At 70.8% G+C, this 54,731-nt stretch carries 56 protein-coding genes (1 of these 56 cut by a window edge); 23 read left to right on the plus strand and 33 right to left on the minus strand.

Annotated elements, in window-relative coordinates; all coding sequences use genetic code 11:
- Positions 1-6: 6 nt before the first annotated feature.
- Both E8A49_RS01570 and E8A49_RS01575 read right to left on the minus strand, forming a co-directional pair.
- Positions 7-939, minus strand: coding sequence for a phytanoyl-CoA dioxygenase family protein (locus E8A49_RS01570; RefSeq protein WP_293375637.1), 933 nt, complete (start codon positions 937-939; stop codon positions 7-9).
- Positions 936-1,214: a hypothetical protein gene (locus E8A49_RS01575; protein ID WP_293375639.1), complete on the minus strand. Its 279-nt coding sequence runs from the start codon at positions 1,212-1,214 to the stop codon at positions 936-938. Before E8A49_RS01575 ends, E8A49_RS01570 begins: the two co-directional genes overlap by 4 nt.
- A 169-nt stretch (positions 1,215-1,383) precedes the next feature.
- Between E8A49_RS01575 and E8A49_RS01580 the strand changes: the two genes are divergently transcribed.
- A complete protein-coding gene (locus E8A49_RS01580; protein WP_293375641.1) occupies positions 1,384-2,532 on the plus strand; it encodes a saccharopine dehydrogenase NADP-binding domain-containing protein in 1,149 nt (382 codons plus the stop codon).
- Between the two features lie 36 nt (positions 2,533-2,568).
- Here the strand turns inward: E8A49_RS01580 and E8A49_RS01585 are convergent, their stop codons facing one another.
- The 3 genes from E8A49_RS01585 to E8A49_RS01595 form a co-directional block, all read right to left on the minus strand.
- Entirely contained in the window at positions 2,569-2,892 is a 324-nt protein-coding gene (locus E8A49_RS01585; protein ID WP_293375643.1) for a hypothetical protein, read from the minus strand.
- A 95-nt stretch (positions 2,893-2,987) separates the two neighbouring features.
- Positions 2,988-3,584, minus strand: coding sequence for a glutathione binding-like protein (locus E8A49_RS01590; protein ID WP_293375645.1), 597 nt, complete (start codon positions 3,582-3,584; stop codon positions 2,988-2,990).
- 9 nt (positions 3,585-3,593) lie between these two features.
- Entirely contained in the window at positions 3,594-3,899 is a 306-nt protein-coding gene (locus E8A49_RS01595) for a DUF3175 domain-containing protein (RefSeq protein ID WP_293375647.1), read from the minus strand.
- A gap of 157 nt (positions 3,900-4,056) precedes the next feature.
- On the opposite strand from E8A49_RS01595, the gene E8A49_RS01600 reads away from it, so the two are divergent.
- Together E8A49_RS01600 and E8A49_RS01605 are read left to right on the plus strand one after the other, a co-directional pair.
- Entirely contained in the window at positions 4,057-4,422 is a 366-nt protein-coding gene (locus E8A49_RS01600) for a response regulator (protein ID WP_293375649.1), read from the plus strand.
- A gap of 111 nt (positions 4,423-4,533) precedes the next feature.
- A complete protein-coding gene (locus tag E8A49_RS01605; protein WP_293375651.1) occupies positions 4,534-5,292 on the plus strand; it encodes a PIG-L family deacetylase in 759 nt (252 codons plus the stop codon).
- Here E8A49_RS01605 and E8A49_RS01610 read toward each other — a convergent pair.
- The 5 genes from E8A49_RS01610 to E8A49_RS01630 all read right to left on the minus strand — a co-directional run bounded on the left by E8A49_RS01610 (position 5,250) and on the right by E8A49_RS01630 (position 9,982).
- Entirely contained in the window at positions 5,250-6,446 is a 1,197-nt protein-coding gene (locus E8A49_RS01610) for a Gfo/Idh/MocA family oxidoreductase (RefSeq protein WP_293375653.1), read from the minus strand. The two genes, E8A49_RS01605 and E8A49_RS01610, sit on opposite strands and share 43 nt — an antisense overlap.
- A 104-nt stretch (positions 6,447-6,550) precedes the next feature.
- Positions 6,551-6,817, minus strand: a complete 267-nt coding sequence (locus E8A49_RS01615) for a hypothetical protein (RefSeq protein WP_293375655.1) — start codon at positions 6,815-6,817, stop codon at positions 6,551-6,553.
- A 78-nt stretch (positions 6,818-6,895) separates the two neighbouring features.
- Positions 6,896-8,716 (minus strand): transglycosylase domain-containing protein, encoded by a 1,821-nt coding sequence (locus E8A49_RS01620; RefSeq protein WP_293375657.1) that lies wholly within the window; start codon positions 8,714-8,716, stop codon positions 6,896-6,898.
- 119 nt (positions 8,717-8,835) lie between these two features.
- On the minus strand, positions 8,836-9,315 hold the full coding sequence (locus E8A49_RS01625; protein ID WP_293375659.1) for a hypothetical protein: 480 nt from the start codon (positions 9,313-9,315) through the stop codon (positions 8,836-8,838).
- Positions 9,316-9,349: 34 nt separating this feature from the next.
- Positions 9,350-9,982, minus strand: a complete 633-nt coding sequence (locus E8A49_RS01630; protein WP_293375661.1) for a ParB-like protein — start codon at positions 9,980-9,982, stop codon at positions 9,350-9,352.
- A gap of 34 nt (positions 9,983-10,016) precedes the next feature.
- On the opposite strand from E8A49_RS01630, the gene E8A49_RS01635 reads away from it, so the two are divergent.
- Both E8A49_RS01635 and E8A49_RS01640 read left to right on the plus strand, forming a co-directional pair.
- Positions 10,017-10,658, plus strand: a complete 642-nt coding sequence (locus tag E8A49_RS01635; protein WP_293375663.1) for an MgtC/SapB family protein — start codon at positions 10,017-10,019, stop codon at positions 10,656-10,658.
- Between the two features lie 9 nt (positions 10,659-10,667).
- Positions 10,668-11,867, plus strand: a complete 1,200-nt coding sequence (locus E8A49_RS01640) for a cytochrome P450 (RefSeq protein ID WP_293375665.1) — start codon at positions 10,668-10,670, stop codon at positions 11,865-11,867.
- An 8-nt stretch (positions 11,868-11,875) separates the two neighbouring features.
- On the opposite strand, the gene E8A49_RS01645 is transcribed toward E8A49_RS01640, so the two are convergent.
- On the minus strand, positions 11,876-13,414 hold the full coding sequence (locus tag E8A49_RS01645; RefSeq protein WP_293375667.1) for a M20/M25/M40 family metallo-hydrolase: 1,539 nt from the start codon (positions 13,412-13,414) through the stop codon (positions 11,876-11,878).
- A 202-nt stretch (positions 13,415-13,616) separates the two neighbouring features.
- Here E8A49_RS01645 and E8A49_RS01650 point away from each other — a divergent pair, with 202 nt between their 5' ends.
- From E8A49_RS01650 to E8A49_RS01660, 3 genes are all read left to right on the plus strand, one after another.
- Positions 13,617-13,832 (plus strand): hypothetical protein, encoded by a 216-nt coding sequence (locus tag E8A49_RS01650; RefSeq protein WP_293375669.1) that lies wholly within the window; start codon positions 13,617-13,619, stop codon positions 13,830-13,832.
- Between the two features lie 76 nt (positions 13,833-13,908).
- Positions 13,909-15,207, plus strand: coding sequence for a PQQ-dependent sugar dehydrogenase (locus tag E8A49_RS01655; protein ID WP_293375671.1), 1,299 nt, complete (start codon positions 13,909-13,911; stop codon positions 15,205-15,207).
- Positions 15,208-15,275: 68 nt separating this feature from the next.
- A complete protein-coding gene (locus E8A49_RS01660; protein ID WP_293375673.1) occupies positions 15,276-15,587 on the plus strand; it encodes a hypothetical protein in 312 nt (103 codons plus the stop codon).
- Between the two features lie 160 nt (positions 15,588-15,747).
- On the opposite strand, the gene E8A49_RS01665 is transcribed toward E8A49_RS01660, so the two are convergent.
- Positions 15,748-16,131: a hypothetical protein gene (locus E8A49_RS01665; protein WP_293375675.1), complete on the minus strand. Its 384-nt coding sequence runs from the start codon at positions 16,129-16,131 to the stop codon at positions 15,748-15,750.
- Positions 16,132-16,360: 229 nt separating this feature from the next.
- Between E8A49_RS01665 and E8A49_RS01670 the strand changes: the two genes are divergently transcribed.
- Positions 16,361-19,237 (plus strand): ATP-dependent DNA helicase, encoded by a 2,877-nt coding sequence (locus E8A49_RS01670; RefSeq protein WP_293375677.1) that lies wholly within the window; start codon positions 16,361-16,363, stop codon positions 19,235-19,237.
- Positions 19,238-19,342: 105 nt separating this feature from the next.
- Here the strand turns inward: E8A49_RS01670 and E8A49_RS01675 are convergent, their stop codons facing one another.
- The 7 genes from E8A49_RS01675 to E8A49_RS01705 form a co-directional block, all read right to left on the minus strand.
- Positions 19,343-19,768 carry an SRPBCC domain-containing protein gene (locus E8A49_RS01675; protein ID WP_293375679.1) on the minus strand — a complete coding sequence of 142 codons (426 nt, stop codon included), beginning with the start codon at positions 19,766-19,768 and terminating at the stop codon, positions 19,343-19,345.
- Positions 19,761-20,075: a metalloregulator ArsR/SmtB family transcription factor gene (locus E8A49_RS01680; protein WP_293375681.1), complete on the minus strand. Its 315-nt coding sequence runs from the start codon at positions 20,073-20,075 to the stop codon at positions 19,761-19,763. The genes E8A49_RS01675 and E8A49_RS01680 overlap by 8 nt, the downstream gene beginning before the upstream one ends.
- 62 nt (positions 20,076-20,137) lie before the next feature.
- Entirely contained in the window at positions 20,138-21,109 is a 972-nt protein-coding gene (locus E8A49_RS01685; protein WP_293375683.1) for a Coq4 family protein, read from the minus strand.
- 26 nt (positions 21,110-21,135) lie between these two features.
- Positions 21,136-22,098, minus strand: a complete 963-nt coding sequence (locus E8A49_RS01690; protein ID WP_293375685.1) for a prephenate/arogenate dehydrogenase family protein — start codon at positions 22,096-22,098, stop codon at positions 21,136-21,138.
- A 3-nt stretch (positions 22,099-22,101) separates the two neighbouring features.
- Positions 22,102-23,244: a histidinol-phosphate transaminase gene (gene hisC, locus E8A49_RS01695; RefSeq protein ID WP_293375687.1), complete on the minus strand. Its 1,143-nt coding sequence runs from the start codon at positions 23,242-23,244 to the stop codon at positions 22,102-22,104.
- A 112-nt stretch (positions 23,245-23,356) separates the two neighbouring features.
- Positions 23,357-25,018: an alkaline phosphatase family protein gene (locus tag E8A49_RS01700; RefSeq protein ID WP_293375689.1), complete on the minus strand. Its 1,662-nt coding sequence runs from the start codon at positions 25,016-25,018 to the stop codon at positions 23,357-23,359.
- A gap of 32 nt (positions 25,019-25,050) precedes the next feature.
- Positions 25,051-26,007 carry a polysaccharide deacetylase family protein gene (locus E8A49_RS01705; RefSeq protein ID WP_293375691.1) on the minus strand — a complete coding sequence of 319 codons (957 nt, stop codon included), beginning with the start codon at positions 26,005-26,007 and terminating at the stop codon, positions 25,051-25,053.
- A gap of 164 nt (positions 26,008-26,171) precedes the next feature.
- Between E8A49_RS01705 and E8A49_RS01710 the strand changes: the two genes are divergently transcribed.
- From E8A49_RS01710 to E8A49_RS01720, 3 genes are read left to right on the plus strand one after another with little or no spacing between them, the layout of a single operon-like run.
- Positions 26,172-26,810: a DUF47 domain-containing protein gene (locus E8A49_RS01710; RefSeq protein WP_293375693.1), complete on the plus strand. Its 639-nt coding sequence runs from the start codon at positions 26,172-26,174 to the stop codon at positions 26,808-26,810.
- A gap of 12 nt (positions 26,811-26,822) precedes the next feature.
- Entirely contained in the window at positions 26,823-27,818 is a 996-nt protein-coding gene (locus tag E8A49_RS01715; protein ID WP_293375695.1) for an inorganic phosphate transporter, read from the plus strand.
- Between the two features lie 13 nt (positions 27,819-27,831).
- A complete protein-coding gene (locus E8A49_RS01720; RefSeq protein WP_293375697.1) occupies positions 27,832-28,326 on the plus strand; it encodes an NUDIX hydrolase in 495 nt (164 codons plus the stop codon).
- A gap of 34 nt (positions 28,327-28,360) precedes the next feature.
- Here E8A49_RS01720 and E8A49_RS01725 read toward each other — a convergent pair whose 3' ends face one another.
- Positions 28,361-29,170, minus strand: coding sequence for a chorismate mutase (locus tag E8A49_RS01725; RefSeq protein WP_293375699.1), 810 nt, complete (start codon positions 29,168-29,170; stop codon positions 28,361-28,363).
- Positions 29,171-29,272: 102 nt separating this feature from the next.
- Positions 29,273-30,466 carry a hypothetical protein gene (locus tag E8A49_RS01730; RefSeq protein WP_293375701.1) on the minus strand — a complete coding sequence of 398 codons (1,194 nt, stop codon included), beginning with the start codon at positions 30,464-30,466 and terminating at the stop codon, positions 29,273-29,275.
- A gap of 151 nt (positions 30,467-30,617) precedes the next feature.
- Between E8A49_RS01730 and E8A49_RS01735 the strand changes: the two genes are divergently transcribed.
- Positions 30,618-32,120, plus strand: coding sequence for a carboxylesterase family protein (locus E8A49_RS01735; RefSeq protein WP_293375703.1), 1,503 nt, complete (start codon positions 30,618-30,620; stop codon positions 32,118-32,120).
- A 16-nt stretch (positions 32,121-32,136) separates the two neighbouring features.
- On the opposite strand, the gene E8A49_RS01740 is transcribed toward E8A49_RS01735, so the two are convergent.
- Positions 32,137-33,261, minus strand: a complete 1,125-nt coding sequence (locus E8A49_RS01740) for a response regulator (RefSeq protein ID WP_293375705.1) — start codon at positions 33,259-33,261, stop codon at positions 32,137-32,139.
- A gap of 132 nt (positions 33,262-33,393) precedes the next feature.
- Here E8A49_RS01740 and queC point away from each other — a divergent pair, with 132 nt between their 5' ends.
- Positions 33,394-34,131, plus strand: coding sequence for a 7-cyano-7-deazaguanine synthase QueC (queC, locus tag E8A49_RS01745; RefSeq protein WP_293375795.1), 738 nt, complete (start codon positions 33,394-33,396; stop codon positions 34,129-34,131).
- A 2-nt stretch (positions 34,132-34,133) separates the two neighbouring features.
- A complete protein-coding gene (queE, locus tag E8A49_RS01750) occupies positions 34,134-34,766 on the plus strand; it encodes a 7-carboxy-7-deazaguanine synthase (RefSeq protein WP_293375707.1) in 633 nt (210 codons plus the stop codon).
- Between the two features lie 27 nt (positions 34,767-34,793).
- Here queE and E8A49_RS01755 read toward each other — a convergent pair whose 3' ends face one another.
- The 5 genes from E8A49_RS01755 to E8A49_RS01775 all read right to left on the minus strand — a co-directional run bounded on the left by E8A49_RS01755 (position 34,794) and on the right by E8A49_RS01775 (position 40,386).
- Positions 34,794-37,013 carry a TonB-dependent siderophore receptor gene (locus E8A49_RS01755; RefSeq protein ID WP_293375709.1) on the minus strand — a complete coding sequence of 740 codons (2,220 nt, stop codon included), beginning with the start codon at positions 37,011-37,013 and terminating at the stop codon, positions 34,794-34,796.
- 160 nt (positions 37,014-37,173) lie between these two features.
- Positions 37,174-37,401 carry a hypothetical protein gene (locus E8A49_RS01760; RefSeq protein ID WP_293375711.1) on the minus strand — a complete coding sequence of 76 codons (228 nt, stop codon included), beginning with the start codon at positions 37,399-37,401 and terminating at the stop codon, positions 37,174-37,176.
- 81 nt (positions 37,402-37,482) lie between these two features.
- Positions 37,483-37,995, minus strand: a complete 513-nt coding sequence (locus E8A49_RS01765; protein ID WP_293375713.1) for a response regulator — start codon at positions 37,993-37,995, stop codon at positions 37,483-37,485.
- A 200-nt stretch (positions 37,996-38,195) separates the two neighbouring features.
- A complete protein-coding gene (gene aroC, locus E8A49_RS01770) occupies positions 38,196-39,287 on the minus strand; it encodes a chorismate synthase (RefSeq protein WP_293375715.1) in 1,092 nt (363 codons plus the stop codon).
- 46 nt (positions 39,288-39,333) lie between these two features.
- Entirely contained in the window at positions 39,334-40,386 is a 1,053-nt protein-coding gene (locus tag E8A49_RS01775) for an alpha/beta hydrolase (RefSeq protein WP_293375717.1), read from the minus strand.
- A 258-nt stretch (positions 40,387-40,644) separates the two neighbouring features.
- Here E8A49_RS01775 and E8A49_RS01780 point away from each other — a divergent pair, with 258 nt between their 5' ends.
- A complete protein-coding gene (locus tag E8A49_RS01780; RefSeq protein ID WP_293375719.1) occupies positions 40,645-41,052 on the plus strand; it encodes a hypothetical protein in 408 nt (135 codons plus the stop codon).
- Here E8A49_RS01780 and E8A49_RS01785 read toward each other — a convergent pair.
- Entirely contained in the window at positions 41,049-41,753 is a 705-nt protein-coding gene (locus tag E8A49_RS01785) for a DnaJ domain-containing protein (RefSeq protein WP_293375721.1), read from the minus strand. The two genes, E8A49_RS01780 and E8A49_RS01785, sit on opposite strands and share 4 nt — an antisense overlap.
- Before the next feature lie 80 nt (positions 41,754-41,833).
- On the opposite strand from E8A49_RS01785, the gene pdxH reads away from it, so the two are divergent.
- Positions 41,834-42,499 (plus strand): pyridoxamine 5'-phosphate oxidase, encoded by a 666-nt coding sequence (gene pdxH, locus E8A49_RS01790; RefSeq protein WP_293375723.1) that lies wholly within the window; start codon positions 41,834-41,836, stop codon positions 42,497-42,499.
- Positions 42,496-44,016: a bifunctional aminoglycoside phosphotransferase/ATP-binding protein gene (locus E8A49_RS01795; RefSeq protein ID WP_293375725.1), complete on the plus strand. Its 1,521-nt coding sequence runs from the start codon at positions 42,496-42,498 to the stop codon at positions 44,014-44,016. Before pdxH ends, E8A49_RS01795 begins: the two co-directional genes overlap by 4 nt.
- Before the next feature lie 183 nt (positions 44,017-44,199).
- Here E8A49_RS01795 and E8A49_RS01800 read toward each other — a convergent pair whose 3' ends face one another.
- A complete protein-coding gene (locus tag E8A49_RS01800; protein ID WP_293375727.1) occupies positions 44,200-44,979 on the minus strand; it encodes a helix-turn-helix transcriptional regulator in 780 nt (259 codons plus the stop codon).
- A gap of 106 nt (positions 44,980-45,085) precedes the next feature.
- Between E8A49_RS01800 and E8A49_RS01805 the strand changes: the two genes are divergently transcribed.
- From E8A49_RS01805 to E8A49_RS01815, 3 genes are all read left to right on the plus strand, one after another.
- A complete protein-coding gene (locus E8A49_RS01805) occupies positions 45,086-46,327 on the plus strand; it encodes an MFS transporter (protein WP_293375729.1) in 1,242 nt (413 codons plus the stop codon).
- Positions 46,328-46,437: 110 nt separating this feature from the next.
- Positions 46,438-48,081: a long-chain-fatty-acid--CoA ligase gene (locus E8A49_RS01810; RefSeq protein WP_293375731.1), complete on the plus strand. Its 1,644-nt coding sequence runs from the start codon at positions 46,438-46,440 to the stop codon at positions 48,079-48,081.
- A 5-nt stretch (positions 48,082-48,086) separates the two neighbouring features.
- Positions 48,087-48,608 carry a GNAT family N-acetyltransferase gene (locus tag E8A49_RS01815; protein ID WP_293375733.1) on the plus strand — a complete coding sequence of 174 codons (522 nt, stop codon included), beginning with the start codon at positions 48,087-48,089 and terminating at the stop codon, positions 48,606-48,608.
- Here the strand turns inward: E8A49_RS01815 and E8A49_RS01820 are convergent.
- The 3 genes from E8A49_RS01820 to E8A49_RS01830 are packed head-to-tail and all read right to left on the minus strand — an operon-like array spanning position 48,605 to position 50,503.
- Positions 48,605-49,504, minus strand: coding sequence for an MBL fold metallo-hydrolase (locus tag E8A49_RS01820; protein ID WP_293375735.1), 900 nt, complete (start codon positions 49,502-49,504; stop codon positions 48,605-48,607). The genes E8A49_RS01815 and E8A49_RS01820 overlap by 4 nt on opposite strands.
- A 9-nt stretch (positions 49,505-49,513) precedes the next feature.
- Entirely contained in the window at positions 49,514-49,924 is a 411-nt protein-coding gene (locus tag E8A49_RS01825) for a TIGR01244 family sulfur transferase (protein ID WP_293375737.1), read from the minus strand.
- A gap of 27 nt (positions 49,925-49,951) precedes the next feature.
- The gene (locus tag E8A49_RS01830; RefSeq protein WP_293375739.1) at positions 49,952-50,503 is read right to left on the minus strand and encodes a hypothetical protein; all 552 of its coding nucleotides are present in this window, start codon (positions 50,501-50,503) and stop codon (positions 49,952-49,954) included.
- 117 nt (positions 50,504-50,620) lie between these two features.
- Here E8A49_RS01830 and E8A49_RS01835 point away from each other — a divergent pair, with 117 nt between their 5' ends.
- Positions 50,621-52,681, plus strand: a complete 2,061-nt coding sequence (locus E8A49_RS01835) for an HAD family hydrolase (protein ID WP_293375741.1) — start codon at positions 50,621-50,623, stop codon at positions 52,679-52,681.
- Here the strand turns inward: E8A49_RS01835 and E8A49_RS01840 are convergent.
- Positions 52,678-53,346 carry a Fe2+-dependent dioxygenase gene (locus E8A49_RS01840; RefSeq protein ID WP_293375743.1) on the minus strand — a complete coding sequence of 223 codons (669 nt, stop codon included), beginning with the start codon at positions 53,344-53,346 and terminating at the stop codon, positions 52,678-52,680. The genes E8A49_RS01835 and E8A49_RS01840 overlap by 4 nt on opposite strands.
- A gap of 347 nt (positions 53,347-53,693) precedes the next feature.
- Between E8A49_RS01840 and E8A49_RS01845 the strand changes: the two genes are divergently transcribed.
- Positions 53,694-54,731, plus strand: partial view of a TonB-dependent siderophore receptor gene (locus tag E8A49_RS01845; RefSeq protein ID WP_293375745.1) — the 5' portion only. The gene runs 1,956 nt beyond the window's last position; 1,038 of the gene's 2,994 nt are visible here — the first part of the coding sequence; the start codon lies at positions 53,694-53,696; its stop codon lies beyond the right edge, outside the window.

The following is a 54,731-nucleotide window of genomic DNA, read 5'->3' on the forward strand; positions in this document are numbered from 1 at the left end:
GCGGCCTCAGGCCCGGGCCGGATTCTCCAGCCGGGTCAGCCAGTAGTCGGCGTCGAAGGCCGGGTCGCCGCTCAGCCTGCGCCAGAGCTTGATGCGGTTCACATATTCCAGGCGGCCGGTGTCCTGCTCGAACCAGGGCTCGGGCGTCATCAGGATCGACTCCACCGTCTCCGGCGGAAACGACTTGCGGAAGAAGATCGGCCGCTTGGCGGGCTCGGCCGGCAGGGTCGAAACGTCCCACTGGCGGACCTGCGGCGCGCGCGGGTTCATGCGGATCTTGAACATGGTGCGCGTGCGGTCCGAGTGGTTGACCCCGCCGCCATGCCAGATGCCGTTGTGCAGGAAGAGCAGGGCGCCCGCCTTGCACACCACGTGCTGTTGCCCGGCGATGTTCTGATAGCGGCCCAGCGCCACCTCGCTGACCCGGCGCAGGTGTGTGCCGGGCACGAACCGCGTGCCGCCCATCTCGCGGATGACCTGATGGGGATAGTACATGATCTGCAGGTCGAACCCTTCGGAGGGATCGATCGTCGAATCCTGGTGGGTGTGCTGCGACACATGCTCGCCGCCGCCGGCCTCGTAGTAGGCGGGCGGGAAAGTGACGTGCAGGAAGTGGTGGTCGAAGATCGGGTCGGGGCCGACCAGGCTGCGGATTGCGCCGGCGACCAGTGGCAGGGCCAGCAGGCGGTCCACCGCGCTGCCCTGCGGATAGACGCCCGAGAGCGGCGCCCCTGGCGCGACCTCTGGAATCTGGGTTTTGGCCAGGAGCCCGCCATAGGTCATCAGCATGCCCTGGCCTGGCGCGGGATAGTTCGCCTCGCCGACCTCCTCCAAGAACTGGGCGTTGATGTCGTCGGGCACGGCGGCGTCGAAGCGCAGGAAGCCGCGGGCGGTGAAGCGCGCCATGTCGAGGGCGCCCAGCAACGGAAGTGTGGTCATCCGGCGGTCTCCACGATCTTCTCGAAGAAGAACTCGTACTTCAGATAGGCGAGGTCGAATTCCGCGCCGCGCGCGTGGGGCAGGATCTGCGCGGCTTGGAAAAGCCGCCAGCCATCTTTCAAGGCTTCCAGCCCACTGGGGTACGGCGGCCGGTCGGCGTCGCCGGCCATGCGCCGCGTTTCGCCCGTGCCGTCATATTCCGCCCAGGCCACGACCGGCGCATCCAGCGCCGAATTGGCCAGGTAGAGCACCAGCACCTTCTGGCGGGACGCCATCTCGTTTCCCCTTCGCGGCCTGTCCGGTCCGTCTTGCCGCCGATCATGACCGAGGGCGCCGTCCGGCGAAACGCTCCGCAGGTGGGATTCTTCGTCGGTCCTCGGCGCGGCGATTGTATACGATGTAAATTATAGGCAAGGTCCGCGCCGTCCTATTGGAGACCTGCCTATGAACCCCAACGCCGAGTTCGACCTGATCGTCTATGGCGCCACCGGTTACACGGGGCGGCTGGTGGCCGAGTACCTGGGCCAGCGCTATGGCGTGGGCGGCGAGGTCAGCTGGGCCATGGCCGGGCGCAGCCAGGCCAAGCTGGAGCAGGTGCGCGACGAACTCGGCCTGCCGGCGGAGACGCCGCTGGTGGTGGCCGACGCCGACGATCCGGCGAGCCTCGAAGCCATGGTCCGCCGCGCCAAGGCGGTCGTGACCACGGTCGGACCCTACCAGCTCTATGGCGAGCCCCTCGTGGCGGCCTGCGTGGCGGCGGGGGCCGACTGCCTGGACCTCTGCGGGGAGCCCAACTGGATGGCGGAGATCGTCCGCAGGTACGACGCCCCGGCCAAGGCCTCGGGCGCGCGGATCGTGCACTCCTGCGGCTTCGACTCCATCCCCTTCGAGCTCGGCGTCTTCTTCGCGGAAGAGACCGCCAAGGCAAAGCTCGGAGCCTATGTGCCGCGGGTGAAAGGCCGGCTGCGCGCCATGCAGGGCGGGCTCTCCGGCGGCACGGCGGCCAGCGGGGCGGCGACCATGGCGGCGATCCAGAAGGACCCGTCGCTGATGGCCCTGATGATGAATCCCTTCGCCCTGACCCCCGGCTTTCAGGGCCCGCCGCAACCGCCCGGCAACGCGGTGGAGCATGACGAGGACCTGGGCGCCGAGGTCGGTCCCTTCATGATGGCGGCGATCAACACCAAGAACGTCCACCGCTCCAACGCGCTGATGGGCCACCCCTGGGGGACGGACTTCGCCTATGACGAGATGGCGGTGGTCATGCCGGGGGCGCCGGCCGCCTTCGACATGGGCGCGGGCGCGCCGAAGCCGGGCGAGGGGCCGTCGAAGGCCGAACGCGAGGCGGGCTTCTTCGACGTGGTGTTCGTCGGCGTCGCGCCGGACGGGCGTAAGGTGAAGGTCTCGGTGAAGGGCGACCGCGATCCCGGCTACGGCTCGACCTCGAAGATGCTGGCCGAGGCGGCGATCTGCCTGGTCAGAGACGCAAAGGCCGCGCCCGGCGGTGTCTGGACACCGGGCGCGGCCATGGGGTCGAAGCTGATCGAACGCCTTGAGGCGAACGCCGGCCTGACCTTCGCGGTGGAGGGTTAGGCCCTCCACCGATTAGGCGTCTGTGGGCTCAGGCCTTTAGCAGGCGAAGGGCACGCGCTCGGGGATGCGGCGGCCCGCATAGGGGTCCCACACCCAACGGGTGGTGAAGCAGGTCCCGCCGTAATAGCCGGGGCCGTAACCGTAGGCGTACGGGCCAGGCCCATAGCCATAGCCGTAGTACGGGTGGTTGGACGCGAGGGCCGCGCCCAGCGCCAGGCCCGCGACGCCGGCCACAACCGCGCCGCCGTGACCGCCGCCGTGGTGATAGAACGGGCGGGCTTCGGCGCCGGTGACAGCCGCGGCGCTGATGGCGCCACCGAGGGTAAGGGCCGCGAGAGCGGCCGTCAGAGTCTTTCTCATCTTGGCCTCCTTGTGAGCAGTAAACGGCTGAGATGCCGAAGTGTTCATGCTCTAACTCTATGATTTTTAAACTGAACGCTGGCTGAACGGCCCCGTTAGGAAGCCGTCGGCTCCGCCAGCCCCTCATGCTCCAGGGCCAGGCGCACGGCGGGCCGGGCTTTCATCCGGGTGACGAACGCCGGCAGGGGCGCGGGCAGGTCCAGGCCATTCTTCTGCGCCCACAGGCACATGACGAAGATGTAGGCGTCGGCCACGGTGAAACGGTTGCCGAACAGATAGTCGCCGTCCATCCGCTGGGCCAGATAGCCGAACCGCTTCCCGAGGATTTCGCCGGCGGCCTGCTTTTCGGCGGGCGTCGCGTCAGGCTTGAAGAGGGGTTTGAAGCCCTTGTGGATCTCAGTGGAGATGAATGACAGCATCTCCAACAGGCGGAACGGGCCGCCCTCCAGCCCCAACTGCGGCGTCCGCTCGGCGACGACGCTCAGGATGGCGATGTTCTCGGTCAGCACCTGGCCGTCGTCGAACTCCAGGGTCGGCACGTAGCCCTTGGGGTTGATCTGGTTGAAGTCACGGCCGTCCTCGGTGCGCTTGGTCTTCAGGTCGACCTTGACCCGGTCGAAGGCGACGCCGGCCTCGTGCAGGGCGATGTGGTCGGCGAGGCTGCAGGCCCCCGGGGCGAGATAGAGCTTCATGACGGTCTCCTAGACGGGGCGGTGGAACTGCTCGCGCAGCTCGTCCTTGGCCTGTTCCAGGATTCGCTTGCGCGACGCGGGCAGGCTCTTGCCGGCGCGGTTGATGTAGAAGGTCAGCATCGACATGGCCGACTGGAACGGCCTGCCCTTGCGCCGCCGACTGTGCTCGGCCGAACGCTTCAGCGACGCGGCGATCTCGCTGGGTCTGTCGCTTTCGAAGACCTTGGGCTCAAGGTCCAGGGCGTCGCTGGTCTCGGTGACCTTGGCCGACCAGTTGCGGTCTTTGGGCTCACGGGCCGCGGGCTTGCGGGCCATCGCCAAACTCCCTGCGCGAACGAGGCTGCTGAGAACACCGTGGGCCGTCGGCGGTTCCGGCGGCGCATCGAGGCGCGATCAATTGTTTGTTTCAGCTGGCCTTTGAATTGCCGCCATGAGTTGTGTCGGGTAAGCGACGGATCTTCGGAGTCAGCGTATGATCAGTGTCTTGTTGGTCGAGGATGAACGCGAGATCGCGGAGCTTGCCCGCGACGCGCTCGCCGCAGCGGGCTTCAGTGTCACCGTAGCGCTCGACGATCAGACCGCCGCCCACACCCTGGAGCGCGAGGCGCGCAGTTTCGCGGCCCTGGTCACCGACATCAACCTGGGGACCGGCGTCACCGGCTTCGACCTGGCGCGCAGCGCGCGGCGGCTGAACGCCGACATCGAGGTGGTCTACATCTCCGGCCAGGGTCCCCACGCCGGCCGCTTCGGGGTCGACCGCGCGCTCACCGTCGAAAAGCCCTTCAACCCGCGCGATCTCGCCGAGCAGGTCGCCTCGCTCCTCGACGACGAGGCCTGACCGGCGCCCTGACGCCCACCCTCAACGACAACTGAGCCGGACGACCGGAGCCGCCGGCTTCGGCCCCGCGGAGCGGTGGCGTTCGCCCCGCGTCTGGCCTAATCCAGGGCCATGGCGACCATCCTGGCGGTCCACGCCCACCCCGACGACATCGAGCACCTGGCCGCGGGGACCTTGGCGATCCTGGCGGGGCAGGGCCACACCGTGCGCCTCGCCACCCTGACCGCCGGAGAGTGCGGCTCGGCCTCCACGGACCTGGCCGAGACCGCCCGCATCCGCAAGGCCGAGGCCGCGGCCGCGGCGGCCCTGATCGGGGCCGAGTACCGCTGCGCCGACCTGCCGGACCTGGGCGTGTTCAACGACGATCCCTCGCGCCGGGCGGCCACCGAGCTGATCCGCTGGGCCAGAGCCGACGTGGTGTTGGCGGCCTCGCCGGCGGACTATCACCCGGACCACGAAGCGGCGAGCGAGCTGGTCCGCGACGCCTGCTTCGCGTCCTCCGTGCCCAACTACCGCACGGGCGCCTCCGAGCCGCTGGCCTCGATCCCGCACCTCTACTTCATGGACCCGATCGGCGGGCGCGACCGCGAGGGCCGCCGGATCGTGGCCGACTTCGGCTGCGACATCGCCCAGGGCTTTGAGGCCAAGCGCCGGATGCTCTCGGCCCACGTCAGCCAGGCCGAGTGGGTCGCCCGCCAGCACGGCATCGACGATCACCTGGGGTCTATGGAGGCGTGGTCGCGCCGCCGCGGCCGCGACTTCGGCTGCGAGACCGCCGAGGGTTTCCGCCAGTACCGGCACGAGCCCTATCCGCGGACGCCGCGGCTTCAGGACCTGCTGGGCGCGGCGCTGGCTACGGCGGCGTCATAGCGCGCCCACATCGGCCGGCAGTCGAGCATTTCCCCTGACGCCATCGCCTCGTCGATGGCCATGACCGTCAGCCCGGCCTCCAAGCTGTCGAAGGGCGTCACCGGGAAGGCCGCGCCGTCGCGCAGGCTGGCCAGGAGGTCGCGGGCCATGGACTGGTCGGCGCCGTTGTGGGCGTCCTTGGTGCGCTCGCCGAAGTCGATCCGCTCGGGTTTGGCGCGGCTGAGCGCTGGGCGAACCATCAGCCGGTTGCGGACCAGGTCGGCGATCAGCGTTCCCTCGGTCCCGGCCACGTACCAGCGCCGTTCGCTCAGCCCCACGTGGCTGTTGGCGTGGAACGACAGCCGCACCTGGTTTTCGTACTCGACCATGGCGGTCTGGTGGTCCGTCACGTCCATGTCGGACTGGAAGGCGTCGTTGGCGCCCATCCAGCCGGCGTCGCGGAGCGCATAGGCCGCCTCGCCATCGTTCCAGATGCGGGGCGCGATCTCGGCCCTTTCGACGGTGAAGATTCGCCGGCCGCCGAAGCTCGCCACCCGCCGCGGGCGCGCGCCGGCGAGGCGGCCGAAGATATCGAAGTCGTGGCAGACCTTGTCCAGCAGGTAGGAGCCGCCCCACGCCTGCCGCCGCCGCCAGTTGCGCGCCAAGTAGCCGCCGTGCTCGGGCGGCAGGTGTTCGGTGGCGTCGATGGAGATCACCTCGCCGAGCTCGCCGGCGTCGATGCGGCGGATCACGTCACGCACGATGGACATGGAGCGCATGACCAGGCCGATGAACAGCGGCGGCCCGCCGCCCTTCCTTCGTGAGGCCTGGGCCAGCCGGCTCGCCAGCGCCAGGCTCTCGGCCTGCGTCCGTACGATCGGCTTCTCGGCGAACACCGGGAACCCCGCGTCCAGCGCCGCCCCGATATGCTCGAAGTGCAGGTGGTTCGGCGAGCCGATCATCACCAGGTCGTAGGGCCCGGCCGCCAGCAACGCCTGCGGGCTTGCGAAGTCGCGGCCCATCGGGATGCCGAACCGCTCGAGGATCGGCGCGCCCACCGGCGCGGGGTCGACCTGGCCGGCCAGCTCCAGCGGCCAGCCCACCTCGGCCATGGCCCCCAGCACGTGGGCGATCCGCTGGCCCAGGCCGATCACACCGATCCTGTAGGGCGTCATGGCGCTCCGGCTCAGGTTTATCCCGGAGCCACCTCAGCACGTTCCGATGTGATCCGCCAAGGCGGCGCCGCACCCTCCACGGGCGCGCACCGACCTCTCGCTGGCTACTTCTTGGCCGGCGTCGAGGCGGGCACGGGCGGGGTCTGCGAGGTGACCGGGCCCGAACCGTCGACCGGGGTCGAGGCGGCGGTGGCGGCTTCGACGGCCTGGGTCTGCAACTGGGCGGGCGGGACGGCTGAGGCCGGCGCGTCGGTCGAGACCGTGGCCTTGGCCGTGCCGGTGTCGGCGGTGGCCGAGCGGTCCTTGTTGCAGGCGCTGAGGCCGAGGGCCAGCACGCCGGCGCAGGCCAAGGCGAGGGTTGCAGATTTCATGGGTCCGTCCTTCTTCAAGCGAAAGTCGGACAAGACAACCGCAAGCTTGACCGCTTGGTTCCGCTTGGGGCTGGCGCGTCAGGCCGCCGGCGCGGTCGGCGTGGCCTGCGGGACCGGCTCGGGCGCGGGCGGCGTCTCCACCGGGGTCGGGACGACCGGCAGGGGCGGCGGCGGCCCGGGCGGGATCGGGCCGTTGGGCAGGCGCTTCAGGGCCGCGGCCATATAGGCGTGCCAGATTTCCGACGGCGCGCTCGCGCCCATGATCCTCAGCATGGGCTTGGCGTCGTCGCGGCCGGTCCAGACCACGGTGGTGATCCCGCCGGTGTAGCCGCAGAACCAGGCGTCCTTGTAGTCGGAGGTGGTGCCGGTCTTGCCGGCCAGGTCGTAGCCGGGGACGTTGGCGTGGGTCCCCGTGCCGGAGATCATGACCGTGCGCATCATCCGCTGCATCTCGTCGAGCGGCGGATTGGCGACGGCGAGCGCGGCCAGCTGCGGCTTGTGCTGGAACAGCACCTGGCCGGACGCGGTGCGGATGCGCTCGATGCCATAGGCGCTGATGCGATAGCCGCCGTTGCCGAAGGTGTCGTAGGCCTGGGCCATCTCGAAGGGCGTCACCAGCGAGGTGCCGAGCGCCATAGCCGGGTCGGTGTTGATCGGACTGACGATGCCCATGCGGTGGGCGACGGCGGCGACGTTGTCGCGACCCACCTCGTCGGCCAGCCGCGCGGCCACGGTGTTGACCGAGTGCGCCAGCGCCGTCTCGAGCGTGATCTGGCCCATGAACGTCGGCTCGACGTTGTGCGGCGACCAGCCGTTGATGGTCACCGGCTCGTCGACCACCATCAGATCCGGCGTGCGTCCGGATTCCATGGCGGCGGTGTAGACGAAGGGCTTCCAGGCCGATCCCGCCTGGCGGTGGGCGTCGATGGCGCGGTTAAACGGGCCCTTGGCGTAGTCGACGCCGCCGACCATGGCCCGCACCCGGCCCGAGCCGTCCAGGGAGACCACCGCGGCCTGGCTGACGCCCTGCTTGGCGAACTTGGCGGTCGCCGCCTTGGCCGCGTCGCTGGCGGCGATCTCGGCCGGCAGGTCCAGGGTGGTCTCGACGACGATGTCCTGGCGTGGATTGCCGATCGTCGCCCGCGTCTGGCCGTCCAACCAGTCGACGAAGTACTGCGCCGGCGCATTCGGGGCCTGCTTCCAGACCTTCGGCGTCTGGGCCATGGCCTTGTCGCGCTCGGCCTCGCTGATCGCGCCGGTCTCGACCATGGCGTCCAGCACCAGCTTGGTCCGTTCGGCGGACTTCTCCGGGTTGTCGGCGGGGTCGTAGGCCGTGGGCGATTTCAGGATGCCGGCCAGCATCGCGGCCTCGCGCACCGTCAGCTTGGCGGCCGGCTTGTTGAAATAACGCTGGGAGGCGGCCTCCAGCCCATAGGCGCCGGAGCCGAAGTAGACCCGGCTGAGGTACAGGGCCAGGATCTGCTTCTTGGAATAGGTCTGCTCCAGCTTGACCGCGATCACCAGCTCGTCGGCCTTGCGCTCGATCGTCTGGTCGGCGGACAGGTAGAGGTTGCGGGCCAACTGCTGGGTGATGGTCGACGCACCCTCGCGCGCCTTGCCCTTTTCCAGGTCGGCGATCATCGCGCGCGCCATGCCCACGGGGTCGAAGCCCGAGTGCTCGTAGAACCGTCGGTCCTCGATTGAGACGAAGGCGGCGGGGACGTAGGACGGCACGCGGGTCAGGTCCACGGGCGGGGCGAACTTGCCGCCGCGGACCCCGATGACCGCGCCGGAGCGGTCGACATAGGTGATCTGCGCTTCGCGCGTGATCGGTGGCAGGCGCGACGAGAAGTCGGTCGGCGGCAGCGCCATGGCTGCGGCGGCGAAAAGGGCGATCAAGCGCTCGGACTCCAGGACGACGGGCGGCCCCTCAGCGCGAATCCGTCTGCGGCCCCCTTTTCACGCCGTACGGTCGCCGGGAAAAGATAATTCGCGGTAATGCGCGGATGGGACGCGCGCTACCAGCCCCGCCCGCGCGCGCTGATCACCAGGTGGGGCGCCGTCACCGGGTCGGGGGCGTCACGGGCGACGATGCGGATGACGGCGTCCTTGGCCCCGGCGTCGCGCAGGACCAGGGCGGCCGCGTCGGCGCGGCGTTTGGCGAGGTCGTCCAGGTGGGCCTTTTCGCCCCGGCTGTCGGCCTGCGGCAGGATCACCACCTCGACGCCGGGGTTGCAGCCCAGCCAGTGGGCGGCGGCCTGCAGGCGCTTCAGCCCGACCTCGGTCACCTGGGCGTCGTCGAAGGGGAAGTCGGCGCCCACCGGCGAGATGCTCTCCAGCCCGCCGGCGGTGCAGCCGGCGCCGCGGGCCTTGGCGCTGGCCCGCGCGTCGAGGATCGCCTGGCTGGTCCCCGGATTTTCCACCGGAGTCGTGCAGCCGCTCAGGCCTGCGGCGAGGGCGAGGACGGCGAGAGCGCCGGACAGGGTGCGGTGGGCCATGGGCGCGCGAGCTATCATCCCTGGGGCAGGGCGCCTAGTCGGCGGAGTTGGGGCCGCACCAGCCGGGCAGGTGGCCGGCCTCCGGCGACTTGGCGAGCTTCAGGGCCCGGGTCAGGGCCGAGCCGAAGTCCTCGGCCACCAGCTTGGCCTTCACTCGGCGGCGCAGGAAGTCGGCCCAGATGAACTCGCTGAACGGCGTCACGTCCTTGGCGTAGCCCCCGGCGCGGCGCAGCTCGCCCGCCAGGCTGCGGTAGGGATCGTCGTGCAGGTCGGCGATCTTGGCCGGGATCGCCTTGAAGCCCACCCGCGCGCCCGCGGCGTCGTAGGGGTGGCAGAGCGCGCGGTTGTCCATGAAGGTCCAGAACTCGCTCATCTTCAGCGCCCCGAGGTCGAGGACCACGTTGACGGCGATCTCCTTGACGCCCTCCTCCATGAGGGCGCGGCAGAGGTGGTGGTGGTCGATGACGTAGGACTCGGCCTTCGGCCCGCGCACCACCGGGATCATGTGCTGGCCCAGGTATACCCCCAGCTTGTGGTCGCCGTGCTCCTTGGCCCGCTCGCGCCATTCGCGGCGCTTTTCCCCGACCTCGCGGTAGCCGACGGTGATCTGGGTCGGCCGCAGCGACTTGATCGGCACGGGGTTGAGCAACGGTTCGCGGCTCGACATGGGGACGTCCTCCTGGGCATCTTCAGCCTACGCCATGACTGAGACCTATGCCCAGATTGCGATGGAGCTCGGCGCCGCCTGGTTGGCCGGCGGGCTGATCGGCGCGGAACGCAGCTACCACGGCCGCGCCGCGGGCTTCCGCACCCACGCCCTGGTGGCGCTGGCCGCGGCCTCGACCATGCTGGTCACCCATGAGCCGCAGATGGCCCAGGGGGTGATGACCGGCATAGGCTTCCTGGGCGCCGGGGTGATCTTCAAGGAGGGCGTCAACGTCCAGGGCCTGACCACGGCGGCTTCGGTCTGGGCGATGGCGGCGGTGGGCCTCTTGTTCGGGGTCGGCGACTACGCGGCCGGGGCCATGACGACAGCCGGGGTGTTCGCGACCCTGGTGGTCATGCGCTGGGTCGAGGACGCCTTGCCGACCCAGGTCTACGCCTGGGCGGTGCTTCGTTTCCGCGCCACGGCCGCGCCCGACAAGGACGGCTTGCTGGCCATGCTGGGCGGCTTTGGCGTCAGCCTGCGCGACGTGAGCTATTCGCTCAGCCACGATGGGGCGGTGATGGAGTTCAGCGGCAACATCATCGGCGGCACGGAGCGCTGCTTCGACGACCTGGCCGGCCACCTGCGCGGTCACGAGGGCGTCGCCGAGTTCGAGCTGTCGCGGATCAGCAAATAGGCGGGCGTCATGCACATAGACCTCCTGTCGCCGGGCAGCTTCGCCGCCGGCCAGCCGCACGACCAGTACCGTTGGCTGCGCGCGCACGCGCCAGTCCGCTGGCACGAGGAGCCGGGCGAAGGCCGGGGCTTCTGGGCGGTGACCCGCCACGCTGACGTCTGGGCCGTCGACCGCGACTTCCAGGCCTTCTCGTCGGAGCCCACCATCATGATCGCCGATCCGGCGGCCGAGCAGGCGGCCGGCTTCGGGCCCTACAAGATGATGCTGATGATGGACCCGCCGGAGCACACGGCGTTCCGCAAGCTGATCCGGTCGGAGTTCACCCTGCCCGCCGCGCGCCTGCGCGAGGACCGTATCCAGGCGCTCGCCCGCCAGATCGTCGATGCGGTGATCGACCGCGGCGAGTGCGACTTCGTGGCCGACGTGGCCGGCGAGATGCCCTCCTTCGTCATCGCCGAGCTGATGGGCCTGCCGCCGGGCGACGGGCGCGAGCTCTACAAGCTGACCGAGACCATCCACACCGCGCCGGAGGCCCTGCCGCCGGGCGCGGGCGGGGCGGCGGTGATGAAGATGTTCGAGTACGGTCAGGGCGTGATCGCCGAGAAGCGCGCCCGGCCGGGCGACGACCTGGCCTCGAAGCTGCTGGCCTGCGAGGTGGATGGCCGCCGGCTCGACGACATGGAGTTCCTGCTGTTCTTCCTGCTCCTGGTCGACGCCGGCGGCGACACCACGCGCAACCTGCTCTCCGGCGGCCTCCTGGCCCTGATGGAGCATCCCGAGCAATTCGACTGGCTTCTGGCCGATCTGCCTGGGCGCCTGCCCACGGCGCGGGAGGAGCTGCTGCGCTGGACGAGCCCGGTGATCTACATGCGCCGCACCGCCAAGCATGACCTGGAGCTCGCCGGCCAGCAGGTCCGCGAGGGCGACAAGGTGGTGATGTACTTCGGCGCCGCCAACCGCGACCCGGGCGCCTTCGACCGCCCGGAGGTCTTGGACCTCGCCCGCGATCCCAATCCGCACATCGCCTTCGGGACCGGCCCGCACGGCTGCCTGGGCCAGCACATCGCCCGCATCGAGATCGACGCCATGCTGGCGGAGGTGCTGAGCCGGATGACCGGCTTCGAACTCGCCGCGCCGCCGGCGTGGCTGCCGTCCAACTTCATCTCCGGCCCGAAGGCCATGCCGATCCGGTTCCACGCCCGGGCCTGAACCGCCGCCTACCAGTCCAGGTCCGCCAGCAGGCCCGCGTAGACCTCGATCCCGTCCCACAGGTTGCCCAGGCGCAGGTTCTCATTCTGAGCGTGCTGGTTGTCGTCGTAGTTGGCGATGGAGACGCCGACCATCGGCGCCTTCAGCTGGTTGACGATCTCGGCCATGCCGGAGCTCGCGCCCGAGAACGGCAGGCGCAGGACCGGATAGCCGACGGTGCGGCTGATGGAGCCCGCGACCGCCTGGGCCGCCGGGCTCTCCATGGGCGACTCCGTGGCGATGGACTCGCCCGGATCCCACTCGACGCGCAGGATCTTCGGGTGCGCCAGGCGAGTGGCCAGGTCCGGCGTGTCGCGCACGATGAACCAGCCCTGCTTGACGAGGTAGGCTTCGGTCAGGCCGCGGACCCGCTGCGGCGTCTCGCCCGGCGCCAGGCGGAAGTCGAAGGAGGCGTTGGCCTCGGTGGCGATGGCGTTGGCGGCGCTGGGGGCGTCGTCCCCGCCGTGCACGGCGCGCACGTTCAGGGTCGGGCGCATGTAGCCGTCGGCCAGGCGCGCGGGCCCGACGTTGCGGCCGAGGCCCAGGGCCTGCTTCAGTCCCGTTTCCACGTCGGGCAGGGCCGCCAGCGCCGCCTTGTCCGCCGCCGAGACCGGCTTCACGTCGTCGTAGATGCCGGGGATCAGGATGTCGCCGTTGTCGTTGCGCAGGCTGGTCACCAGGCCCGCGATCATCACCGTCGGCGACGGCGCCCAGGAGCCGTAGTGGCCGTCGTGCAGCGGCTTCAGGGGCCCATAGACCGTCGCCTTGAAGCCGACGATGCCGCGGTTGCCGAAGTTGATCTGCTGCTTGCCGGTCTGGCTCATCGGCCCGTCGCCCATGATCAGCAGGTCGCCGCGCACCGTCTCCAGGTTCTGCGCCACCAGGCCCGCGAAGTGGGGCGAGCCCTGCTCCTCCTCGCCCTCGTAGAGCAGCTTGATGTTCACCGTGGGCTTGATCCCGGCGGCCTTCAGCGCGTCGAAGGCCGAGAGCAGGGCCTGGATCGAGCCCTTGTCGTCGCCGGCCGCGCGGGCGAACAGCCGCCAGTTCGGGTCGAGCGCGGGCGCGGCCTTCCAGTCCACCGGCCTGGCCTCGGGCAGGGCCGTGCGCATCGAGGGCTCGAAAGGCGAGGAGATCCAGCCCTTCTGACCAACCGGTTGGCCGTCGTAGTGGGCATAGAAGGTGACCGTCCGCCTGGCGCCGGGGACCTTCAACTCGCCGAACACCGAGGCCGGCGTGCCGGGCGCGGCGCGCAGCAGCTTGGTCTCGAACCCGCGCTGCTGCAGCAGGCCCTGGATGTAGGCGGCGTTGCGGTCGACGTCGGCCAGGGTGGTGGCGACGTTGGGCATGGCCAGGAGGGTGGAGAAGTCGGCGAGGATCTCCTTCTCGTGCGCCTGGCGCCAGGCGCGGACCTTCTCCTTGGGCGAGGCCGCGTCCGCCGCGCCCGCCGTCGCCCCAACCGTCACCAGGACGAGCGCCAGCCCCGCCGCCGCCAATTCCCGAATCCGCATTGAACGCCCCTGCTCATCCCACGCCGAAAGCTTAGGCCGCGAACCGGCGGATCGCCAAAGATTCACTGCGCGCGTCGTGGGCTCGCCGCGCCCTGCTCATCTGAACGCCAGCTAAACGGCCGGCTCAGCCTGGCCTCAGCGCCTGGGGCGCAACCTCTCGCTCGAACCGCCCGCATCAGGGCGACAACGAGACGATGAGACGATGAACGCCCGCACTGTCGCTTGGACTCCGCTCGACCTCGCCGCCGCCCAGCCGGTGCGAGCCGGCGACCTGGTCTCCGCCGACGCCGGCGGCCTGCCGATCTACCGGGTGATGGCGCTGGAGGAAGGCCGCGCCTGGGTGGCGACCCGCCCGGGCGGTCCGACCCGCGCCATGCCGCTCGACGGCTTCCGCTGGCGGGCGATCAAGGCCGCCTGACCGCAGGCCATTCTATCCGCTGGATCGCGCAGCGACGCCGTGAGACCTTCCCTGCCGGGAAACCAGGGAAGCCGCCATGTTCATCGACCTTCGCGCCGCGCGCGCCATGACGGGCCTCGCCCTGGCGCTGAGCCTCACACCGGGCGCGGGCGCCTGGTCGCAGCCGGCGGCGGCGGCGGCGGCGGCCTTCGCGCCGGGGCCGGACTATGCCGGCGTCGCGGGTTCGGCGGCGGAGAACGCGCGGATCACCGGCCTCTGCGGCGCCAACCGCAACGCCAAGGACGGCTATGCGCCGACGCCGGCACGGCCCGACCAGACCCACGCGCCGCAGGTGAAGTCCAAGGCGCCGTTCAAGGTCGAGGTGCTGGCCACCCTCGACCGCTCGGTCGGCATCGCCTTCCTGCCGGACGGCAAGTTGCTGCTGTCCCAGCGGTCCGGCGGCCTGCGCACGGTGGACGCCAAGGGCCAGGTCTCCGAGCCCCTGGCCGGGACGCCCGCTATCGCCGGCGTCATGGGCACCAGCAACACCGGCCCGGTGCTGGACCGCGACTTCGCCAGGAACCGCATCGTCTACTACGGCTACACCGCCGCCCCGCCGGCCAAGGGCGAGCCCTTCGTGGGCAAGATCCTGAAGGCCCGGCTGTCCGCCGACGAGCGCAGCCTGGAGGACGCCAAGACCATCTATGAGGCCCCGTGGCTGACGCCGCGCCGCCTGGTGCAGGCCAAGGACGGCACGCTCTTGATCGCGTCCGGCGAGGTCGCCTCCGGCGGGCCCAACCCGCAGTCGATGACCGATCCGCGCGGCAAGATCCTGCGCATCGCCGCCGACGGTTCGATCCCCAAGGACAACCCCTACCTGAAGATCGCCGGCGCCAATCCGGCGCTCTACGCCGTGGGCTTCCGCGACATCCAAGGCGCCGACCTCGACCCCGCCACCGGCGAGCTCTGGGTGGCCGAGAACGAGCCCATGGGCGGCGACGAGCTGAACCGCATCAAGTCCGGCGGCAACTACGGTTTCCCGCTGATCAGCTATGGCCGCCAGAACTCCGGCGCCCTGATCAACGACGGCAAGACCGCCCAGGCGGGCCTGGAACAGCCGGTCTACTACTGGACGCCGTCGATCGCCCCCTCGGGCATGGCCTTCTACACCGGCAAGGCCTTCCCGGCCTGGAAGGGCGACGTCTTCGTGGGCGCCATGTCCGGCCAGCAGCTGGTGCGGCTGGAGCTGAAGGGCGGCCGCGTGGTCGGCGAGGAGAAGCTGCTCATGGACCGCTGCAAGCGCACCAAGGACGTGCGCCAGGGCCCCGACGGCCTGGTCTATGTGCTGACCGACGAGAGCCCCAGCGAGATCCTGCGGCTGGCCCCGGCCCGTTAACCCTGTTCCTTATCGTTTCGTTAGACCGTTGGGCGGAGACTCCTTTCCGTAGTGAGTGGAGCGTGGCCATGAGCGGCATCGGCGCGATCAGCAGCTTGACCAGCGCGGCGGCCTCGCCGCTGGGCGCCATCACCCCGACGCCGCCGTCCGGCGGCTCGGGCGCCAGCAAGGGCGCAGGCGGGTCCGGCGGTTCGAGCTCCTCCAGCTCCACCACCACGACCTCGGTCACCAATCCCGACGGCACCATCACCACCACGGTGACCAACGCCCAGGGCGTAGTGCAGTCGGTGACCACCAGCGGCGCCCCGGACAACGAGGGCGGGTCGTCGTCCAGCAGCGCCAGTTCGAGCCCGGGCTCGCGGCTGAACATCAAGGCCTAGGGCCAGGACCAGACACCGTTTTCCTCGCGCAAGCGGGGACCCAGGCTTTTCCGTTTCCCGGATAGGCGTGGATGGGATTTTTGCGGTTCGAGCTCAGCAACAAAAACGCCTGGGCCCCCGCTTACGCGAGGAAAACGGATTTGGGGGCTAACCTTCGCGCTCAGGCCCCGTACGCCAGGTAGCCGCGTTCGACCATGCGGCGGAGCGCGTCGTAGGCCTCGGTCAGTTCCTCGTAGGCCACGCGCAGGCGGGCGATCTCGTCGATCTGGGCGGGGCCGGGCAGGCGGCCGTCCTCGGTGGCGGCGAGCGCGGTCGCCGTCCACTTGGCGCGGGCCTGCGCCGCGGCCAGGCCCAGGCGCTGGAACTTCTTGGCGTCCGCGCGGCCCAGGACGGCGTTCATCACCTCCTTGTTGGCCGCATAGGCGGTGTAGTCGATCTGCTCAAGCTGGCCGCGCAGCTGCCGCTGGGCCTTGGGGTCGGACGCGTCGTCCGGCTCGAAATGGTCGGGCAGCGTGCGGCGCAAATTCGTCGTTCGCATGGACATCGCGGCGCCTCCTCGGGCGTTTTGGACGCCAGAGTAGCGGCGATAGGCCTAAGATTTCCTTGCGGGATAATATCGGGTGTCATCCCGGTTCCGCCGCAGGCGACGACCGGGACCCATAGACGCCGAGGCGCCGAAGGGATCGCGGCGGTGACGTGGCATTTCATTTCGGCATCGCTCATGCACACGGTTCCCATTCCGTTCCGCCCCGACTCCGCGGTAGAACCCTCGGGTGACCAGCGTCCCCGCCACCCTCGATCTGGCCCCAGCCCTCGTCGTGCTGCCAGGCCCCCGCGCGGCGGTGGCTGACGCGACCGGGCCGCAGGCGTTGCGGGCGCCGGATGCGCGGGATCTGTTCGAGCAATGGCCGGTGCTGGTGGCGCATGCGGCGATGACGGCGCGGCGGCTGGCGACGCATGTTCCGGCGCGGTCGGGACGGGTGTTCGACGCGCTGGAGCTGTTCGCCTTTGTGCGGCCAGGAAGGTTCTGCGCGCCGTCGGCGGCGGGGCTGGCTCAGGCGATGGGGATGGCCGAGCCGAAGGGGGCGGAGGCGCAGGCCGTGGCGCTGCGGGCGGTGTGCGGGCTGCTGCTGGCCGAGCTGGCGGCGGCGCCGGAGCCGTCGCGGGAAGAGGCGCTGGCGGTGGCGGAGACCCTGGCGCGGGCCGGGTGGCCTTGGGGGACCGCGGCGATCGCGGCGCTGCGCTCGCAAGCCGTGGGGAATATGTTCCGCACCTCCGGGCTCGACGTCTGGACGCGGCTGCCGGAGTGGGAGGGCGAGGCGCCGCCGGGCGAGGCGGGGTCGAAGCCCATATTGCCCGAGGCGGCGGCGGAGCGGCTGCGCGAGCTGCTCGGGCGCTCGGGGCTCGACGAGGCGCGGCCGGCGCAGGTCGAGTTCGCGGCCGAAGCGGCCTGGGCCTTCCAGCCCCGCGACAGGGAGGGCGAGCCGCGGATGATGCTGGCCGAGGCTGGCACGGGGATCGGCAAGACCCTGGCCTATCTGGCGCCGGCGTCCCTGTGGGCGGAGGCCAACGGGCCGGCGGTCTGGGTCTCGACCTACACGCGCGCCCTGCAGCGGCAGATCGAGCGGGAGAGCCATTCGATCTATCCGCCCTCTCCGAGGGGCGGACCCCCTCAGTCGCTTCGCGACAGCTCCCCCAGCGGGGGGGCAACCCCACGGCGCAACCGCGTCGTCGTGCGCAAGGGGCGCGAGAACTACCTGTGCCTGCTGAACTTCCAGGAGGCGGTGAACGCGGCCCAACTGGGCGGCGGCGATCTGGTGGGGATGGCGCTGGCGGCGCGGTGGGCGCGGGCGACCCGCGACGGGGACATGACCGGCGGCGACTTCCCGTCCTGGCTGCCGGGGCTGTTCGCCGTGGGGCCGGTGAGCCAGGCCTCGCCCGCCAACCTGGTGGACCGGCGCGGGGAGTGCATCCACGCCGGCTGCCAGCACTATCGGACCTGCTTCGTGGAAAAAGCGATCCGCGGCTCGCGGCGGGCCGACATCGTGATCGCCAACCACGCCCTGGTGCTGACCCAGGCCGCGTTCGACGGGGCGCGGGCGGCGCGGGGCGGCAAGGCGGACGGGGAGACGACGCAGCTCAAGCGCATCGTCTTCGACGAGGGCCACCACCTGTTCGACGCGGCGGATTCGGCCTTCGCCGCGGCGCTGTCGGGGGCGGAGGCGGCGGAGCTGCGACGCTGGATCCGCGGGCCGGAGGGGCGCGGGCGGCGCGGGCGGGGGCTGGAGGCGCGGCTGCTGGAAGTGCTGGGCGACTATGAGGACGCCAAGAGCGCGCTGGCGGATGCGACCCACGCGGCCGCGGCGCTGCCGGGCGAGGGCTGGTCGGGGCGGATCGCGCCGCCGAACGGGGAGGTGAACCCGATCGGGCCGATCGAGCACTTTCTGGTGGCGGTGATGGAGCAGCTGCGGGCGCGGGCGGCGCCCAGCGAGGTCGGGATGGAGTGCGCCGCGCGGCCGGCGCTCGACCTGGTGCGGGAGACGGCGCGGCAGGCGGCGGCGGCGCTGGCGAAGATCGAGGCGCCGTTGGTGGCCTTGGCGCGGAAGCTCGAAGACGTGCTGGACGATGAGGCGGCGACGCTGGAGCCGGCGTCGCGGGCGCGGATCGAGGGCGCGCTGCGCGGCATCGACCGGCGCGCGCGGATGGCGCTGCCGGCCTGGCGCTCGATGCTGCGGGCCATCGACGAGGACGCCGAGGACGACCCGGACTTCGTGGACTGGTTCGACGCGACCTTCCTCTATGGCCGGGTGGTGGATGCGGCCTGCCGGCGGCACTGGGTCGACCCGACCGAGCCCCTGACCAATGCGGTGATCGCGCCGGCGCACGGGGTGCTGGTGACCTCGGCGACCCTAGCCGACGCGACGCTGGACGACCCGTTCGCGCTGGCGGAGATGCGCACCGGCGCGGCGCGGCTGGCGGAGCGGCCGAAGACCCTGAAGCTCGCCTCGCCGTTCGACTATGCGTCCCAGGCGCGGTGCTATGTGGTCACCGACGTGGGCAAGGACGATCCGCGCCAGGTGGCGGCGGCGATGCGGGAGCTGTTCCTGGCGGCTGGGGGCGGCGGGCTGGGGCTGTTCACGGCGATCCGCCGGCTGCGCGCGGTGCACGAGCGGATCGCCGCGCCCTTGGCCGACAAGGGCATCGCCCTCTACGCCCAGCACATCGACGGCGAGGCGGGCTCGCTGGTGGACATCTTCCGGGCGGAGGAGGACGCCTGCCTCTTGGGCACCGACGCGGTGCGCGACGGGGTGGACGTGCCGGGGCGGAGCCTGCGGCTCCTGGTGTTCGACCGCGCGCCGTGGCCCAGGCCCGACATCCTGCACAAGGCCCGGCGGCTGCGCTTCGGCGGCAAGGGCTACGACGACGCCGTGGCCCGCGGCCGCATCGCCCAGGCGTTCGGACGGCTGATCCGGCGGGCGGACGACAAGGGGGTGTTCGTGATGCTGGACCCGGCGTCCCCGACCCGGCTGTTCTCGGGCTTGCCGGCCGGGGTGGAGCTGCAGCGCGTGGGCCTGGTGGAGGCGATCGAGGGGGTGGGCTCGTTTTTGGGTGAGAAAGGCGCTCCCCCCTCAGGGGGAGCTGTCGCGTAGCGACTGAGGGGGTTTCCTCTCCGGCCTTTGGGATGTGGGGTGTTGCTGAATCAGCGGATGGAACCCCCTCCGGCGCTTCGCGCCACCTCCCCCTGAGGGGAGGATCTAGATGGTCACCACGCCCTCCAGCGCGCTCAGGATCTTGCCCCAGCCGTCCTTGGAGCCGTCGGCCCACTGATCGGGGACGTCGGACTGGGTGAGGGTGAGCGTGCTGCCGCCGGCGGACGTGGGGACGATCTCGACCACGACCTTGGTGAAGCCGGGGTCGAACTGGGGGACGCCGAAGGTGAAGGCGAGGCGCCTGGGGCGGTCGATCTCCAGGTACTCGCCGGTGTGCAGGACGTCCCCCATGTCGGGGCGGCGGTCGACGAAGGTGAAGGCGCCGCCGACCCGGGCGTCGACCTCGGCGCGGATCATCTCGCCGGTCGGGGTGGCGAACAGGAAGCGGCCCGCGATGGCCGGGTCCAGCCAGGCGTCGAACACCCGCTCGGGGACTGCGGCATAGGTGTGGGTGACGGTGAGCTCAGCCATCGTTCGGCTCCTGCAGCAGGGTGTCGAGTTCGCCCAGGCGCCAGGCCCAGAGCGCGCGCTGCTCGTCGATCCAGCGGGCGGCCTCGTCCAGGCCGCGCGGATTGAGGGTCAGGATGTGCTCGCGGCCGGCGACGCGGCGGCGGACCAGCTGGGCGCGCTCCAGCATGCGGATGTGCTTGGAGACCGAGTTCAGCGAGATGGCGAAGGGGGCGGCGACCTCGGTCACCCGCGCCTCGCCCTCAGCCAGCCGCGCCAGGATCGCGCGGCGGGTCGGGTCGGCCAGGGCGGTGAGAGTGGCGTCAAGCATTATTCACCTCTAGGGATGAATATTTGCGCTGGCAAGTCCCTCGCGTGTCAGTGCGTCCGTGGCTAAGCCGCGACGGAGAGCTGTTCGAAGAGGTCGGCGGGGAAGGGCGAGACGTAGGGGGTGACGCCGAGGCGCTGGCGGACGGCGTCCACCGGCTGGTCCCAGACGGCTTCCCAGGGAACCGGCAGGAGCGGCGGCGTGCGCCGCCCGTGGGCCCAGGCGGTGAGGATGGTCTCGAGCATCAGCGGGCCGCCTTCCGGCCGCTCGAAGGCGATGCGGGTCATGACCATGCCTAAGAACATCGCCGAATAGTGGTGGCCGAACTGGGCGAGCTGGAAAGCCGAGATCGCCACCTCGTGCAGAGCGGTGGTGCGGTAGCCGCCGACGATGTGCCACAGGTCGTGGCACTGCAGGATGCGCGCGTTCAGGTAGTCGAGCGGCGGCGGCATCTTGTCGACGCCCAGCGCCTGGCGGTCCAGCACCTCCAGGTCGAAGCCGTTGTCGACGATCTGGGCGTGGAACTCGGCGCCCAGGGAGCCGTCCGGGCAGCGGGCGAGCGCCTCCAGGGTGAAGTGCTTGGGATAGCCCTGCGCCACGGCCTTCGGCACGCCGGGGTAGGCCAGGCACGCCTTGCCGATGCGGATCTGCATGTGTCCGGAGGCCAGGCCCGCCAGCGCCGCGGTCTTGGTGGTGACGTTGAGCGCGCCCAGGCCGCCGCGCGGCTCGTCCAGCAGGGCCCAGAGGTCGCGCCAGAAGGCCCGCTGGATCAGCTCCGGCGGCAGGCGGATGTCGGTGGGCACGGGCTTGGCCCCGATCGGTTGCCCCAGATAACCCTCGGCGACGGCGTCGTAGACGTGTGGCAGGCGCTCGGGGGCGGCGATGGCGCCGTTGATCCAGAGGGCGGCCAGGGCCTTCAGGTCGGCCGGCTGGGCAGAGGCTTTCAGCCGCGCGCCGAGGCCGCGGGCGGCGCCGTCGTCATCCGCGCCCGCCTGGGCCAGGGCCTCGAAACCGACGCGTTCCTGCTCGTCGCTCATGGGGCGATCGAGCGCCAAATCTGTTGCTAATTTGTGTCTGACGCGGGGGGTGCGTCAGCCGGTCGCCGATCGCGCCCGAAGTTGGGCGCCGCGCTCTCCTGGCCGGCGGCGATGATGCCGCGTCGGATATCGCGGGTCCGCGAAAACAGCTCGAACAGCTTGTCACCCTCGCCCCAGCGGATGGCGCGCGACAGGGCCTGCAGGTCCTCGGTGAACCGGCCCAGGATCTCCAGCACCGCGTCCTTGTTGGCCAGGAAGACGTCGCGCCACATGGTCGGGTCGGAGGCGGCGATGCGGGTGAAGTCGCGGAAGCCGCCGGCGGAGTACTTCATCACCTCGCCGCGGGTGACGCCTTCCAGGTCGGCGGCGGTGCCGACGATGTTGTAGGCGATGAGGTGCGGCAGATGGCTGGTGACGGCCAGGACGAGGTCGTGATGGCGGTCGTCCATCAGCTCGACATTGGCGCCCAGCGCCGTCCAGAAGTCGGTGAGCCGCTCGACGGCGTCCTGGTAGAGCGCGTCGGTCCGGCCGGGCTGCGGCGTCAGGATGGTCCAGCGGTTCTGGAACAGCTCGGCGAAGCCGGCGTCGGGGCCGGACTGCTCGGTGCCGGCGATCGGGTGGCCGGGGACGATGAAGACGCTGTCCGGCAGGGCGGCGCCGAGCGCCTCGGCGACGGCGGCCTTCACCGAGCCCACGTCGGTGACGGTGGCGCCGGCTTTGATACCGGGCGCGGCGGCGCGGGCGGCCTCGCCCATCGCCATCACCGGCACGGCGAAGACCACCAGGTCCGCGCCGGCGCAGGCCTCGGCCGGGTCGGCGGTCACCTGGTCGGCGTAGCCCAGCTGGACGATCAGCGCGCGGGCGGCGTCCGAGGCGTCGGCCACGGCCACCTCGCCCACGGCGCCCGAGGCCCGCGCGGCGCGGATCACCGAGGAGCCGATCAGGCCGCAGCCGATCACCGCCATGCGGCCATAGACGGGCGCGGCCATGGCTCAGTCGCCCATGAAGCCGGCGAGGGCGTCCACCAGGGCGCGGTTGTGCGCCTCCAGGCCCACGGTCATGCGCAGGTGGTCGGGAAGGCCGTAGTTGCCGAGCTGGCGCACCAGGAGGCCGCGCGAGGAGAGGAAGGCCTCGGCCTCCGCCGCGGTCTTGCCCGGCCGTTTGGGAAAACCCACCAGCACGAAGTTGGCCGCAGAGGGGCCGATGACGTCGAGGCCCAGGCCCGAGATCTGTTGGGTGAGCCAGGGCCGCCACACGTCCATCAGCTCCAGCGACGCCTCCTGGAACGCCTCGTCGCCCAGGGCGGCGACGGCGGCGCGCTGGGCGGCGACGGAGGTGTTGAACGGCAGGCGGATGCGGTCGACGGCTTGCGCGATCTCCAGCGGAGCATACCCCCAGCCGATGCGCAGCGCCGCCAGGCCATGCAGCTTGGAGAAGGTGTGGGTGACCACGACGTTGCTGGAATTGCGCGCCAAGTCGATCCCGTCGTCGAAGCTGGCGTCGCGGCAGAACTCGCCATAGGCGCCGTCCAGCACCAGCACCACCGAGGGCGGCAGGGCGTCATGTAGGCGCCGCACCTCCGAGAACGGGATCCAGGTGCCGGTCGGGTTGCCGGGGTTGGCCAGGAAGATCAGCCGGGTGCGGTCGTCGACGCAGGCCAGGAGCTCGTCCACGTCGATGCGGAAGTTGGGCTCCTTGGCGCGGCGCACCTCGGCCTGGCAGGCGTAGGCGCCGATGGCGAAGGCCGCGAAGCCATATTCGCCCTGCACCATGTTGTCGCCCGGCTCCAGGAAGGTCTGGTTCAGCAGGGCGAAGACCTCGTCAGAGCCGCAGCCGAAGATCAGCCGCTCCGGCTCGATGCGGTAACGCTCGGCGATGGCCTGGCGCACGATGGTGGCGCGCGGGTCGGGATAGACGTGCAGCGAACGCTCGGCGGTGGCGTAGGCTTCCTGCGCCTTCTCGCTGGAGCCCAGCGGGTTCTCGTTGGCCGACATCTTGATCGGCTCGGCGAACCCCTCGGCCTTGGCCTTGCCCGGCACATAGGCGTGGATGTCCAGGATGCCCCGCTTGGGCAGCGGCTTGCCGGCTGTCGAACGGTCTTGGAAGCGGTCGAGGGGCGGGGCGGAATCGGACATCTGACTTTGCGGCGCCTGGAGCCTTGCGGCGAAGGCTGAGCCTCTTACACGCCGCCCGTCAGGCGTCCAAGGCCAGCTTGGCGGTCCGGCCGCCTCCGCATCCGGCCGTCGTTTATCGCGGACAACGCACGCCGCCGCCGTCGGGCAGCTGCAGGCAGCGGCCGTCGACGTCCGCGGGCGGCGTCACGCCGACGGCCGCCGCGAGGGTCGGGGCGATGTCCACGGTCTCGATGGGCAGGAAGCGCCACTGCGCCTTCACGCCGGGCCACCAGAACAGGATCGGGACGCGCCGGTCGTAGTCCCAGGGCGCGCCGTGGCCGGCGATGTAGTCGCCAGGCCGGGCGGTCTGGATCGTCTCCATCGGTTGCAGCGCCGCCAGGATGTCCGGCGAACGGCCGGCATAGACGCTCATGGCGAAGCGTTCCTTGACGGAGACCTCCTCCGGCGAGGCGCCTTTGCGGATCGGGGTGGCGAGCAGGTCCTCGCGGGTGAAGGCCGCGGCCACATCCGGCTCGGCGCGCAGAGCGCGCACAGCGGCCTCCAGGACACGCTGCCGGTCGGCGGCGGGCACGCCGACCAGGGTGGCTTCCTCGACATTGCCCTGCAACGGCGGCGCGGTGAGGTGGAATTCCACGACCAGCGCCTGGTTGACGCGCGCCATGATGTCCTTGTTCGACACCCGCTTGGCGGGGTAGCCCTCGGCTTGCAGACGCTCAGTGAAATCCGACCCGCCGTGGTCGGCCGCCAGGACCACCAAGTAGGGGACCTTCAGGCTGTCCAGCTTGGCGAACAGGCGGCCGAGGGTCTCGTCGAGGCGGTGTTGCTCCTCACACATCTCCGGTCCGCGCGTCCCATAGCGGTGGCCGACGAAATCGGTGGCCGAAAAGCTCACCGCCAGCAGATCGGTCGCCGGCCCGTGGCCAAGATGATAGCGGTCGATTAGCTCGACCGCGGCCTGACCGGTCAGTTCGTCGGCGATGGGCGAGGCCATGGCGTTGGCGGCGATGGTCTTGGGATCGTCGGAGACCCCCCAATCGTCCGGCGGCAGCTTCGAGGCCCAGGTCTTTCCGTCCAGCGTCCAGTCCGCCGCCGCGGCGCGGCAATCGGCATGGGCGTAGGTCCATTGCGGCCGCGTGGTCCAGACCTTGGCGATGCGCCTGTTGAAGCCGGCGACGGGCGCCAGGGCCTGGGCCGCGTCGCCTGTGGGCGCCATGTAGGTCGCCAGGCCCACGCCGCCCACCAGCCAGAAGGTCCCGTCGGCGTGATGGCCGCCCATGGTGATGGCGGCGCGGTCCTTGCCGGAAACGGCGACGACCCGGCTCTGCGGGGTGGCGGCCTTCATCCAGTCGCCCAGGGTCGTGGCCATCAGCCGTTGCGGCCCCACAGGGTTCGCCCTGGGATCGCCCGCGATCACCACGCTGGGGTCGTTGACGCAGTAGACGACCTTGCCGCTCTCGGGATCGCGATAGGTGTTGGCGACGATACCGGTCTTGTTGGGGTGCTTGCCGGTCAGCAAGGTCGAGTGGCCAGGGCAGGTCTCGGTGCCGGCGTGCGTCTGGAAGCCCGCGGAATAGTCTACGCCGGCGGCCAGGCGCGCGAAGCCGCCGGTGTAGCGGGTGCGCCATTCGTCGAAGAGGTTGGCGCTGTATTGATCGACACTGATCGCCACGATCAGCTTGGGCGTGGCGGCCTGGGCGGCGGTCGCGGCGAAGGCGAGGCTCGCGGCAAGGGCGGGCGCGGCCCAGCGGCAGGCGCGGCGTACGGCGGGTGTCATCGAAACTTGGGCCCTCGAATTGGTTTGGCGACCTACTGCCCGGCCGCGGTCTTGGTCAGGTCGTCGTCCAGCCGAGCGTCGGCGGCCACGATCTCCGGCGCGGGCTCCGGCAACGCCTTCCACGGGACGGGTTTGTGCAGCGCCAGCGACCAGCGGGTGACCCATTCGTCGCCGTCCGGCCCGATGTAGGGATCAGGGATCGCGTAGGCCGGATCCTTCATCGCCTGATGCAGGGGCACGGGCTTCAGGCCGTCGGCCTTCAGGATCTTCGCCAGCTCGCCGATGCTGTCGGCGTTCAGCCGGCTGGCGTGCAGCAGCAGCACGAAAGCGGGCCGCCGCCCCAGCACATCGTCCGCCGCCTCCTGGTACCAAGGGATCACCTTGGCGGTGAAGTCGAGGTACGACCTGCGGATGTGATCGGCGTCGGCCTTGTCGCCGTGCAGCACCGCGTCGTCGTAGGGCAGGGCGAACACCCAGTCCGAGTTTTCCATGGAGACCGGCGCCACCCGGTAGCCGTGCTCGCCCAGCCAGGACTCGAAGGCGGTTCGAGCCTCCGCGGTCGCGCCGGTCTCCAGATAGGGATGCCGGAACCAGTGGGGCGCCTCGCCCCGCATGGCCATGAGGGCGCGGGTCACCCGTTCGCCCTTGGCGACGTCGGCGATGTAGTCGGCCACTGGCGTATGGGTCAGCGAGATGTGCGAGTAGCTGTGGTTGCCCAAGTCCATGCCGGCGTTCAGCCAAGCCGTCAGCAGCGCGACCCGCTGGGGCTTGTCGGGACCTTCCAGCTTGATCTCGTTGACGAAGCCGATCGCCGGGATGTGGTTGTGCTTCAGGCCGGCCAGCAGCTCCCGGGTGGTGGTCTGCTGGTAGTCCAAGGCCGCGGTGAGCGACAGATAGGGCACGTCGTCGAACGTCACCGCGACAGGCTCGGCCGCGGCGTTCGAGGCCCAGGCGAGCGCCAGGCCGGCGGCGATGAGGGCTAGGCGCATGGGGCGATCCGCATCCGGACGACGTTCATGAGTCCGCTTTAAACTTCCCTGGTCAGGGCGTCGAATGCTTATGACGCTTTTGTGACAGTTGCGCGACCGTCGGTCCGGGAGCCGTTGAGGATACCTGCCGCGGCGACTATCCACGATGGAAACAAGGTGAGTCGATGCGCTGGTTCCAGGCCTTGATGCCTCGCGAGGACAGTTTCTTCGACCAGTTCGTCGCCCACGCGCGCGTTCTGGTAAAGGGCGCCGAGGCCCTGCGCGACCTGCTGAACGGCGGCGCGGCCGTGCCCGGCGCCTGCGCGGCGATCATTCGCCACGAGGAAGAGGCCGACGCCATCACCCGGGCGGTCATGCTGAAGGTGCGGCGCACCTTCATCACCCCCTTCGACCGCAGCGACATCCGCGACCTGACCACCTCGCTCGACGACGCCATCGACCAGATGCAGAAGACCGCCAAGGCGATCACCCTCTACGGCATGTCGCAGTTCCGCGCCGAGATGCGCGAGCTGGGTGACCTCGCGATCCAGGCGGCCTATCTGACCCTGGAGGCCACCGAGCTGTTGCGCGACATGCGCCGCAACGCCGAGCGCCTGAACGCCATCGGCGAGGCCGTGACCCGCATCGAGAACCGCTCCGACGAGGTCTACGACGCCGGCATGAAGGCGCTGTTCAAGGCCAGCCAGGACAAGCCCATGGCGTTCATCGCCGGCGCCGAAGTCCTCGACCACCTGGAGAAGGTGATCGACCGGTTCGAGGACGTCTCGAACGGGATCAGCGGCATCCTCATCGAGCAGCTCTGAGGCGGCTGGGGCGTGGTCTCCGTCACCCTCTGGTCGCTGGTCGCCGTCGCGCTGCTGTTCGACTTCCTGAACGGCATGCACGACGCGGCCAACTCCATCGCCACGATCGTGTCGACCCGGGTGCTGTCACCACGGTGGGCCGTGGTCTGGGCGGCGGCCTTCAACTTCATCGCCTTCCTGTTCTTCGGCCTGCACGTGGCGAACACGGTGGGATCGGGCATCGTGTCGGTGGACGTGGTCACCGACCGGGTGATCTTCGCGGCCCTGGGCGGCGCCATTGTCTGGAACGTGGTGACCTGGCTGGCGGGCCTTCCATCCTCGTCATCCCATGCGCTGGTCGGCGGGCTGGTGGGCGCGGGACTGACCAAGGCCGGGCTGAAGGCCATCGTCTGGAGCGGCGTGGGCAAGACCGCGGCGGGCATCGTGGTCTCGCCGGCCTTCGGCTTCATCCTCGCCCTGGCGCTGGTGCTGGCGGTGTCCTGGATCTTCGTGCGCGCCCGGCCGGCGGCGGTGGACCGGCTGTTCCGCAGCCTGCAGTTTGTCTCGGCCTCGCTCTATTCGCTCGGCCACGGGGGTAACGACGCCCAGAAGACCATGGGGATCATCGCCGTCCTGCTCTACGTCCATGCGGGCCGGCAGGGCGGCTTCTATGTGCCGCTGTGGGTCGTGCTCGCCTGCCAGACCGCCATGGCCCTGGGCACGCTCTCGGGCGGCTGGCGCATCGTCCACACCATGGGATCGCGGATCACGCGGCTTTCGCCCATGCAGGGCTTCTGCGCTGAGACCGGCGGCGCGATCACCCTGTTCACAGCGACCTACCTGGGCGTGCCGGTCTCCACCACCCACACCATAACCGGCGCGATCATCGGGGTCGGCGCGGCGCGGCGGACATCGGCCGTGCGCTGGGGTGTCGCGCGCGGTATCGTGGTCGCCTGGATCGTCACCATGCCGGCGGCCGGCGCGGTCGCGGCCCTGCTCTATGGCCTCAGCGGATGGGCCCTCAGATGACGTGCGCCCGGCCATGAAACGCACCCGACGTGTCGGCATCCAGTATGCGGCGCTGCCCTATCGGGTCAGGGACGGGAAGCTCTGGATCCTGCTGATCAGCTCCCGCCGGACCCGCCGCTGGATCGTTCCCAAGGGTTGGCCCATGGCGGGACGCAAGCCGCAGGAGGCCGCCGCGGTCGAGGCGCACGAGGAAGCCGGCCTCGTGGGCGAAATCGCCGACCAGCCGCTGGGGTCCTACCGCTATCTGAAGGACGATGAGGACCTGGTCATCCAGGTGCTGGTGTTTCCCATGTCGGTGGCCGCCCACGTCGACGCCTTCAAGGAGGCTGGCCAGCGGGTCGCGACCTGGTTCCCCTACCGCCGCGCCGCGAGCTTGGTGAGCGAGCCCAGCCTGCGCCGGCTGATCCTCGACTTCGGCGACGCGAGGTCGACCAACCCGTTTGTCCGGGGCTTGCGCCGCTACCGCACCTGGCGTGTTCGCACCCAGGCTGGCCACCTGCCGATCTGACGGCCAACCCGAGCCAGCCGGACGCCGCCGCGCTCTAGACGTCCAGCGGTCCCGGGGCGGCGCCAATGACGCCGGAGAGCTGGCCGGGGGCGCGGGCCAGGCGCGGGTCGTCAGCCTGATAGTAGCCGGCGAGCAGGAAGAGCTTCAGTCCGCCGTGCTCGACGAGCAGGGTGGCGGCGACGCCGTCGCGGCTGAGGGCGTCTTCCACGGCCCTGGCCGACTGCGGAGCGTCGGTGACCCAGAAGGTGTTGTCGTTTCCGGTGGGCTCGACCTCGACCTCCGCCAGCGCCAGCGCCGAGAGTGGACCCCAGGCGGCGAGGCAGGGCAGGGCGGCGAAGACGCGCAGCTTGGGTTCGGCCAGCAGGCGGCCCCACCAGGCGCTGTCGGGGGTGAGCGCGCAGACGCCGACCCCGCCCAGGCTGCGGGCCTCGGCGATGGCGTCCTCGGGCTTGGCGACCTGTTTCAGGCTGGGCGCGACGCCGAAGCGCAGGCGCGCGACCTCGACGGCGCGGCCGGGATCGCGGCCGCCCCAGACGGCGATGTGGAAGGGGCCCTGGGTCGCCAGGCTGTCGCCGATCAGCTCGCGCCAGATGCGCACGATCAGGCCCGGGCGGGCGCCGTTGCGCGGGCCGGCCAGGAGCTTCTTGACCAGCTGGGTCTCGCGGCCGGGGCGCAGGCCGAACTTGCCGGCGTCGCCCGCCGCGGCCTTGGCGGCGGCCACGGCCTTGGCCAGGTTGGCGCGCTCGACGACCAGGCGCAGCAGGTCGGCGTCGATGGCGTCGATGCGGGCCCGCACCTCGTCCAGCGACGGCGCCGCGACCTTGTCCGCCCCAGGCTGGGCCATTTTCTCCCCCAAACTGAAGGGGCGGGACCTAAGTCATTGCGGGCGAAGGCGCAATAGGGCCACTCACCGCAATAAAGTTGCAGACGAAACCAGCCGCGAGGCTCAATCCCGCAGACCCCAGGCCTTGGGGGCCAACAGGTCGCGGGAGGGAAGGACCTGCGCCAGCGTCAGGCGGCGGCGGCTCACCCGGGTGGCGGTGTAGCCGAAGCCGTCGCCGCCCCGCATCGTGAACACTATGCGCAGGGGCGCGCCGTCGGCGGCGCGGCATTCGGAGCGGCCGGCGTCATAGGTCAGCGGCATGGCGTCGACCCAGGCACAGGGCTCTCCGAGCACGGTCCCGACCTTGCCGGCCATCGGAGCCCCCAGCGACGGCCCGGTGCTCGGCGCGCGGCGCTCGATACTCAGACGCTTAGGCTGTCCGGCGGCGTCGAAATCGGCGCCGATCATAACCGCGTTGTCCAGGCGGTGACTGAACAGCATCCGCATACCACTGTAGTCGGAGCGGTCCTCGTACATCCAGCCGCCGTGGCGGCGGACCGTCATCGGCGCCAGGTGAGATTGGCCATCCGGCGCCAGGACGACCTCGAAATCCGGCGCGGCGGCTGGACCCGTGACCGCCGCGACGCCCCAGGCCCGCAAGTCGAGGAGATCGGCGGGCGGGTGTGTGCCGCCGGGCGACACCGCCCGCCGCTCCACACTCACGGCGCGGGCGGACGACAGCTCCCCGAAGCCGCCCGCAGTCTTGCGCCACAGCTCGATCCCATCGCCGGTGACGCAGCCGGTGCGTTCAAAGCCCTTGCTGACGCGGTCCGGCGGCTGGCGGTAGACGCTCCAGACCTCGCAGGGCTCGCCCAGGACGGTGTCCGAGGCGCCGGTTTTGCGGGGGTCGTACTGGATGCCCGGCGAGGGGGCATGGGCCGCGCCATAGACCTGAAGCGCTCGGTAGCGGCCCGCGTCGTCGCGGCCCAGCTCCGCCACGACGGACGTAGCGGCGCCGATGTAGGTCGTGCCGGCGTGGTGGTTCTCTATCTTGTCCACCCGCAGCCAGCCGCCGGATCGGGACACCGTGGCGGTGTCGTCGCCCGGTGTGCCCCAGCCGCGCTTGACGAGGTAGGTGACGACGAAATCAGGGCCTTGCGGGCTGGGCAGGAAGACATCGCCCAAGCCGGCGATCCGCGCGGGGGCCCCTGACGGCGCGTCGGGCGCCGCGGCCAGAGGGTCGGCGGGACTGAGCAAGCCGGCGCCGATCAGCAGGCCGGCGAACGGCCACGATCTGAAGCGAGCCGGCGGGTTCATCGGGCTAGGATCGCCCCGCCTGCTTTAGAAATCGCGAGCAAACAGGCTTAGCGGGCCTTGGGGCGTTGCCCGAAGGCGGCCTTTACGGCGGCCGCGCACCGCACGACAACTGCACAGCGCGGTCGACAGGAGTTGCCCAGTGAAGATCTCGATGATGACGATGGCGGCCGTCTTGGCGCTGGTCTCGGGGGCGGCCCAGGCGGCCGCGCCCACCGCCAGGCTGGACGCCGGCGTGGTGCAGGGCGCGGCGGACGGCGACCTCCTGGTGTTCAAGGGCATCCCCTACGCCGCGGGGCCCAGCGGGCCGCTGCGCTGGCGCGCGCCGCAGCCGGTCCCCGCCTGGACGGGCGTGCGGCCGGCGACCGGCTTCGGCGCGGCCTGCCTGCAGCCGCATCTCAGCGACGATCCCTGGGCGCAGGTCGGGCCGCAGAGCGAGGATTGCCTGTTCCTCAACGTCTGGCGCCCGGCCAAGGTCGAGGCGGGTGGCGATGCGGTGATGGTGTTCATCCACGGCGGCTCGTTCACCCGCGGCGCGGCGGGGGTGCCGCTCTACGACGGCTCGGCGCTGGCGAAGCGCGGGGTGGTGATCGTCACCATCAACTACCGCCTGGGCCGGTTCGGCTACTTCGCCCACCCGGCGCTGACAGCGGAGAACGCCGACGGCGGGCGGCTCGGCAACTATGGGCTGATGGACCAGATCGCGGCCCTGCAGTGGGTGCAGCGGAACATCCGCGCCTTTGGCGGCGACCCCAGGCGGGTGACGGTGTTCGGAGAGAGCGCCGGGGCGGTGGCGGTGCAGATGCTGACCACCAGCCCGGCGGCCAAGGGCCTGTTCGTGCGCGCCATCTCCGAGAGCGGCGGCGGCACGGCGGCGGCCTCCCCGATCCGCGGGACGCCGCTCTCCGGCGAGGCGTTCGGGGCAAGCTGGGCCAAGGGGCTGGGCCTGGCCGACGCGACGCCTGCCCAGCTGCGCGCCATCCCGGCCGCCGACGTGCTGAAACCCGGCCCGACCGGGCCGATGGTCGACGGGGTGATGATGCTGCGCACGCCCGGCGACACCTACCGCAAGGGCGAGCAGCTTAAGGTGGGGCTGATCATCGGCGGCAACTCGCACGAGGCCAGCCTGGTGGGCGAGAACGTCGCCGTGGCCAAGGCGGGGCTGGGACCGGCCTATGACGCGCTCTTGGCGGAGGCGAAGGCGCATCCGACCAAGGCCGGCGCGGAATCCGACCTGATCACCGAGAGCCTGTCGACCCAGCCCTCGCGCTACCTGGCGGAGCGCAACGCCGCCGCGGGCCTGCCGGCGTATTCCTACTATTTCGACGAGGTGGCGGGTGGCGACCGGGCGAAGGCCAAGGGGACCGACCACGGCGGCGAGCTCAGCTACCTGTTCGGCACGCGCATCGACAAGGAGGTCTGGGACGACACCGACCGCCACGTCTCGCAGCTGATCGGCGACTATTGGACCCGCTTCGCCAAGACCGGCGATCCAAACGGGGCCGGCGCGCCGCGCTGGGCCCCGGTGACCAAGGCGGCCTCGCCCTTCATGCGCTTCGACGCGGCCCCGCACACAGAAGAAGCCACGCCGCTCGAGGGCAAGATCGAGGACGCCGCCGTGGCGGTCGCGGTCAAGGCCTGGGACGCGGCGAAGTAGGGGTGCGGCGCCGGCCTCAGGCCGCGGCGGCGGTGGAGCCGGGGGTCTCGTCCTCGACGCCTTCGCCGAGCGCTGCTTGCAGGGCGGCGAGCAGGTGTTCCGGCTTCATCGGCTTTTCGACGACGCCGTTCATGCCGGCGGCGAGGTAGCCCTCGGCGTCCTCCGGCTCGGCGTTGGCGGTGAGCGCGATGATCGGCACCAGGGAGGCTGGGCCGGTGAGGGCGCGGATGGCGCGGGTGGCGGCGACGCCGTCCATCACCGGCATCTTGATGTCCATCAGGATCAGGTCGAAGCGCCCGCCGCGGGCGGCTTCCACCGCCTCGGCGCCGTCGTTGGCGCTCTCGCAGGTGCAGTCGAACATCTCGCAGAGCGCCTGGGCGACCATGCGGTTGGTGGCGTTGTCGTCGACCACGAGAACGTGGGCGGAGCGCTCGGCGGCCTGCGGGGCCTCGGCCGGGGTCTCGGCGGCGGGCAGCAGGATCTCGAAGACCAGGGTCTCGGAGCCGCCGCCGACGCCTTCGCTGCGCAGGGTTCCGCCCAGGCCGTCGACGATCTGGCGGGCCAGGACGACGCCGATGGCGACCTCCAGGCCAAAGCGGGCCTCAACGTCCTTGACGCGGGTTTCGAGTTCCTGGGCGTCCCAGGCGGCGTCGCGGGCGCCGCGGACCCGGCCTTCGAAACGGATGCCTTCGGGTCCGGCGACGGCGCGGACGCTGGCTTCCACGGCGCCGCGGCGCAGGCTGGCCACGGCCTCGCCGACGAAACCGTCGAACACTTGCAGCAGGCGGGTGCGGTCGGCGAGCGCGCAGGCTTCCGGATCGCCGTCGTAGGAAACGAGCAGGGTGACGCCGCTCATGGACGCCTGCGGCGCCCAACGCTCCTGCACCGCGTCGATCAGCTCGCGCAGGTTCAGCGGGGCGGGGTCGAGGGTCACGCCCTCCATGGTCACCTTGCGCAGGTCGATGGCGCGGGCCAGCAGCCGACGCGCGCTGTCGGCCGCTTCGGCCGCGCCGCTGACGCAGGCCTGGGCGTCAGGCGTCAGGCGTTGCCGCGACAGCTGATCGGTCAGCGCCGCGACGCCTTCCATCTGCTGAGTGATCTCGGCGGTGACGCGGTCGAAGAAGAACGCTTGCAGGGACATGAACAGCCGAAGGTTGCGGAACGCGACATCGCCACCATGGCGCCAAGCGCTTGCGGAGAGGTTAAGTGTCGCCGCGACACAAAGGCTGGCGCAAACCTTTCGCCGGACGTGGCGATCCCGCATATGAGGGCGATGATCGACCAGACCGGCGCCCTCGTGCTGTTCTCCGGCGGCCAGGACTCCAGCGTTTGCCTGGCCTGGGCGCTGGAACGCCATGGGCGGGTGGAGACCGTGGGCTTCGACTACGGCCAGCGCCACGCTGTGGAGCTGGAGGCCCGCCAGGCTGTGCGGGCGCGCATGGTCGAGCAGTTCCCGGCCTGGGCGGCGCGGCTGGGCGACGACCACATGCTCGACATCTCCAGCTTCGGGGCGGTGGCCGAAAGCGCGCTGACCGCCGACCGGGCGATCGAGATGACCGAACGGGGCCTGCCGTCCACCTTCGTGCCAGGGCGCAACCTGGCCTTCTTCATCTATGCGGCGGCGCTGGCCGACCGGCGGGGCCTGCGGGCCCTGGTGGGCGGCATGTGCGAGACCGACTTCTCGGGCTATCCCGACTGCCGGCGCGACACCCTGGACGCCATGCAGCGGGCGCTGAACCTCGGGATGGCGCGGGACTTCGTCATCGAGACTCCGCTGATGCGGATCACCAAGGCTGAGACCTGGGCCTTGGCCAAGGGCCTGGGCGGCGAGGCGCTGGTCGAGCTGATCGTGGCGGAGAGCCACACCTGCTACCAGGGCGTGCGCGAGGCCCTGCATCCCTGGGGCTACGGCTGCCGGACCTGCCCGGCGTGCGAGCTGCGCCAGCGCGGCTGGGACGGCTGGCTGGCCGAGGGGCGCCCCAGCCTTCGCCCGCAGGCGCTGGGCGGCTGACCATGAGCTATGCGGTGAAGGAGATCTTCCTGACCCTGCAGGGCGAGGGCGGCCAGGCGGGCCGGCCGGCGGTGTTCTGCCGCTTCGCCGGCTGCAACCTCTGGTCCGGGCGCGAGGCGGACCGGGCGGGCGCGGTCTGCAATTTCTGCGACACGGACTTCGTGGGGATGGACGGACCCGGCGGCGGCCGCTTCGCCGACGCGGACGCCCTGGCCGACGCTGTGGAGGCGGCCTGGGAAGGCGGGACGGACGACCGGCTGGTGGTGCTGACCGGCGGCGAACCCCTGCTGCAGCTCGACGAGGCGCTGATCGAGACCCTGCATGGGCGGGGCTTTTCCCTGGCGCTGGAGACCAACGGCACGCTGCCGGCGCCGGCGGGCGTCGACTGGATCTGCGTCAGCCCCAAGGCCGATGCCCCGGTGGTGCAGACCTCGGGCCAGGAGCTGAAGCTGGTCTATCCGCAAGCCGGCGTCGATCCGGCGCGCTTCGAGGGCTTGGATTTCGAGCGCTTCGCCCTGCAGCCGATGGACGGGCCGGACCGCGAGGCCAACACCCGCGCGGCCATCGCCTACTGCCTGGCCCACCCCCGCTGGCGCCTGAGCGTCCAGACGCACAAGTACCTCGGCATCGCCTGAGACCCGGACGCGGCGCGGTCTCGCCCCTCAGAAGTTGGCGTGGAGGGTGACGAGGGCGCTGACCGGTTCGCCGACCAGGGCGCCGGCGGCGTTGGCGGCGATGAAGTAGCGCTGGTTGGTCAGGTTGCGGACGTTGACGTCGAGGCCCCAGCGCGGCGTCTCGTAGCCGACCATGGCGTTCACGATCGTCGAGGCCGGGATCGCATTGACGTTGGTGATGTCGCTGTAGGTCTTGGACTGGTAATTGATCCCACCGCCTACCCGGAAGCCCGCGACGCCGCCGATGGCGAAGTCGTAGCTGGTCCAGAGGTTGGCGAGGCTGGCGGGCGCGCCCTGTGGATGGCGGCCCACCGAGGTGATCCCTTGCGGATTGTCGGTGATCACCGCGTCCTGGAAGGTGAGGTTGGCCAGGAGCCGCCAGTTCTGGGTGATCAGGGCGTCGAGGGAGGCTTCCTCGCCGCGCGTCCGCTGGCTGTCGAACACCACGGTCTCAAGGCCGTTGACCGTGGTCGCGGCGGCGACGTTGTCGCGCGAGACGCTGAAGACGGCGGTGTTCAGCACCACCCGGTCGTGCAGGAAGGCGAACTTGATCCCGCCCTCGTACTGCAGAGCCGATTCCGGCGCGCCGACCCCGTTCTGGGTGTTCTCGGAGTTGAAGTTGACCAGATGGCTCTGCGAGACCCCGACATAGGGCGAGGCCCAGGGCGCGATCTTGTAGAGCGCGCCGGCGTTCCAGCTCACCGGGGCGTCGTGGTGCGCGTCGGTGACTCCGGCCAGCAGGGGCTTGCCGTCCGCGCCGAACCGGCCGGGCACGCTGATCAGCGGGGTGAGCGCGGTGTCGAACCAGTCCTGGCGCACGCCGGCGCGGACCTTCAGCCGGTCGGTGATGTCGATCTGGTCAGTGACGTAGAGGCCGTAATAGTCCGCCCGCAGACGGTCGTCGTCGCAGGAGTGCTTGGCGTCGCACAGGAAGGTCAGGCCGGCGATCGAGGTCTCCGGCGGGACGGGCGCCAGCGCGTCGGGGATATTCGGCAGGTCGGCGGTGGTGCGCTGGGTGTCGAGCGCCTGGTGCTGGTATTCGAAGCCGGTCAGGAGGGTGTGGCGCACCGAGCCGGTCGAGAAGCGCCAGACCGGCTCCACCTGGTAGTCGAGGTCGTTGTCGGTGTCGCTCTGCTGGCGCGCCTGGCGGCCAATGACTTCGCCGACGCTGACCTTGGTGCTGGTGCTGTCGCCGTTCCCCAGCGAATCCAGCGTCCGATAGAGGTAGGAAAGACGGTTGTTGACGGTCAGGACGTCGCTGACCTTCCAGCTGTCGGTGAGTGTCGGGCGCGCGAAGTCGGTGTGCGCGAAATCGAAGGGCGTCGAGTACTTCGCGTCGAGGGAGACGCCCTTCAGGGGCGAGCCGTCGAAATAGATGATGCCGTAGGAATCCGGGACTTCTTCGATGTGGCGAAGGTCGAGGGCGAAGTCGATGGTGTGGCCGCCCACCCGCCATTCCAGCGCCGGCCGGACCTCCTCGTCCTCGCTCTTGAGGCTGCGGAAGCCGTCCGCGCGCGCGAAGGTCGCATCGATCCGGTAGTTCAAGCCCGCGGCCCCGGCCGCGCCGGTGACGTAGTCGCTGTTGACGACGGTCCCGAACGAGCCGCCCTGCAGGCTGGCGCCAAAGTGGAAGTCCGCTGACGGCGCGGAGTGGACGATGTTGATCGTGCCGCCGGGCGGCCCGCTGCCGAACAGGGCCGAGCCCGGGCCTTCCACCACCTCGATGCGCTCGACGCCGTTCAGGGAGTGGGACAGGCCGCCCAGCTGGTCGCCGTCGGAGAAGCCGTCCTCGAACACCTGGGCGTTCAGGCCGCGGATCAGGAAGTGGTCGTAGAAGCCCTTGGTGTCCTGGCCGCCGACGTTGACGCCGCTGGCGTTGGCCAGGCTGTCGCGCAGCATGACCGCGCCCTGCTCGATCAGCACCTCGCGGGGGATCACCTGAACGCTGCCCGGCAGGTCCTGGATGGCCGTGCCGGTCTTGTCGGCGACCGGCGGCAGGTCGATGGCGCTCTGCCGGGCCTCGACGACGACCTCGCTCACCGCGGAGGGCGCGGCCGCATCGGCGTCGGCGGCGGTCTCGGCGGCCTGGGCGGCGCCGGCGGCCAGGAGACAGGCGCCCGCGCTGGCGGTGAGGAGCCACCTGGATCGCGCGGTCCGGCGCTCGCGCAGCGCCCCAAGTCCTGTGGTCGGCCGGATAAGGATGCCCATCGCCAGTCCCGTAAATGCAACTCAGTTGCAAGTTTCCTATGGGAGCGGGATCGGGTGGGTCAACTGCAATTGCGAGTCGATATCAAAAAAAGATACCGAGAAATCAATATCTTACGATGTAAATTGAGCGAGGCCTTGTGGCGGCCCCGGTGCGGGAAGCTCAGTTGCCCGAGTCTTTCTTGCCGCTGGGAATGACCGCGCCGGCGACGTCGCCGACCCCGTGGGCGGTGGCGCCGACCACCTTGCCGGTGACGCTCGCGGCGGTCCCGACGATCCCCACCGCCGCGCCGCCGACGGCGCCGGCCGCGCCCACCACGGCGCAGGCGCTGAGCGCCAGGGCCGCGGCCGCGAGCGCCATGGCCCGCAAGATCAAGGACTGCAGCGGCATATCAGGCGACTCCCCGGACAAGGCGGCCATCCTGTTGGCCTGGGCGTGAAGAATTGGCCAACGGTGAAGGCAGAAGCCGCCTCAATGCTCCTGGCGCGCGGCCTTTGGCGCCTTGTCGCTGTCGCGCCGCCAGGGGCCAGGATAGTGCGGATCGACCCGGCGACGGCGGTCGGGGCCGAAGTAGTCGTCGGTCTTCACATAAGGCCGGGGATGCTCGACGATCTGGTTGATCCGCTCCACCACCCCGCGGGCGGTGAGCGGCTTGGCCAGGAACTCGTTGACGCCAGCGTTCCGCGCCTCCTGCACCCGGGCCATGGTCGAGTGGCCGGTGATCATGACCACCGGGCACATCTGGTTGGGGCTGTCGGGCGAGCGGCGCAGCAGGCGGACGAAGTCGATGCCGTCCAGCGGCTGCATTGAGAGGTCGGTCATGATGATGTCGATCTGCTGGCCGCGCATCATCTTCAGCGCCTGGGCCCCATCGCTGGCCTCGAAGATATGGCGCACACCGACGGCTTTCAGAATCTCCGACAACAGCACCCGCATGTGGTGGTTGTCATCGACGAGCAGGATTTTCAGCAGGTCGTAGCGCACGGACGATTCGTCTTCTGTTTTTGGCCAGCCGCCGGTTTGATTACGTTGCGGAAAGCAGGGGGGTCAACGCGAAACTACATTGATCGACAGAAGCTAAGCGTTTGCGAACAGTGGAAAACTTAGTTGCAAGCGGGGCGTGTGCTTAAGGTGAAGCTTTCAACCGAGACGCGTCGTCAACGCCGGCGAAGTCGGACCAAGCATCAGCCGAGACCGGTTTGACCCCGGTGCCGCAGAAAGGCGTCGGCCAGGATGCAGGCGACCATGGCCTCGACAACCGGCACGGCGCGGATCCCCACGCACGGGTCATGGCGGCCCTTGGTCCTGAGCTCGATCTCCTCGCCGGCCTCGTTGAGGCTGCGGCGCGGGGTGAGGATCGAGGAGGTGGGTTTGAAGGCGACGCGGGCGGTGACTGGCTGGCCGGTGGAGATACCGCCCAGGACGCCGCCGGCCTGGTTGGAGAGGAAGATCGGCCCGTCGTTTCCGGCCCGCATCTCGTCGGCGTTCTCTTCGCCGGATAGCGCCGCCGCGGCAAAGCCCGCGCCGATCTCCACGCCCTTGGCGGCGTTGATCGACATCAGCGCCGCGGCCAGCTCGGCGTCCAGCTTGCCGTAGATCGGCGCGCCCCAGCCGGCCGGAACGCCGGTCGCCTCGACGGCCACGACGGCGCCGGTGGAGGAGCCGGCCTTGCGCACGGCTTCCAGATGTTCCTCCCAGACCGGCACGATCTCCGGATCGGGCGCCCAGAAAGGGTTCTCCTCGGTGCGGGAAAAGTCGATGCGGTCGGCGGCGACGGCGTGCGGGCCGATCTGGACGACGGCGCCGCGGATGGCGACGCCCGCGAGGATCTTGCGCGCCACAGCGCCGGCGGCGACGCGGGCGGCGGTCTCCCGGGCCGACTGGCGGCCGCCGCCGCGGTAGTCGCGCACGCCATACTTGGCGAAGTAGCTATAGTCGGCGTGGCCGGGGCGGAAAGCGGCGGCGATCTCGGAATAGTCGCGGCTGCGCTGGTCCACGTTCTCGATCAGCATGGAGATCGGCGTGCCGGTGGTGACCTGCTGCGGGTGGCGCTCGTCGGAGAAGACGCCGGAGAGGATGCGCACCGCGTCCGGCTCCTGGCGTTGGGTGACGAACTTGCCCTGACCGGGGCGGCGCTTCTCCAGCCAGGCCTGCACGTCGGCCTCGGTGAGTTCGATCCCGGGCGGGCAGCCGTCGACCACGCAGCCCAATGCCGGCCCGTGGCTTTCGCCCCAGGTGGTGACGCGGAACAGATGGCCGAACGTATTGTGCGACATGGCCGGGCTTGTAGCGGCTTCGGGGTGGCTAGGCCAACCTCGCCCTCTACGGTTGGCCCAGGGTCTTGCCGAAGAACACCAGGGCGTCCTGCAGGGCGGTGATGTGGGTGGGGCCTTGCGGGACGGCGTCGCGGCAGATCGGGATCTGCGCCTGGGCGGCCGGGCTGCAGGCGGCCAGGAAATCGTAGTGGCCGACGTTGGCGATGGCCTTCAGCTGGGCGCGCGGGATCATCCGGGCCGCGGCGCCGCCGTTGGTGTGCGGCGGGGCGACCGGGTCGGCGTCTCCGAGTTCGATGGCGACGGGCGTGGTGAGCGCGGTCAGGCTGGCCGGGTCGAAGGCCTGGACGATGGCCGGCGCCAGCGCGAAGACCGCGCGCACGCCGCGGATCGAGTGGTCGTCGCCGGCGTGGGCCACTTCCGGCGCGAGCTCGGGGGAGGCGAGGGCGGCGGCGGCCTGCTCCTGAGTCACCGCCAGCTCGATCTGCGGCTTGCAGACCCCGTCGTCGGGGTGGGCGGCGCAGAAGGCCTGGAAGCGCTTCAGGTCGACCCGGCCGCCGGCCGCGGCGATGGCGGTGAAGCCGCCGGCCGAGAAGCCCGCCACGCCCAGGCGGCGCAGGTCGATATGCTGGCCCACCACGGGGTCGGCGACGGCGGCGTCGAGGGCGGCCTGCAGGTCGCCGGGCCTGTCCCAGAACAGGGTCGCCCCGGCCACGGTCATCTTGTCGACGCCGTTGTTGCCGGGGTGGTCGACGGCGATCACCACATAGCCTTGCTGGGCCAGGACGGTGGTGAACCAGCCCATCATCCGCGCCGTGCCGCCGAAGCCGTGGGAGAACAGGATCACCGGCCGCCGACGCCCATCCACGAAGGGTGCGTCGAGGGCCGCCGAGCCCACGTAGAACAGCGGATTGTTGGGCGGGCCGAGGTCGAGGGAGGTCTCGGTCACGCCCTGCTGCGCCGGATACCAGACGGTGACCCGCACGTCGGTCTTGTGGTCGGCATCGCGCAGCGCGGCGGTCGGATTGTGGGCGGTCAGATGGATCTCGCCCACCGGCGAGCTCTGGGCGTGGGCCCCGGCCGAAAGCGCGCACGCGATCAAGACCGCCGCCAAACCTGCAAACGCCCGCACCATCTAGTCCCCCGGATTCCGCGGCGCGACCCTAGGCGAGGGCGCGCAACCGCGCCGCTTAATTCGCCGCCATCGTGTCGGGATTCAGGCGGGCCTTCGCCAGGGGTGTGTACGCATGGATCTGGCTGGGCCCCTATGGGCCGAGAGAACAGCGTCCACCTGCGGCCCGTAGCGGAATTTGAAATCCGCGGGCAGTCTGTCCGCTGTCAGAAGCGGGATCTCGGGTAGGTGGCTAATCTCTTCCTGGCGCTCAGCATCGCGCTCTACATCTCCTCGCTGGCCCTGTCGCCTTTCGGCGGGTGGCCGGGGTGGGCGGACCTGGCGTTCGGTTGGCTGGGCATCGGCAGCGTGCTTTCGAGCCTGTGCTGGTTCGCCAATCCCATCCTCTGGCTCACGTGGAGCGCCATCGGGTCGGGCGCGCGCCGGGAGGTTTCCGCGCCGCTCTCGATCGCCGCGCTGGCATGCGCCGGAAGCTTCCTGTTCATGCGGACCGCCCTCGCGGGCGAGGGGCCGCCCGCACCCATCGGTCCCCTGAGGATCGGCTATTGGCTTTGGCTGGCCAGCATCGCCGTCGCTGGCGCGGGCGCGTTCCTCATCTCGCCGCCGTCACGATCGGCTCAGGGCGCGGCCCCTTAGGCCGCCCAGGCCGCGGCGAAGCGGCGCAGCAGGGTGCGGGCGGCGGAGTCGGCCTGGCCGGCCTCGGCGGGGGCGAGCCTGAGGAAGAGGCAGCCCTGGCGATGGCGGCCGCGGGCGGGCAGGCCCTGGCCGGCCAGGCGCACCAGCTTGCGTTCGCCGGCCTTCTTGGTCAGCCAGACGATGCGCCGGCCGAGCGGGGTCTCGACGGCCAGGCGGCCGCCCTCGGCCAGCAGGCGCGGCTCGACGGCGGCGGTGATCCAGAGGTCGTCGCCGCGCACCATCAGCTCCGGGCGGCCGCTGAGGCTGACGGTGAGGGTCTCAGCCCCGGCCCGCACCGCGTCGCCGGCGCGCAGGCCCGGCGGCAGGGTCAGGCGCACCAGGCGGCCGTCAGCCAGCCGGTGCTCGGCGGCCCCGCCGCGCAGGGCGGTCAGCGGATCGATGGCGAGGACCGCCGGCTGGGCCGGGCGCGGGACGGGCGGCTGGACGATCAGCCGCTCGGCGGGGACGGGCTGCGCGGCCTGCAGGCGATGGTAGGCGGCGACCACCTGGCGGAAGCGCTCGTCGGCGCCGCCCTCCCGGTCGGGGTGCGCGCGCTTGGCCGCCTCGCGGAAGGCGGTCCGCAAGGCGTGGGCGTCGTAGAAGGGGCCGACGCCGAGGATCTCGCGCGCGGCCCTGAGCGTCATCGGAAGGTCGGGAGCCATCTGCGGCCAGCATCCGCTCAACATGGTCAATGGCGGGTTAAGCCGTGCGGCGCGGGAGGCCGCGCGCTATATCGGCGGCGATGAACGACAAGACCCCGATCCCGGCCTCGCCCAGCGAGGACGACTACGTCCGCCAGGTGGCCGCGGCGGAGCCTTTGCCGCAGCTCAGCGAGGACGATCCGCTGGCGCTGTTCAACGCCTGGTTGGCCGAGGCGGTGGCCAAGGAGCCGAACGACGCCAACGCCATGTCGCTGGCCACCGTCGACGCCAACGGCCTGCCGGACGTGCGCATGGTGCTGTTGAAGGAGGCCGACGCCCGCGGCTTCGTCTTCTATTCGCACCTGGAGAGCGCCAAGGGCCGTGAGCTGGCGGCCAATCCGCAGGCGGCGCTGCTGTTCCACTGGAAGTCGCTGCGCCGGCAGGTGCGGGTGCGCGGCGCGGTGACGCCGGTGACGCCGGAAGAGGCCGACGCCTATTGGGCGACGCGGGCCAGGGCCTCGCAACTGGGCGCGTGGGCCTCCGCGCAGTCGCGGCCGCTGCCGGACCGCCTGGCCTTCGAGAAGAAGATCGCCGAGTACGGGCTGAAGTTCGGCCTGGGCGCCGTGCCGCGGCCGCCGCACTGGTCCGGCTGGCGGGTCGCGCCGCAGGCCATCGAGTTCTGGCGCGACCGGCCGTTCCGCCTGCATGAGCGGCTGGCGTTCGTGCGCAGCGGCGAGGGCTGGACAACAAGCAGGCTGTTTCCTTGACGCCCCAGCCTTCGGGTCTTGCGCCTACGGCGGAGGAAGCCGAGGTCGCGGCCTGGCTGACGGCGCAGTCGCAGCCGCCCATCGAGACCGCCTGTGCGCGGGTGTTCCTGGCCGGCGACGCAGCCTGGAAGGTCAAGCGCAACGCCGACCTGGGCTATGTGGACTTCACCACGCTGGAGCGCCGCAAGTGGGCGCTGGACCGCGAGCTGGAATTCAACCGCGCCACGGCGGGCGACATCTACCGCCGGGTGCGGGCGATCACCCGCGAGGCGGGCGGCGGCCTGGCCTGGGACGGCTCCGGCGCCGTGGTGGACTATGCGCTGGAGATGCGCCGCTTCGACGAGGGCGCGGTGCTGGCGGCCAACCCGGACGCGGTGGACGGCGCGCTCGCCGAGCGGCTGGGGCGGATGATCGCCGACGTCCACGCCGAGGCGCCGCTGAGGCCCGGCGGCGGCTGGCGGGCGCTCGACTGGACGATCCAGTCCAACGCCGCGCGGCTGCGCGAGCTGGCGGGCCAGATAGACGCCGGGCGCGTCGAGACCCTGGTGGCGGCGACGCAGGCCGAGTTCGAGCGCCAGCGGCCGCTGCTCGAGGCCCGGACGGCGGAGGGCTTCGCGCGGCGCTGCCACGGCGACCTGCACCTGGGCAACATCCTGCTGGAAGACGGGACGCCGGTGCTGTTCGACGCCCTGGAGTTCAGCGACCTCCTGAGCGACCTGGACGTGCTCTTCGACCTGGCGTTCCTGTTGATGGACCTCGACTTCCGGGGCCGGCGCGATGCGGGGGCGCGGGTGCTGTCGGCCTATCTGGACGAGGCGGCGCGGTGTTTCCCGCCGTCGCTCTGGGACGGCGTGGCGGCCCTGCCGCTGATGCTGTCGGTGCGGGCGAGTGTGCGGGCGCATGTGGAAGCCCATGCCGGCGACCTGGTCCAGGCGGCGGCCTATGTCGAAGCGGCCATCGCCCATCTGTCGCCGTCGCCGGCCGTCCTGGCCGCGGTGGGTGGGTTTTCCGGCACGGGCAAGTCGACCTTTGCGCGCGCGGTGGCGCCCGGCCTGGGGCGCTCGCCCGGCGCGGTGGTGCTCAGGACCGACGAGGCGAGGAAGCGGCTGGCCGGCGCCGGGCCGGTCGATCACCTGCCGCGCGAGGTCTACACGCCGCAGTTCTATGCGCGGGTCTACGACATGGTGTTCGAGACCGCGCGGGCCCTGCTGAAGGCCGGCCAGTCGGTGGTGCTGGACGCCACCTTCACCGAGGCGCCGATGCGCACCCGGGCCGAGGCGCTGGCGGCGGAGACGGGCGTGGCGTTCCGCGGCGCCTGGCTGGAAGCGCCGCTGGCGGTGCTGGAGGCCCGCGTCGGCGGCCGGGTCGGCGACGCTTCCGACGCCACGCTGGAGGTGCTGCACGGCCAGGTCGCCGAGCACGGCGGCGAACGCGTCGACTGGCGCAAGGTCGACGCGACGCAGCCTACCGGCGATGCGGCGCGGGCGTGGTTGGAGCTGTTTGGGCCGGCTTCCTGAGTTCCTCCTCCCCTTGTGGGAGGAGGTGGCCCGCGGAGCGGGTCGGAGGTGGGGTTTCTCAGACTTTTCGGCTTCACCCGAAGCTCAGTTTTGCGCGGAAGGGAGGACGCGACCCACCTCCGTCAGCCTTCGGCTGCCACCTCCTCCCACAAGGGGAGGAGGACCGCCAGATGATGCCCTCGCTCAACTTCCCGCGCTGCGGTAGCGGTTGGGGGGGATGCCGAGGAGGCGCTTGAACATGGTCGAGAAGGCCGCCGGGCTGTCGTAGCCGAGGTCGAGGGCGATGGTGGTCACCGGCTCGCCGGCGGCCAGGCGGGGCAGGGCGGCGAGCAGGCAGGCCTGGCGGCGCCAGGCGCCGAAGCTCATGCCCGTCTCGCGGCGGAGGGCGCGGGTGAAGGCGCGCCGGCCCATGCCGAGCTCTTCGCACCAGCCCTCGATGGTGTCGTGCGGCGTCGGCGTCTCCAGGAAGGCGTGGCAGCGGCGCGCCAGCGTCGGCGAGGCCGGGAAGGGCACCGAGAGCGGGGCCACTGGGGCGCGCGCGACCTCGGCGATCAGCAGGTCCATGACCAGGCCGTCGCGGCCCGCGATGTCGTACTCCGGGACGATGGCGTCGGCGGCCAGCAGCAGGTTGCGCAGCAGGGGCGAGACCTCGATCACCCGGCAGGTCTCGCCCAGCAGCCCCGCGACGCTGTCGTCCATCAGCAGGCTGCGGGTGCTGACCGCGCCCACCATCCGCACGGCGTGCGGGATGCCGGCCGGGGTCCAGACGGCCCGTTCGGCCGGGGCGATCCAGGCGCCCTGCGGCGTCGAGACCACGACCACCCCGTCGGCGGCGTAGAGCAACTGGCCGCGCCGGTGGGTGTGCCAGTCGAGCTCGAAGGACGGCGGATAGTCGTTGCCCACCGCCACCACCGGGCGCGGCACGTCGGCGAAATCGTCGGGGTTGATCCTGGGGCGGTTCATCACGGTTTCAGCGCCTGGCCCACTCGCGAAACTGAAAGGCCCGCTCTGGAATGCGGGACGGCCTGCACCGTCCTATCGCCAGCCTCCCCAAAGGGAAAGCCGCGTCATGAGCCAAGCCGCCACCTCCTCGCCTCCCGCCGCCGCGCCCGCGCCCGACGCCGGCGGCACGGTGTTCGCGGTGATCCTGGCGATCAGCTTCTGCCACCTCCTGAACGACATGATGCAGTCGCTGCTGCCGGCGATCTATCCGAGCCTGAAGGCCAGCTTGCGCCTGAGCTTCGGCCAGATCGGCCTGATCACGCTGGCCTACCAGATCACCGCCTCGATCCTGCAGCCGCTGGTGGGGCTCTACGCCGACAAGCGGCCGACGCCGCTGGCCCTGCCGGGCGGGACCCTGTTCTCGCTGGCGGGGTTGGTGGTGCTGTCGGTGGCGCACAGCTATGGCCTCCTGCTGGTGGGCGCGAGCCTGCTGGGCGTCGGCTCCTCGGTCTTCCATCCGGAATCCTCGCGGGTGGCGCGGATGGCGGCGGGCGGGCGGCACGGCCTGGCGCAGTCCCTGTTCCAGGTGGGCGGCAACGCCGGCTCGGCGCTCGGACCGCTGGCGGCGGCGGTGTTCGTGGTGCGCTACGGCCAGACCAGCCTGGCCTTCTTCGCCCTCCTGGCCCTGCTCTCCTGCGCGATCCTGTGGAACGTCGGGACCTGGTACCGCCATCACGGCCTGGCGCGGCTCACCGCCGGGGCGGGCAAGCGCACGGCGGCGGCCCTGCCGCCGGGCCGGGCGCGCTGGGCGCTGGCCATCCTCCTGGCGCTGATCTTCTCGAAGTACGTCTACCTGGCCAGCCTCACGAGCTACTTCACCTTCTATCTGATCCACAAGTTCGGGGTGTCGGTGCAGGCCGCGCAGGTGCGCCTGTTCGTCTTCCTGGCCGCCGTGGCGGTCGGGACGGTGGCGGGCGGGCCGGTGGGCGACCGCTTCGGGCGCAAGTCCGTGATCTGGGCCTCGATCCTGGGCGTGCTGCCGCTGACCCTGCTCCTGCCGCACGCCAGCCTGTTCTGGACCGGCCCCCTGACCGTGGCCATCGGCCTGCTCTTGGCCTCGGCCTTCCCGGCCATCGTGGTGTTCGCCCAGGAGCTGGCGCCCGGCAAGGTGGGGATGATCTCGGGCCTGTTCTTCGGCTTCTCCTTCGGCATGGGCGGGCTGGGCGCGGCGGTGCTGGGCCGGGTGGCCGACGTGGCGGGGATCGACACGGTCTATCGGCTCTGCGCTTTCTTGCCGGCCATCGGCCTCCTGGCCGCCTTCCTGCCCGATCTGCGGCGCGGCGCCCTCGCAAAGGTCACCGAGGCCTGAACCCTCCGCCCAAGGCCGTCCCGGTCAGCGCGCCGCGTTGCGTCTGAACGGCGATAACAATAGCCTGTAGCGGAAGACCGGCTGGGGCTGGCGTGGAGGAAAAAACTAAGATGCACGGGCTGATGCAGGACTGGCCGCTGACGGTCGACAAGATCCTCGACCACGCCAAGGCCTGGCACGGCGACCGCGAGATCGTCAGCCGCTCGGTGGAAGGGCCCATCGTGCGCACCACCTACGCCGAGGTCCACACCCGGGCGAAGAAGCTCTCCAACGCGCTGAAGGCCTTGGGCGTGAAGCCGGGCGACCGGGTCGCGACACTCGCCTGGAACACCGCGCGCCACGTCGAGGCCTGGTACGGCATCATGGGCATGGGCGCGGTCTGCCACACGCTGAACCCGCGGCTGTTCGCCGAGCAGCTCTGCTACATCATCAACCACGCCGAGGATCAGGTCATCATCACCGACCTGACCTTCCTGGCGGTGCTACAGGAGCACCGCGCCAAGATGACGACGGTGAAGCACATCGTGGTGCTGACCGACGAGGCGCACATGCAGCCCGAGATCATGCCGGGCGCGCTCTGCTACGAGACCCTGCTGGCGGGGCAGTCGGCCGACTGCGTCTGGGGCGACTTCGACGAGCAGACGGCTGCGGGGCTCTGCTACACCTCCGGCACGACGGGCAACCCGAAGGGCGTGCTCTATTCGCACCGTTCCAACTTCCTCCACACGCTCGTGACCATGGGCAAGGACGTGATGGGCATCTCGGCCACGGACACCGTGCTGCCGGTGGTGCCGATGTTCCACGCCAACGCCTGGGGCCTGGCCTTTTCCTGCTCGGCGGTGGGCGCGAAGCTGGTGATGCCCGGCCAGAAGCTGGACGGCCAGTCGGTCTATGAGCTGCTGGAAAGCGAGGCGGTGACCTTCTCCGCCGCCGTGCCGACGGTCTGGCAGATGCTGCTGGCCCATATGCGCCAAAACAAGCTGGGCCTAACCAGCCTGAAGCGGGTGGTGATCGGCGGCTCGGCGGTGCCCGAGGCCCTGGTCCGCGCCTTCCGCGACGACTACGGCGTTTCCGTCACCCACGCCTGGGGCATGACCGAGACCTCGCCGCTGGGCACCTTGGCGACGCCCTCGGGCAAGACCATGCACCTCGACCCGGAGGAACAGCTGCGCTTCACCCTGAAGCAGGGCCGTCCGCCGATCGGCATCGAGCTGAAGCTGGTGGATGACGCCGGAAACCGCCTGCCGCACGACGGCGACACCTTCGGCCGGCTGCTGGTGCGCGGACCCTTCGTGGTCGGGGAGTACTTCCGGGGCGACGGCGGGGCGATCCTCGACGACGAGGGCTTCTTCGACACCGGCGACGTGGCCACCATCGACGAGCACGGCTTCATGCAGATCACCGACCGGGCCAAGGACGTGATCAAGTCCGGCGGCGAGTGGATCTCCTCCATCGAGATCGAGAACCTGGCGGTGGGCCACCCGAAGGCGGCGCTCTGCGCGGTGATCGGCGCAGCACACCCGAAGTGGGACGAGCGGCCTGTGCTGCTGGTCAAGCTGGAGCCGGGCCAGGAGGCGGCCAAGGAGGAATTCCTGGTCTACCTGGAAGGCAAGATCGCCAAGTGGTGGATGCCGGACGACGTGGTCTTCGTCGACGACATCCCGCTGGGCGCCACCGGCAAGATCGACAAGAAGCTGATCCGTGAGCGGATGAAGGGCTACGTCCTGCCGACGGCCACGCCGGTCACCGCCTGAGCCGCATGGTCGACCTCAAGCCGGCGGCCGCCGACGACCTCGCCGAGGTCGTGGCGCTCACCAACTGGGCCTATCGCGGGACCGGGCCGCAATCGAGCTGGACCACCGAGAGCTATCTCGATGGCGAACGCACGACGGCGGAGGCCCTGGCCGCCGACCTGGCCGGCAATCCGCGGGCGCAGGTCCTGCTCTGGCGCGACGCGGCCGGCGAGTTGCAGGGGCACTTCTGGCTGGAGCCCGCGGGCGAGGACGCCGGCTACATCGGCCTGCTCTCCGTGCGTCCCGACCGGCAGGACCAGAAGCTGGGCCGCACCCTGCTGGCCGCCGCCGAGGACCTGGCCCGCGCGCGCGGCTACCGGCGGATGCGGATGACGGTGATCAATGTGCGCGACACCCTGATCGCCTGGTACGCCCGGCGCGGCTACGAGGCGACCGGCGAGACCGAGCCGTTCCCCTACGGCGATGACCGCTTCGGCAAGCCGCTGCGCGACGACCTCTGCTTCGTGGTGCTGGAGAAGGCGCTCTAGGGCGCGAGGCGGTAGCTGGTGTCGATCCCGGGCGGACCGCCGGCCTCGATCTCGCCCGCGCGCTCCAGGTGGATGATCGCGGCCAGCATGGAGCGGGCGGCGGCGGGCCACAGGCGGCTGTCGACGTCGGCGTAGAGCTTCGGGACCAGGTCGTTGATCGTCGCCGGGCCGGCGGCGAGGGCGGTGGTGATCTGGTCCATCCGCTCCTGGCGGTGCGCGACATAGGCGTCGATGAACGGCGCGACCTCGCGGATCGGCGGGCCGTGGGTGGGCCAGAGCGTGGCGAAGCCGCGGGCGCGGACCTTGGCCAGGCTCTGCAGATAGTCGGTCATGTCGCCGTCGGGCGGGGTGATGACCGTGGTCGACCAGCCCATGATGTGGTCGCCGGAGAACAGGGCGTTCTCCTCCGCCAGCGCATAGCAGAGGTGGTTGGAGGTGTGGCCGGGCGTGGGGATCGCCTCCAGCGTCCAGCCGGGACCCTCGATGGTCCCGCCGGCGCAGAGGCTGACGTCGGGGCGGAAGTCGTGGTCGTGGCCGGCCTCCATTCGCGGCGCGCCGGCCTCCTCGGCGTGGTGGTGGGCGACCGCGCAGCCGTAGACGGTCGCGCCGGTGGCGGCCTTCAGCGCGGCGGCCAGCGGCGAGTGGTCGGAATGGTGGTGGGTGATCGGGATGGCGATGACCCGCTCGCCCTCCACCGCCTTGAGGATGGCGGCCAGGTGGGTGGGGTCGTCAGGGCCGGGGTCGATCACCGCGACCTCGCCGTGGCCCACGATGTAGGTGCCGGTGCCTTTGAAGGTGAAGGGCCCGGGGTTGTTGGCGACCACCCGGCGGATCAGCGGCGAGACCGGGTCGCAGGCCCCGTACTGGAAGTCGATCTCCCGGACGTAGGGGATCATCCGCTGGGCTCAGCCGCCGAGGACGCCGGAGAGGTCGTAGCCGGCCTCGCGGCCCAGGCTGACCAGCTCGCCGCGGCTGCGGGCGCCCGATTGGGCCTGGCCGATGGACCAGGTGGTGATCGAGCGCGTGCCGGAGCGGCAGAAGGCCAGCACCGGGCCATCGGCCTGCTCGACCGCCGCGCGCACCGCCTCGACCTCCGCCGGCCCCGGCGCGCCGCGCACGGGGATGTGGACATAGGCCAGGCCGGCGGCCTTGGCGGCCGCCTCGATCGCCGCGCCCGGCGGCTGCGCCGGGTCCTCGCCGTCGGGGCGGTTGTTGATGATGGTGGTGAAACCCTGCGCCTTGGCCTCGGCCACGTCCGCCACGCCGATCTGCGGGGCGACGGAGAGGTCGTCGGTGACGCGTCGGAAGTCCGTCATCTGCTTTGGTCTCCTGGAGGTCCGCCGCTACTGCTCGCGGCGGACCTTGACGTCGCGCTGGTTGCCGACGCTCATCGCATAGCTGCCGAGCGCGGCCTTGCTGATCTTCACCTTCTGGCCGGGCTTGGGATCGATGGGGATCTCGGTGGAGTCGATCTGCACCCAGGTGCCGCCGTCCTGCACCTTCACCTCCCATTTGCCGGTGGGCAGCTTGCGGGCCGAGGCGACGACGCCCTCGGTGGTGGCGATGTCTTCCTCGGGCTTGGCGCCGCGTTCGAAGATGGCGATCGAGGGCAGGCTGAAGCCGAAGGCCTGGCGGCGGACCTGCTTGGCCTGCTCGCGGTCGACGACGACCACGTCGCCCTTGGCCTCGGCCTCGTCGAAGATGGCGGCGGCCTTGTCGAAGCAGGCCAGGCGCTCGGCGTTGTCGGTGAGCTTGCGGCAGTCCATCAGCGCCTGCAGCTGCTGGGCGCGGGCCTGGGCGCCCTTGTCGGCGGCGCTGGCCAGCGGGGGCCCGGCGACCGCAGCGATCAGGACGACGGCGGCGGCGAGACGGGCCTTGGCCCCAAAAGCTGTCATCGATCGATCCCCAACTGGTTTGCCCCATTAAGCCCGCGGGCGGGACCGGCGCAATCGCTTGCGTGCCCAAGACTTGCGGCCTCTCGACGAAGCCGGACGGCGCGGCTACCGAAGGCCATGCTCCTGCGCCTGTCCCGCTTTGCGCACATGATCCCGATCGCCGAGGGGCGGGTGCTGATCGTCGACGCGATCAGCCATGTGCGCCTGGCGGTGGACGCCGACCTGGCCGCCCTGATCGCCGGCTTCGCCACGCCGCAGGACATCACCGGCGCGCATCCGGCGGCCCGGGCGATCGCGGCCCTGGCCGACCGCGGCGTGCTGACCCGCCTGACCCCGGAGGAGGAGCTGGCGGAGGTCTCCGCGGTGCTGGCGCCCTACCACGGCCGCGACCCCGACGCCCTGCTGCAGAAGTTCCGGCGCGAGGCCAAGGAGGGCGCGGAGCCCTATTGGGCGGCGGCCCGGGCGCTGGGCGTCGCCGACCTGGACGACCAGCGGCCACGCGTGGACCTTGTCCTGCTGGGCGACTGCGACGTGCATATGGAGGCCGACTTCCTGCGCCGGGAGGCGGCGTCGCGCGGCCTGGACCTGCGAGTGGCGGCGACCTTCCCGGACGACGTCCGCTTCGCCGGCGAGCATCGCCATGACGCGGTGCTGGTGGGCGCCCTGCGCGGCCGCCACGCGCTGACGGACGCCCCACGGGATGGCGTGGCCCCGCACGCCGCTCTGATCGCCGAGGCGCGGACGGTCATCGAGGGCCTGCGCCGCCACACCTCGGCGCCGATCCTGATCGACGGCCTGCCGGAGCCCTCGGTGCAGCCGATGGGCTTCGCCGACAAGGGGCCGCTCAGCCACCGCGGGCGGTTCCGCGCCGCCAACCTGGCGCTGGCGGAGCTGGCGCAGGGCTATCCCGACGTCTACCTGGTGGACATCGCCGCGGCGCTGGGCGCGGTGGGCGCGGAGCGGCTGCTGGACGACGGGCTGAACAGCTTCACCCACATGGGCTCGCCGGGCTGGCTCTTACAGCGGGCGCCGGAGGAGCTGGCGCCGGTGCACGGGATCTTCCCGGACCTGGCGCCGCTGGCGGCGTCGGTGGACGGCGACCCCTATGTGCGCGAGGCGGTGACCGCGCGGGCCCACCTCGACGCGCTCATGGTCGTGCTGGGGTTGGACGCCAAGAAGTGCGTCATCGTCGACCTGGATGGGGTCTTGTGGCCCGGTGTCCTGGCCGAGACGGGCGGGCCGTTCGCCTGGACGCCGGAGGACAATCCGCACTCCTACGTCGGCCTCTATTTCGGCCTGCACGAGGCGCTTCTGGCCCTGAAGCGGCGCGGCATCCTGCTGGCCTGCGTCAGCAAGAACGACGAGGCCACGGTGCGCGAACTCTGGACCTATCCCGCCCACTATCCGCGCCAGATGCTGCTGACCCCCGACGACTTCGTCACCTGGCGGGTCAACTGGGCGGACAAGGTCGAGAACATCCGGTCGATCGCCGAGGAGATGGGCCTGGCGCTGGAGAGCTTCCTGTTCATCGACGACAATCCGGTGGAGCGCGACCGGATGCGCCAGCGGCTGCCTGAGGTCGAGGTCTGGGGCGAGGACCCCTTCGGCCTACGCCGGCGGCTGCTGAACGATCCCCGGCTGCAGCAGCCCAGCCTGACGGCGGAGGCGGCGGGGCGCACCGAACTCGCCAAGGCCCAGCTCAGCCGCCAGGCGGCGCGGGCCGAGGCGCCGAGCGAGGAAGACTTCCTGGCCTCCCTGGACGTGAAGAGCCGCTTCGAGCGGTTGGCGCCCGGCGGCGCGGCGGCCGATCGGATCGTGGAGCTGTTCCAGCGCACCACCCAGTTCAACGCCACGGGCCTGAAGCCTTCGCGCGCCGAGCTCGACGCCCTGCTGGCCGCGCCGGACGCTTCAGTCTACGCCGCCCACGTCGCCGACCGCTTCGCCGACCACGGCCTGGTGGGCGCGATCGTGGTTCGCCGCGGCGAGATCGTGGGCCTGGCGCTGAGCTGCCGGGTGCTGGGCCTGGGTGTGGAGCATGCCTTCCTGCGGCATGTGCTGGCCGAGCAGGGGCCGCTGACGGGGCGCATCCTGGCGACCGCGCGCAACGCCTCGGTGCGCAACGTCTATAGCGACAACGGCTTCACCCTCGGCGACGACGGCGTCTGGCGGCGGGGCTAGCCCGCGTCGCCCCATTGGCGGTGCAGGGACGAAGCGATGTAGTTCAGCCGGGTTCGGCCCTCCCAGCTCAGCCGGTCGTGCTCCAGGGCCATGACCTCGTTCAGTTCGAAGAGCAGCTCGCGGCTGACCCGGTCGACGATCTCGCTCTCGACAAAGGTGATGCCGCAGAGCCGCTCGCCGCGGGTGACGGGCTTCACCTCATGGATGGTGGTCGAGGGATAGATCACCGCCCCGCCGGGCGGCAGCTTGAAAGCCACCTCGCGGCTGCCGAGGCGCACGCAGAGCTCCCCGCCGTCGTAGGCGTCCGGGTCGTTGAGGAAGACGGTGCAGCTCAGGTCGGAGCGCAGCGGCCTGGGCTCGAAGGGCAGGAAGGCGCTGTCGGCGTGGGCGCCGTAGTGCATGCCCGGCAGGTACTTGGTCAGCACCGGCGGGGCGATCCGCTTGGGGAAGGCGTAGGCGACGAAGGCCTCGCTGCGCCCCAGCGCCCGGCCGAGGATCTCCGAGGACTTGCGCTGATTGGGGTCCTGCAGGTCGGCGTGCAGATTGTTCTTCACGGTGGAATTGGGATTGGTCACCCGGCCGTCCACGAAGTTGAGCACCCGGCCGAAGTCGCGGAGCTGTTCGATTTCCGCGTGGGTCAGGAGGTCGGGAATCTCGTGGAACATAGCTGACGCGCTTAACCCATTGTCCGCGGCAAGGGTAGAGCGGTTTGCTGTCCCGAGGGGCGAGCTGGACGGCCCGAGGGCGCCGTTGGGTCAGCCTGCCGGGTGAGCGCTGTCGGGGCGCCGCCCAAGGTAGGGGCAAAACATGCCCCGTGCGGCAGGTTCCCGCCCAATCTGTGACCAGAATGCGACACGTAAGGTTCCACAGCGTAACCGCAAGCTAATGGTCGTTGACCACCGGTTGGATACGTCCGTAACTCCGTCGTAACCGGACTCGACTGGGCTTCCGGGACAGCTTTGTTTGGGGGTAGGCCGGCCCTTCTGGGGGCGGTCGCTGGAGGGGATAAACCTTGAAAATTCACACCATGCGGGAGCGCCTGTTGGCCTCCTCGATGATCTGCGGCGCGGCCTTCCTGGGCTTGTCCGCGACGCAGGTCTACGCGGCCGCGGCCGACACGACCAGCGCCGACGTCGCCGAGGTCGTGGTGACCGGGACGCGCATCCCGTCGCCGAACCTGACCTCGATCGCGCCGGTGACCACGGTCGGCAGCGCCGACATCAAGGCCCAGGGCGTGACCCGGATCGAGGACATCACCAACAGCCTGCCGCAGGTGTTCGCCGGCCAGGGCTCCTCGATCACCAACGGTTCGAACGGCACGGCCACAGTCAACCTGCGCGACCTCGGCACCTCGCGCACCCTGGTGCTGATCGACAACCGTCGCGTCATGCCGGGCGATAAGAGCAACCCCGCCGTCGACCTGAACTTCATCCCCGCCGCCCTGGTGGAGCGGGTGGACGTGCTGACCGGCGGCGCCTCGGCGACCTACGGCGCCGACGCCGTGGCCGGCGTGGTCAACTTCGTGATGCTGCACAACTTCGAAGGCGTGCGCATCGACGCGGAATACAACGGCTACCAGCACGACAACGGCAATTCGGTCGGCCAAGCGGCCCTGACCGCCGGCGCCAAGACCGCGATCATCCCCTCGCAGTTCGCGATCCCGGGCAATGTGTTCGACGGCGAAGGTTCGCAAGTCAGCCTGGTGCTGGGTTCGAACGCCCCGGACGGCAAGGGCAACATCACCGCCTACGCCACCTATCGCCAGAACAACCCGATCCTGGAATCGGAACGCGACTTCTCGGCCTGTACGCTGGCCTCCACCGTCGCGGGCGGCTTCGCCTGTTCGGGGTCCGGCACGGCCTTCCCGGCCCGCGTCGGCAACTTCCTGGTCGACCCGACCACCTTCAACACCTTCCGCCCGCGCGTCGCGACGGACGTGTTCAACTTCGGCCCCGCCAACTTCTTCCTGCGTCCGGACGAACGCTACAACCTGGGCGCCTTCGCCCACTATGAGATCGCGCCCTGGGCCGACGTCTACATGGACACCATG

The organism is Phenylobacterium sp., assembly GCF_004799515.1.
Classification (GTDB): domain Bacteria; phylum Pseudomonadota; class Alphaproteobacteria; order Caulobacterales; family Caulobacteraceae; genus Phenylobacterium.

Coding starts and splice junctions, on each gene's coding strand:
- E8A49_RS01570 (WP_293375637.1), bottom strand. CDS start 939: ATGACCACACTTCCGTTGCTGGGCGCCCTCGACATGGCGCGCTTCACC.
- E8A49_RS01575 (WP_293375639.1), bottom strand. CDS start 1,214: ATGGCGTCCCGCCAGAAGGTGCTGGTGCTCTACCTGGCCAATTCGGCG.
- E8A49_RS01580 (WP_293375641.1), top strand. CDS start 1,384: ATGAACCCCAACGCCGAGTTCGACCTGATCGTCTATGGCGCCACCGGT.
- E8A49_RS01585 (WP_293375643.1), bottom strand. CDS start 2,892: ATGAGAAAGACTCTGACGGCCGCTCTCGCGGCCCTTACCCTCGGTGGC.
- E8A49_RS01590 (WP_293375645.1), bottom strand. CDS start 3,584: ATGAAGCTCTATCTCGCCCCGGGGGCCTGCAGCCTCGCCGACCACATC.
- E8A49_RS01595 (WP_293375647.1), bottom strand. CDS start 3,899: ATGGCCCGCAAGCCCGCGGCCCGTGAGCCCAAAGACCGCAACTGGTCG.
- E8A49_RS01600 (WP_293375649.1), top strand. CDS start 4,057: ATGATCAGTGTCTTGTTGGTCGAGGATGAACGCGAGATCGCGGAGCTT.
- E8A49_RS01605 (WP_293375651.1), top strand. CDS start 4,534: ATGGCGACCATCCTGGCGGTCCACGCCCACCCCGACGACATCGAGCAC.
- E8A49_RS01610 (WP_293375653.1), bottom strand. CDS start 6,446: ATGACGCCCTACAGGATCGGTGTGATCGGCCTGGGCCAGCGGATCGCC.
- E8A49_RS01615 (WP_293375655.1), bottom strand. CDS start 6,817: ATGAAATCTGCAACCCTCGCCTTGGCCTGCGCCGGCGTGCTGGCCCTC.
- E8A49_RS01625 (WP_293375659.1), bottom strand. CDS start 9,315: ATGGCCCACCGCACCCTGTCCGGCGCTCTCGCCGTCCTCGCCCTCGCC.
- E8A49_RS01630 (WP_293375661.1), bottom strand. CDS start 9,982: ATGTCGAGCCGCGAACCGTTGCTCAACCCCGTGCCGATCAAGTCGCTG.
- E8A49_RS01635 (WP_293375663.1), top strand. CDS start 10,017: ATGACTGAGACCTATGCCCAGATTGCGATGGAGCTCGGCGCCGCCTGG.
- E8A49_RS01640 (WP_293375665.1), top strand. CDS start 10,668: ATGCACATAGACCTCCTGTCGCCGGGCAGCTTCGCCGCCGGCCAGCCG.
- E8A49_RS01645 (WP_293375667.1), bottom strand. CDS start 13,414: ATGCGGATTCGGGAATTGGCGGCGGCGGGGCTGGCGCTCGTCCTGGTG.
- E8A49_RS01650 (WP_293375669.1), top strand. CDS start 13,617: ATGAACGCCCGCACTGTCGCTTGGACTCCGCTCGACCTCGCCGCCGCC.
- E8A49_RS01655 (WP_293375671.1), top strand. CDS start 13,909: ATGTTCATCGACCTTCGCGCCGCGCGCGCCATGACGGGCCTCGCCCTG.
- E8A49_RS01660 (WP_293375673.1), top strand. CDS start 15,276: ATGAGCGGCATCGGCGCGATCAGCAGCTTGACCAGCGCGGCGGCCTCG.
- E8A49_RS01665 (WP_293375675.1), bottom strand. CDS start 16,131: ATGTCCATGCGAACGACGAATTTGCGCCGCACGCTGCCCGACCATTTC.
- E8A49_RS01675 (WP_293375679.1), bottom strand. CDS start 19,768: ATGGCTGAGCTCACCGTCACCCACACCTATGCCGCAGTCCCCGAGCGG.
- E8A49_RS01680 (WP_293375681.1), bottom strand. CDS start 20,075: ATGCTTGACGCCACTCTCACCGCCCTGGCCGACCCGACCCGCCGCGCG.
- E8A49_RS01685 (WP_293375683.1), bottom strand. CDS start 21,109: ATGAGCGACGAGCAGGAACGCGTCGGTTTCGAGGCCCTGGCCCAGGCG.
- E8A49_RS01690 (WP_293375685.1), bottom strand. CDS start 22,098: ATGGCCGCGCCCGTCTATGGCCGCATGGCGGTGATCGGCTGCGGCCTG.
- hisC (WP_293375687.1), bottom strand. CDS start 23,244: ATGTCCGATTCCGCCCCGCCCCTCGACCGCTTCCAAGACCGTTCGACA.
- E8A49_RS01700 (WP_293375689.1), bottom strand. CDS start 25,018: ATGACACCCGCCGTACGCCGCGCCTGCCGCTGGGCCGCGCCCGCCCTT.
- E8A49_RS01705 (WP_293375691.1), bottom strand. CDS start 26,007: ATGCGCCTAGCCCTCATCGCCGCCGGCCTGGCGCTCGCCTGGGCCTCG.
- E8A49_RS01710 (WP_293375693.1), top strand. CDS start 26,172: ATGCGCTGGTTCCAGGCCTTGATGCCTCGCGAGGACAGTTTCTTCGAC.
- E8A49_RS01720 (WP_293375697.1), top strand. CDS start 27,832: ATGAAACGCACCCGACGTGTCGGCATCCAGTATGCGGCGCTGCCCTAT.
- E8A49_RS01725 (WP_293375699.1), bottom strand. CDS start 29,170: ATGGCCCAGCCTGGGGCGGACAAGGTCGCGGCGCCGTCGCTGGACGAG.
- E8A49_RS01730 (WP_293375701.1), bottom strand. CDS start 30,466: ATGAACCCGCCGGCTCGCTTCAGATCGTGGCCGTTCGCCGGCCTGCTG.
- E8A49_RS01735 (WP_293375703.1), top strand. CDS start 30,618: ATGATGACGATGGCGGCCGTCTTGGCGCTGGTCTCGGGGGCGGCCCAG.
- E8A49_RS01740 (WP_293375705.1), bottom strand. CDS start 33,261: ATGTCCCTGCAAGCGTTCTTCTTCGACCGCGTCACCGCCGAGATCACT.
- queC (WP_293375795.1), top strand. CDS start 33,394: ATGATCGACCAGACCGGCGCCCTCGTGCTGTTCTCCGGCGGCCAGGAC.
- queE (WP_293375707.1), top strand. CDS start 34,134: ATGAGCTATGCGGTGAAGGAGATCTTCCTGACCCTGCAGGGCGAGGGC.
- E8A49_RS01755 (WP_293375709.1), bottom strand. CDS start 37,013: ATGGGCATCCTTATCCGGCCGACCACAGGACTTGGGGCGCTGCGCGAG.
- E8A49_RS01760 (WP_293375711.1), bottom strand. CDS start 37,401: ATGCCGCTGCAGTCCTTGATCTTGCGGGCCATGGCGCTCGCGGCCGCG.
- aroC (WP_293375715.1), bottom strand. CDS start 39,287: ATGTCGCACAATACGTTCGGCCATCTGTTCCGCGTCACCACCTGGGGC.
- E8A49_RS01785 (WP_293375721.1), bottom strand. CDS start 41,753: ATGGCTCCCGACCTTCCGATGACGCTCAGGGCCGCGCGCGAGATCCTC.
- pdxH (WP_293375723.1), top strand. CDS start 41,834: ATGAACGACAAGACCCCGATCCCGGCCTCGCCCAGCGAGGACGACTAC.
- E8A49_RS01800 (WP_293375727.1), bottom strand. CDS start 44,979: ATGAACCGCCCCAGGATCAACCCCGACGATTTCGCCGACGTGCCGCGC.
- E8A49_RS01805 (WP_293375729.1), top strand. CDS start 45,086: ATGAGCCAAGCCGCCACCTCCTCGCCTCCCGCCGCCGCGCCCGCGCCC.
- E8A49_RS01810 (WP_293375731.1), top strand. CDS start 46,438: ATGCACGGGCTGATGCAGGACTGGCCGCTGACGGTCGACAAGATCCTC.
- E8A49_RS01815 (WP_293375733.1), top strand. CDS start 48,087: ATGGTCGACCTCAAGCCGGCGGCCGCCGACGACCTCGCCGAGGTCGTG.
- E8A49_RS01820 (WP_293375735.1), bottom strand. CDS start 49,504: ATGATCCCCTACGTCCGGGAGATCGACTTCCAGTACGGGGCCTGCGAC.
- E8A49_RS01825 (WP_293375737.1), bottom strand. CDS start 49,924: ATGACGGACTTCCGACGCGTCACCGACGACCTCTCCGTCGCCCCGCAG.
- E8A49_RS01830 (WP_293375739.1), bottom strand. CDS start 50,503: ATGACAGCTTTTGGGGCCAAGGCCCGTCTCGCCGCCGCCGTCGTCCTG.
- E8A49_RS01835 (WP_293375741.1), top strand. CDS start 50,621: ATGCTCCTGCGCCTGTCCCGCTTTGCGCACATGATCCCGATCGCCGAG.
- E8A49_RS01840 (WP_293375743.1), bottom strand. CDS start 53,346: ATGTTCCACGAGATTCCCGACCTCCTGACCCACGCGGAAATCGAACAG.